This is a genomic window from Shewanella corallii (genome assembly GCF_023349125.1).
Taxonomy (GTDB): Bacteria; Pseudomonadota; Gammaproteobacteria; order Enterobacterales; family Shewanellaceae; genus Shewanella; species Shewanella corallii.
Window position 1 is genome coordinate 1,038,087 of the sequence record NZ_JAKIKT010000001.1, and the last position, 56,355, is coordinate 1,094,441.

General features: G+C 48.4%; 65 protein-coding genes and 1 tRNA gene (2 of these 66 running past the window's edge). 18 read left to right on the forward strand and 48 right to left on the reverse strand.

Going from position 1 to position 56,355, the window contains the following annotated elements; all coding sequences use genetic code 11:
• On the forward strand, positions 1–362 hold the 3' end of the coding sequence (gene pseB, locus L2725_RS04520) for a UDP-N-acetylglucosamine 4,6-dehydratase (inverting) (protein ID WP_115135037.1). 634 nt of this gene lie to the left of the window's left edge; 362 of the gene's 996 nt are visible here — the last part of the coding sequence; its start codon lies off the left edge, out of view; it ends in the stop codon at positions 360–362.
• A complete protein-coding gene (pseC, locus tag L2725_RS04525) occupies positions 359–1,504 on the forward strand; it encodes a UDP-4-amino-4,6-dideoxy-N-acetyl-beta-L-altrosamine transaminase (RefSeq protein WP_249247835.1) in 1,146 nt (381 codons plus the stop codon). The genes pseB and pseC overlap by 4 nt, the downstream gene beginning before the upstream one ends.
• A 74-nt stretch (positions 1,505–1,578) precedes the next feature.
• Here pseC and L2725_RS04530 read toward each other — a convergent pair whose 3' ends face one another.
• From L2725_RS04530 to L2725_RS04590, 13 genes are all read right to left on the reverse strand, one after another.
• Positions 1,579–3,960 carry a class I SAM-dependent methyltransferase gene (locus L2725_RS04530; RefSeq protein ID WP_249247837.1) on the reverse strand — a complete coding sequence of 794 codons (2,382 nt, stop codon included), beginning with the start codon at positions 3,958–3,960 and terminating at the stop codon, positions 1,579–1,581.
• A 13-nt stretch (positions 3,961–3,973) separates the two neighbouring features.
• Positions 3,974–4,699, reverse strand: coding sequence for an SDR family NAD(P)-dependent oxidoreductase (locus L2725_RS04535; protein WP_249247839.1), 726 nt, complete (start codon positions 4,697–4,699; stop codon positions 3,974–3,976).
• Complete coding sequence (locus tag L2725_RS04540; RefSeq protein WP_249247841.1) at positions 4,696–5,850, reverse strand: AMP-binding protein; 1,155 nt, start codon at positions 5,848–5,850, stop codon at positions 4,696–4,698. The genes L2725_RS04535 and L2725_RS04540 overlap by 4 nt, the downstream gene beginning before the upstream one ends.
• Before the next feature lies 1 nt (position 5,851).
• Positions 5,852–6,091: a hypothetical protein gene (locus L2725_RS04545; protein WP_115135027.1), complete on the reverse strand. Its 240-nt coding sequence runs from the start codon at positions 6,089–6,091 to the stop codon at positions 5,852–5,854.
• Positions 6,092–6,093: 2 nt separating this feature from the next.
• Positions 6,094–6,654 (reverse strand): UDP-4-amino-4,6-dideoxy-N-acetyl-beta-L-altrosamine N-acetyltransferase, encoded by a 561-nt coding sequence (gene pseH / locus L2725_RS04550; protein WP_249247844.1) that lies wholly within the window; start codon positions 6,652–6,654, stop codon positions 6,094–6,096.
• A 9-nt stretch (positions 6,655–6,663) separates the two neighbouring features.
• Positions 6,664–7,431, reverse strand: a complete 768-nt coding sequence (locus L2725_RS04555) for an SDR family NAD(P)-dependent oxidoreductase (protein WP_249247846.1) — start codon at positions 7,429–7,431, stop codon at positions 6,664–6,666.
• Positions 7,432–7,434: 3 nt separating this feature from the next.
• Positions 7,435–7,674: an acyl carrier protein gene (locus L2725_RS04560; protein ID WP_115135021.1), complete on the reverse strand. Its 240-nt coding sequence runs from the start codon at positions 7,672–7,674 to the stop codon at positions 7,435–7,437.
• A gap of 82 nt (positions 7,675–7,756) precedes the next feature.
• On the reverse strand, positions 7,757–8,491 hold the full coding sequence (locus L2725_RS04565) for a glycosyltransferase family protein (RefSeq protein ID WP_249247847.1): 735 nt from the start codon (positions 8,489–8,491) through the stop codon (positions 7,757–7,759).
• Entirely contained in the window at positions 8,488–9,582 is a 1,095-nt protein-coding gene (gene pseI / locus L2725_RS04570; RefSeq protein ID WP_249247848.1) for a pseudaminic acid synthase, read from the reverse strand. Before pseI ends, L2725_RS04565 begins: the two co-directional genes overlap by 4 nt.
• The gene (locus tag L2725_RS04575) at positions 9,575–10,702 is read right to left on the reverse strand and encodes an aromatic ring-hydroxylating oxygenase subunit alpha (RefSeq protein WP_249247849.1); all 1,128 of its coding nucleotides are present in this window, start codon (positions 10,700–10,702) and stop codon (positions 9,575–9,577) included. The genes pseI and L2725_RS04575 overlap by 8 nt, the downstream gene beginning before the upstream one ends.
• 24 nt (positions 10,703–10,726) lie before the next feature.
• Positions 10,727–11,761: a UDP-2,4-diacetamido-2,4,6-trideoxy-beta-L-altropyranose hydrolase gene (pseG, locus tag L2725_RS04580; protein ID WP_249247850.1), complete on the reverse strand. Its 1,035-nt coding sequence runs from the start codon at positions 11,759–11,761 to the stop codon at positions 10,727–10,729.
• The gene (locus tag L2725_RS04585; RefSeq protein WP_249247851.1) at positions 11,754–12,497 is read right to left on the reverse strand and encodes an SDR family NAD(P)-dependent oxidoreductase; all 744 of its coding nucleotides are present in this window, start codon (positions 12,495–12,497) and stop codon (positions 11,754–11,756) included. The genes pseG and L2725_RS04585 overlap by 8 nt, the downstream gene beginning before the upstream one ends.
• Before the next feature lie 13 nt (positions 12,498–12,510).
• Positions 12,511–13,596: a 3-oxoacyl-ACP synthase III family protein gene (locus tag L2725_RS04590; RefSeq protein WP_249247852.1), complete on the reverse strand. Its 1,086-nt coding sequence runs from the start codon at positions 13,594–13,596 to the stop codon at positions 12,511–12,513.
• 91 nt (positions 13,597–13,687) lie between these two features.
• Here L2725_RS04590 and L2725_RS04595 point away from each other — a divergent pair, with 91 nt between their 5' ends.
• Positions 13,688–14,707: a 3-oxoacyl-ACP synthase III family protein gene (locus L2725_RS04595; protein ID WP_249247853.1), complete on the forward strand. Its 1,020-nt coding sequence runs from the start codon at positions 13,688–13,690 to the stop codon at positions 14,705–14,707.
• 63 nt (positions 14,708–14,770) lie between these two features.
• On the opposite strand, the gene L2725_RS04600 is transcribed toward L2725_RS04595, so the two are convergent.
• The 5 genes from L2725_RS04600 to L2725_RS04620 form a co-directional block, all read right to left on the reverse strand.
• Entirely contained in the window at positions 14,771–15,400 is a 630-nt protein-coding gene (locus L2725_RS04600; RefSeq protein WP_249247855.1) for a hypothetical protein, read from the reverse strand.
• 432 nt (positions 15,401–15,832) lie between these two features.
• Complete coding sequence (locus tag L2725_RS04605) at positions 15,833–16,867, reverse strand: DcaP family trimeric outer membrane transporter (protein ID WP_249247857.1); 1,035 nt, start codon at positions 16,865–16,867, stop codon at positions 15,833–15,835.
• 34 nt (positions 16,868–16,901) lie between these two features.
• Complete coding sequence (locus L2725_RS04610) at positions 16,902–18,197, reverse strand: TRAP transporter large permease (RefSeq protein ID WP_249247858.1); 1,296 nt, start codon at positions 18,195–18,197, stop codon at positions 16,902–16,904.
• The gene (locus L2725_RS04615) at positions 18,194–18,709 is read right to left on the reverse strand and encodes a TRAP transporter small permease subunit (RefSeq protein ID WP_249247859.1); all 516 of its coding nucleotides are present in this window, start codon (positions 18,707–18,709) and stop codon (positions 18,194–18,196) included. The genes L2725_RS04610 and L2725_RS04615 overlap by 4 nt, the downstream gene beginning before the upstream one ends.
• Positions 18,710–18,815: 106 nt before the next feature.
• A complete protein-coding gene (locus L2725_RS04620; RefSeq protein ID WP_249247860.1) occupies positions 18,816–19,883 on the reverse strand; it encodes a TRAP transporter substrate-binding protein in 1,068 nt (355 codons plus the stop codon).
• Between the two features lie 418 nt (positions 19,884–20,301).
• Here L2725_RS04620 and L2725_RS04625 point away from each other — a divergent pair, with 418 nt between their 5' ends.
• Positions 20,302–21,630 (forward strand): cache domain-containing protein, encoded by a 1,329-nt coding sequence (locus L2725_RS04625; protein ID WP_249247861.1) that lies wholly within the window; start codon positions 20,302–20,304, stop codon positions 21,628–21,630.
• A 3-nt stretch (positions 21,631–21,633) separates the two neighbouring features.
• On the forward strand, positions 21,634–22,254 hold the full coding sequence (locus L2725_RS04630; RefSeq protein WP_248934630.1) for a response regulator: 621 nt from the start codon (positions 21,634–21,636) through the stop codon (positions 22,252–22,254).
• Between the two features lie 117 nt (positions 22,255–22,371).
• Here L2725_RS04630 and L2725_RS04635 read toward each other — a convergent pair whose 3' ends face one another.
• From L2725_RS04635 to L2725_RS04700, 12 genes are all read right to left on the reverse strand, one after another.
• Positions 22,372–22,794, reverse strand: coding sequence for a DUF6392 family protein (locus L2725_RS04635; protein ID WP_249247862.1), 423 nt, complete (start codon positions 22,792–22,794; stop codon positions 22,372–22,374).
• A 97-nt stretch (positions 22,795–22,891) separates the two neighbouring features.
• On the reverse strand, positions 22,892–23,152 hold the full coding sequence (locus L2725_RS04640; protein WP_346429382.1) for a hypothetical protein: 261 nt from the start codon (positions 23,150–23,152) through the stop codon (positions 22,892–22,894).
• A 262-nt stretch (positions 23,153–23,414) separates the two neighbouring features.
• Positions 23,415–23,780, reverse strand: coding sequence for a hypothetical protein (locus tag L2725_RS04645; RefSeq protein WP_249247864.1), 366 nt, complete (start codon positions 23,778–23,780; stop codon positions 23,415–23,417).
• Between the two features lie 243 nt (positions 23,781–24,023).
• Positions 24,024–24,737, reverse strand: a complete 714-nt coding sequence (locus L2725_RS04650; protein WP_249247865.1) for an MBL fold metallo-hydrolase — start codon at positions 24,735–24,737, stop codon at positions 24,024–24,026.
• A gap of 254 nt (positions 24,738–24,991) precedes the next feature.
• The gene (locus tag L2725_RS04655) at positions 24,992–25,309 is read right to left on the reverse strand and encodes a hypothetical protein (protein ID WP_249247866.1); all 318 of its coding nucleotides are present in this window, start codon (positions 25,307–25,309) and stop codon (positions 24,992–24,994) included.
• Between the two features lie 347 nt (positions 25,310–25,656).
• Positions 25,657–25,986: an MFS transporter permease gene (locus L2725_RS04660; RefSeq protein ID WP_283164162.1), complete on the reverse strand. Its 330-nt coding sequence runs from the start codon at positions 25,984–25,986 to the stop codon at positions 25,657–25,659.
• A 134-nt stretch (positions 25,987–26,120) separates the two neighbouring features.
• On the reverse strand, positions 26,121–26,807 hold the full coding sequence (locus L2725_RS04675; RefSeq protein WP_249247868.1) for a hypothetical protein: 687 nt from the start codon (positions 26,805–26,807) through the stop codon (positions 26,121–26,123).
• Between the two features lie 75 nt (positions 26,808–26,882).
• Positions 26,883–28,358 carry a caspase family protein gene (locus L2725_RS23310; protein ID WP_346429383.1) on the reverse strand — a complete coding sequence of 492 codons (1,476 nt, stop codon included), beginning with the start codon at positions 28,356–28,358 and terminating at the stop codon, positions 26,883–26,885.
• 70 nt (positions 28,359–28,428) lie between these two features.
• Positions 28,429–28,566 (reverse strand): caspase family protein, encoded by a 138-nt coding sequence (locus L2725_RS23350; protein WP_428985256.1) that lies wholly within the window; start codon positions 28,564–28,566, stop codon positions 28,429–28,431.
• Positions 28,567–28,712: 146 nt separating this feature from the next.
• Entirely contained in the window at positions 28,713–29,855 is a 1,143-nt protein-coding gene (locus L2725_RS23315) for a Shedu anti-phage system protein SduA domain-containing protein (RefSeq protein ID WP_249247869.1), read from the reverse strand.
• A 707-nt stretch (positions 29,856–30,562) separates the two neighbouring features.
• The gene (locus tag L2725_RS04695) at positions 30,563–31,045 is read right to left on the reverse strand and encodes a hypothetical protein (RefSeq protein ID WP_249247871.1); all 483 of its coding nucleotides are present in this window, start codon (positions 31,043–31,045) and stop codon (positions 30,563–30,565) included.
• A gap of 192 nt (positions 31,046–31,237) precedes the next feature.
• The gene (locus tag L2725_RS04700) at positions 31,238–31,450 is read right to left on the reverse strand and encodes a hypothetical protein (protein ID WP_249247872.1); all 213 of its coding nucleotides are present in this window, start codon (positions 31,448–31,450) and stop codon (positions 31,238–31,240) included.
• Between the two features lie 409 nt (positions 31,451–31,859).
• Here L2725_RS04700 and L2725_RS04705 point away from each other — a divergent pair, with 409 nt between their 5' ends.
• Positions 31,860–33,170, forward strand: coding sequence for a tyrosine-type recombinase/integrase (locus L2725_RS04705; RefSeq protein WP_249247873.1), 1,311 nt, complete (start codon positions 31,860–31,862; stop codon positions 33,168–33,170).
• A 104-nt stretch (positions 33,171–33,274) separates the two neighbouring features.
• Here L2725_RS04705 and L2725_RS04710 read toward each other — a convergent pair whose 3' ends face one another.
• The 15 genes from L2725_RS04710 to L2725_RS04785 all read right to left on the reverse strand — a co-directional run bounded on the left by L2725_RS04710 (position 33,275) and on the right by L2725_RS04785 (position 45,490).
• Entirely contained in the window at positions 33,275–35,143 is a 1,869-nt protein-coding gene (locus L2725_RS04710) for an ATP-binding protein (RefSeq protein ID WP_249247874.1), read from the reverse strand.
• Positions 35,140–35,640 carry an ABC-three component system middle component 2 gene (locus L2725_RS04715; protein WP_249247875.1) on the reverse strand — a complete coding sequence of 167 codons (501 nt, stop codon included), beginning with the start codon at positions 35,638–35,640 and terminating at the stop codon, positions 35,140–35,142. Before L2725_RS04715 ends, L2725_RS04710 begins: the two co-directional genes overlap by 4 nt.
• Positions 35,633–36,736, reverse strand: coding sequence for an ABC-three component system protein (locus tag L2725_RS04720; RefSeq protein WP_249247876.1), 1,104 nt, complete (start codon positions 36,734–36,736; stop codon positions 35,633–35,635). The genes L2725_RS04715 and L2725_RS04720 overlap by 8 nt, the downstream gene beginning before the upstream one ends.
• A gap of 301 nt (positions 36,737–37,037) precedes the next feature.
• Entirely contained in the window at positions 37,038–37,601 is a 564-nt protein-coding gene (locus tag L2725_RS04725; protein ID WP_249247878.1) for a hypothetical protein, read from the reverse strand.
• A 158-nt stretch (positions 37,602–37,759) separates the two neighbouring features.
• Entirely contained in the window at positions 37,760–38,107 is a 348-nt protein-coding gene (locus L2725_RS04735) for a hypothetical protein (protein WP_249247879.1), read from the reverse strand.
• The gene (locus tag L2725_RS04740) at positions 38,104–38,499 is read right to left on the reverse strand and encodes a hypothetical protein (RefSeq protein WP_249247880.1); all 396 of its coding nucleotides are present in this window, start codon (positions 38,497–38,499) and stop codon (positions 38,104–38,106) included. Before L2725_RS04740 ends, L2725_RS04735 begins: the two co-directional genes overlap by 4 nt.
• 427 nt (positions 38,500–38,926) lie before the next feature.
• On the reverse strand, positions 38,927–40,594 hold the full coding sequence (locus tag L2725_RS04745; protein WP_249247881.1) for a replication endonuclease: 1,668 nt from the start codon (positions 40,592–40,594) through the stop codon (positions 38,927–38,929).
• A complete protein-coding gene (locus L2725_RS04750; RefSeq protein ID WP_249247882.1) occupies positions 40,587–40,886 on the reverse strand; it encodes a hypothetical protein in 300 nt (99 codons plus the stop codon). The genes L2725_RS04745 and L2725_RS04750 overlap by 8 nt, the downstream gene beginning before the upstream one ends.
• Positions 40,883–41,164, reverse strand: a complete 282-nt coding sequence (locus tag L2725_RS04755; protein WP_249248003.1) for a hypothetical protein — start codon at positions 41,162–41,164, stop codon at positions 40,883–40,885. Before L2725_RS04755 ends, L2725_RS04750 begins: the two co-directional genes overlap by 4 nt.
• Entirely contained in the window at positions 41,148–41,336 is a 189-nt protein-coding gene (locus tag L2725_RS04760) for a helix-turn-helix domain-containing protein (RefSeq protein WP_249247883.1), read from the reverse strand. The genes L2725_RS04755 and L2725_RS04760 overlap by 17 nt, the downstream gene beginning before the upstream one ends.
• Positions 41,337–41,483: 147 nt before the next feature.
• Complete coding sequence (locus L2725_RS04765; protein WP_249247884.1) at positions 41,484–42,338, reverse strand: hypothetical protein; 855 nt, start codon at positions 42,336–42,338, stop codon at positions 41,484–41,486.
• Positions 42,339–42,547: 209 nt separating this feature from the next.
• A tRNA-Arg gene (locus tag L2725_RS04770) sits at positions 42,548–42,623 on the reverse strand.
• Positions 42,624–42,773: 150 nt separating this feature from the next.
• Complete coding sequence (locus L2725_RS04775; protein WP_249247885.1) at positions 42,774–43,031, reverse strand: hypothetical protein; 258 nt, start codon at positions 43,029–43,031, stop codon at positions 42,774–42,776.
• Complete coding sequence (locus L2725_RS04780; protein ID WP_249247886.1) at positions 43,024–44,328, reverse strand: motility associated factor glycosyltransferase family protein; 1,305 nt, start codon at positions 44,326–44,328, stop codon at positions 43,024–43,026. The genes L2725_RS04775 and L2725_RS04780 overlap by 8 nt, the downstream gene beginning before the upstream one ends.
• A 10-nt stretch (positions 44,329–44,338) precedes the next feature.
• On the reverse strand, positions 44,339–45,490 hold the full coding sequence (locus L2725_RS04785; RefSeq protein ID WP_249247887.1) for a flagellar assembly protein FlgT: 1,152 nt from the start codon (positions 45,488–45,490) through the stop codon (positions 44,339–44,341).
• A gap of 215 nt (positions 45,491–45,705) precedes the next feature.
• Here L2725_RS04785 and L2725_RS04790 point away from each other — a divergent pair, with 215 nt between their 5' ends.
• Together L2725_RS04790 and L2725_RS04795 are read left to right on the forward strand one after the other, a co-directional pair.
• A complete protein-coding gene (locus tag L2725_RS04790) occupies positions 45,706–46,350 on the forward strand; it encodes a FlgO family outer membrane protein (RefSeq protein ID WP_115134985.1) in 645 nt (214 codons plus the stop codon).
• Positions 46,347–46,793: an LPP20 family lipoprotein gene (locus L2725_RS04795; RefSeq protein ID WP_115134982.1), complete on the forward strand. Its 447-nt coding sequence runs from the start codon at positions 46,347–46,349 to the stop codon at positions 46,791–46,793. Before L2725_RS04790 ends, L2725_RS04795 begins: the two co-directional genes overlap by 4 nt.
• A 412-nt stretch (positions 46,794–47,205) precedes the next feature.
• On the opposite strand, the gene L2725_RS04800 is transcribed toward L2725_RS04795, so the two are convergent.
• The 3 genes from L2725_RS04800 to flgA all read right to left on the reverse strand — a co-directional run bounded on the left by L2725_RS04800 (position 47,206) and on the right by flgA (position 48,734).
• Positions 47,206–47,628 (reverse strand): flagella synthesis protein FlgN, encoded by a 423-nt coding sequence (locus L2725_RS04800; protein WP_249247888.1) that lies wholly within the window; start codon positions 47,626–47,628, stop codon positions 47,206–47,208.
• A gap of 1 nt (position 47,629) precedes the next feature.
• A complete protein-coding gene (gene flgM / locus L2725_RS04805; protein WP_115134978.1) occupies positions 47,630–47,950 on the reverse strand; it encodes a flagellar biosynthesis anti-sigma factor FlgM in 321 nt (106 codons plus the stop codon).
• Positions 47,951–48,026: 76 nt separating this feature from the next.
• Positions 48,027–48,734 carry a flagellar basal body P-ring formation chaperone FlgA gene (flgA, locus tag L2725_RS04810; protein WP_249247889.1) on the reverse strand — a complete coding sequence of 236 codons (708 nt, stop codon included), beginning with the start codon at positions 48,732–48,734 and terminating at the stop codon, positions 48,027–48,029.
• 187 nt (positions 48,735–48,921) lie between these two features.
• Here flgA and L2725_RS04815 point away from each other — a divergent pair, with 187 nt between their 5' ends.
• The 10 genes from L2725_RS04815 to L2725_RS04860 form a co-directional block, all read left to right on the forward strand.
• The gene (locus L2725_RS04815; RefSeq protein ID WP_249247890.1) at positions 48,922–49,842 is read left to right on the forward strand and encodes a chemotaxis protein CheV; all 921 of its coding nucleotides are present in this window, start codon (positions 48,922–48,924) and stop codon (positions 49,840–49,842) included.
• 54 nt (positions 49,843–49,896) lie between these two features.
• Complete coding sequence (locus tag L2725_RS04820) at positions 49,897–50,739, forward strand: CheR family methyltransferase (RefSeq protein WP_249247891.1); 843 nt, start codon at positions 49,897–49,899, stop codon at positions 50,737–50,739.
• A 111-nt stretch (positions 50,740–50,850) separates the two neighbouring features.
• Entirely contained in the window at positions 50,851–51,249 is a 399-nt protein-coding gene (gene flgB, locus L2725_RS04825; RefSeq protein WP_249247893.1) for a flagellar basal body rod protein FlgB, read from the forward strand.
• Positions 51,250–51,252: 3 nt separating this feature from the next.
• Positions 51,253–51,669, forward strand: coding sequence for a flagellar basal body rod protein FlgC (gene flgC, locus L2725_RS04830; protein ID WP_115134971.1), 417 nt, complete (start codon positions 51,253–51,255; stop codon positions 51,667–51,669).
• Between the two features lie 23 nt (positions 51,670–51,692).
• Positions 51,693–52,475 carry a flagellar hook assembly protein FlgD gene (gene flgD / locus L2725_RS04835; RefSeq protein WP_249247894.1) on the forward strand — a complete coding sequence of 261 codons (783 nt, stop codon included), beginning with the start codon at positions 51,693–51,695 and terminating at the stop codon, positions 52,473–52,475.
• Between the two features lie 56 nt (positions 52,476–52,531).
• On the forward strand, positions 52,532–53,890 hold the full coding sequence (gene flgE, locus L2725_RS04840) for a flagellar hook protein FlgE (protein ID WP_248934659.1): 1,359 nt from the start codon (positions 52,532–52,534) through the stop codon (positions 53,888–53,890).
• 171 nt (positions 53,891–54,061) lie between these two features.
• Complete coding sequence (gene flgF / locus L2725_RS04845; RefSeq protein ID WP_249247896.1) at positions 54,062–54,805, forward strand: flagellar basal-body rod protein FlgF; 744 nt, start codon at positions 54,062–54,064, stop codon at positions 54,803–54,805.
• A gap of 15 nt (positions 54,806–54,820) precedes the next feature.
• Complete coding sequence (gene flgG / locus L2725_RS04850) at positions 54,821–55,609, forward strand: flagellar basal-body rod protein FlgG (protein ID WP_115134963.1); 789 nt, start codon at positions 54,821–54,823, stop codon at positions 55,607–55,609.
• Between the two features lie 10 nt (positions 55,610–55,619).
• Positions 55,620–56,297 (forward strand): flagellar basal body L-ring protein FlgH, encoded by a 678-nt coding sequence (gene flgH, locus L2725_RS04855; protein ID WP_249247899.1) that lies wholly within the window; start codon positions 55,620–55,622, stop codon positions 56,295–56,297.
• An 11-nt stretch (positions 56,298–56,308) separates the two neighbouring features.
• On the forward strand, positions 56,309–56,355 hold the 5' portion of the coding sequence (locus L2725_RS04860) for a flagellar basal body P-ring protein FlgI (RefSeq protein WP_249247900.1). The gene runs 1,045 nt beyond the window's last position; only the first 47 of its 1,092 coding nucleotides appear in the window; it begins with the start codon at positions 56,309–56,311; the stop codon falls past the right edge of the window.

Genomic DNA, 56,355 nt, shown 5'->3' on the forward strand with positions numbered 1-56,355 from the left:
TCAAGAACTTTGCCCGTATGCAGGGGGGCGAGATATTTGTGCCCAAGATTCCGTCAGTTCGTATCACTGAACTGGCGTCAGCCTATGCACCGGATATGCGACAGGAAATTGTCGGTATTCGCCCCGGCGAGAAGATGCATGAAATTATGTGTCCTGCCGATGATTCGCACCATACGATAGAATTTGATGACCACTTCGTTATTTCACCAAGTATCAAGTTTTTCGGCAGGGAGACAGACTTCCATACCAATGCATTGGGTGAGACGGGTGTCCCGGTTCCTGAGGGATATGAATATAACTCAGGCACCAATCCTCGTTTCCTGAGTACAGACGAAATTCTGGCGCTGGACTGCCCATCATGATCCCCTATGGAAAGCAGGATCTGAATCAGAGTGATATTGATGCTGTTGTCGACGTACTCAAATCCAATTGGTTGACTCAGGGACCTCAGGTTCCGGCTTTTGAACAGTCCATTTGCGACTATACCGGCGCCCGGCACGCCATCGCGGTTAACAGCGCAACCTCTGCTTTGCATATCGCTTGTCTCGCTCTGGATATAGGGCCGGGAGACAGGGTATGGACATCTCCCATTACCTTCGTCGCGTCCGCCAACTGCGCGCTTTACTGCGGGGCAGAGGTTGACTTTGTCGATGTGGATGAAGCCACTGGCAATATGTGTCCCGCCGCTCTGGCGTCAAAACTGGCGCTGGCAAAACAGGCTGGTACTCTGCCCAGGGTAGTTATTCCTGTGCATCTGTGTGGTCACAGTTGTGATATGCAGGCTATCGCTGAACTCGCCAAAGAGTATGGTTTCCGGGTGATTGAGGACGCTTCCCATGGTATTGGCGGTAGTTATCAAGGGCATAAGCTGGGCAGTTGTGAGTTCTCTGATATCACTGTATTCAGCTTCCATCCGGTAAAAATCATCACCAGTGCTGAAGGCGGTATGGCCACAACCAATTGTGCAAGTCTGGCGCAGAAGATGGCTATGTTCCGCAGTCATGGCATCATTCGCGATGCCGGTGAGATGTTGCGTCCCGATGAAGGGGACTGGTACTACGAGCAGCACCAGCTGGGATTCAATTATCGAATGACAGATATGCAGGCTGCACTGGGCCTGAGTCAGATGTCCCGGCTGGATGAGTTCGTTGCTCAGCGCAATACCCTGGCGCAGCAGTACGATGAATTGTTGGCTGAACTCCCGGTTACCCAGGTAGCGCCTTTGCCGGATTCATTCAGTGCAAGACATTTGCAGGTGGTGCGTTTGCACAATGCATCTGACAGAAAGTCAGCTTTCAATGCGATGCGAGAAAGGGGCGTTCATGTTCATGTTCACTATTTCCCGGTGTATTTGCAGCCTTACTATCTGAATCTGGGATTCACAGAAGGTTACTGTGAAAATGCGGAGCGTTTTTATCAGTCAATTCTGACTTTGCCTCTTTACCCCAACTTAACCAATGACGAGTTGAGCCATATTGCAGAATCTCTTGCTGAGTGTCTGTAAACCGATATAACAAAGGCCAGCCTTATTGGGGCTGGCCTTTTACTTTCTGTTTCTCAATCCAGAGTGAAGCGCAGTTATTGTGGCGCTCGTTTCCAATTCCGGGACAGCTTCAGCATGCCTGATCGGGTTGGCAGGTATTGAGGCACAATGAAGCATGGCTTGCTGCTATCCGGCAGCGCTGAAGAGCAGTGGATCTGCCAGCCTTCGATGCTGTGTCCACGGCTGCCCATATCAAACAACTGAATTCGACCTGCATTCAAAGGTGTTTTCAGATCAGGGAACTGCGCAAGCAGTTGCACAAAGTCTCCGCCTATTCCCCACAGGGCTACCTGCTCACCACAATCCAACTGCTCCTGAATAGCTGTATGCAGCTTACTCAATGCTCCCCTGTGCCCAGCAAACCTCTGGGTGATAGAGGCCACAGCGGTTTGCTGCAGAGCCGATGTAAGAGGCTGACGTTCACCTGGCTTCAACAGCAGCTGCAACCTTGGAATACTGTCGGTTTGAATTTGATTGCAACTGATGCATTCAAGCCCAGCTGCCGCCGCGAAAGCCAGGGCGCTTGCCTTGGTGAAGTAGTGCAAATGCTGGCCATGAACCAGATTGGTTTCATGCAGTCGGTTGCTGTCATTGAAGCTGGCATCCGGCACTTCAATAAACATATGGCCATTTGGATTAAGCCTTGAGCCCAGTGCCGATAAAAAGGCAACCGGAGACACCAGGTGTTCCAGCACATGGCTGGCGGTGATCAGGTCAAACTGTGCTCCATCAGCAACAGATAACAATTGCGCCTGCTGGTTCAAATCACATCTCAGCCGGGGGATTGAGCCATCAGCCCCCACAGGGTTGAAGTCGATTCCGAGATAGTCCCCATCAGGATGGGCTGCTGCCATCTCTTTGAGCAACAAGCCTTCGCCGCAACCAAAATCAGCAATCTTGCGGCTTATCGGTAAGGCGTCGCCCATTGCCTGAACCATTTCGCGATAGGCATTGCTGCCATCGGTGCGAACCGGCCACATTTCTGGTTGGCCACCACCAGAGAAATACAGTGCTGCAATATCCTGCTCATTATGGGGGCGGGTGATCTGCACATGGCCACAGTGATGACACTCACCGACAGGGAAGGCCAGATTTTTGCGGACAAGTTCATCACCTGATTTATCCCAGATACCTGTATTCAGGGTCTCGAGATGACGCCACTGATCTGTTTGGCACAGTTGGCAGGGGGCCGGTGTCGGCAACCTGAAGTTATCCGGGTCATAGGGGTCAGTAACCTTGATCCCCCAATCTTTGGCCAGTGCGTGCATCTTTACCCGGGTTTCGGCCAGTGACGGCAGAAGAAATATCCGGGCTGAGGTATCACTGAGCTGGTCGCTGCCGAGTATGGTTTTGCCGCCCAGCTGGTGGCCTGCCCACTGATAGTCGTGCAGGTTCAATCTGGGATTGTTGAGCAAATCGACGAACTCGCTGTCCTGAAGCAGCAAATAGGCATCAGCGCCAATGCCCCAAAGGGCAACGCTGGTGTCAGGGTTAGAAAGGGCTGATTTCAGCTGATCAACAAGCAAACGCCGGACGTTGGCTCCGTGGCAGCGTGCAGCCTCTATGTTGTCCCGAATACCTCCGTCCATGGTCATCTTGTCCGGTAACCCCTGTGTCTTGTTTCCCTGTCCCTTGCTTCCCTGTACTTTCATTAGCATCTGCAGACGGGGAATATAGCCTGTGGTCAATCTCTCCACTTTAATGGGGTCTAACCCGGCAGCTCTTGCCAGTGCAATCAGATTGGATTCACTGAAATAGTGAATATGCTGCAGGTTAATCAGGTTGGACTGTCCGCAAACCCTGTCACTCAAGGGGGCGGTGAAATCTGGGACTTCGATAAACAGCAGGCCATCTTCGGTCAGCAGCCCGGCGGCGGCTTGCAAAAAGGCGCGTGGGTCTGGCAGGTGCTCAAGTGTGTGAGACGCACATACCAGATGTTGACTACCCGCGGGAATAAGGCCGTGCAGATTCTCTGCAATCGCGATATTGGCGCTGATATAGTCTATGCCTTCCAGGGCACAGCGGTCATTGAAGTCCACACCCGTGAGCTTAGCATCCGGGAACTGATGTCGGCAGGCTTTCAGCAAAGCGCCCGGGCCGCAGCCCAGATCGGTAATGCAGGGGGTGCCCGGCAGGAGCTCTGCAAATAATGACACCATCTGGTGATAGGGGAAGTGGCTGCCTACCAGCTGCTCATGCCAGAACACCTGCTCCTGAGGACCATGAAAATAAAGGGTTTGCAGCAGCTCCTCTGAGTATTCAGTCAGGGATTGTACATGGCCGCAATGTTGACACTGTCCGAGCGGATAATCTTTGGTGTCACGGGTCAGTTGCTTTGCGTTTGCCTGCCACACGCCAAAGGTCAAATGCTCAAAAACCTGCCAGGCTTCATGCCCACAAATACCGCATTGTGTCATATGGCCTCCTTGCTCAGTTGGTAATGCCACCATCTATGGTGAGGGTTTGCCCGGTAATAAAGGCGGCGCCGTCAGACAGCAGGAACTCAATTGCCGGGGCGACATCGTCCACTGTGCCAAGCCGGCCCAAAGGTGTTCGATTAATAATTTGCGCGCGTTTACTGTCGCTCAGGGTGGATGACATCTCTGTGTCCAGATAACCCGGTGCCACTGAGTTGACTGTGATGCCGCGACGACCATTCTCTCTGGCCAATGCCCGGCTGAGACCGTCCAGCCCGGCTTTTGAGGCTGAGTAAGCGGCAAGCCCTGTGTAGCCGCGACTACCGATGATGGAGCTGATGTTGATAATGCGACCACCGCTGTTTTGTCTGAGCATCATTCTCAGCGCTTCTCTGGCCATATACAGAGCGCCATTGAGGTTTATCTGCAGCAGTTCGTCACTGTCGACATTGGGGAAGGTGGCCAGAACCCCCTCTTTGGCAATACCGGCATTATTGATAAGCCCCCACAATGGAGCCTGTGCCCACTGGCAGGCATCGCTAACAAATGTCTGGGTTTGCGTGGCATCTCCAACCTCACAGGGGAACCATTTGAAGTTGTCGTTGCTCATTTCCAGTTCATTCAGGGCATCGGAACGGCTGCGACTGCAACCGGCAACTTTATATCCGCTCGATAGCAGAGCCTTGGTGAGTCCCAGTCCAAGTCCACGACTGACGCCGGTAACGATAATGAATTTCACGGGGTGCTCCTGATCTTCTTACCCGCCTGAGACAGTGTCAGATGGGGAGTAAATTGGATAATTCTGGGCCTGTGAGTCGGCGGTAACTGGGTGCAGAGTCGGTCGATTTCGCTTCGGGTGTCTGACTCATCTGTACCGGCAACCACTTCCAGGCAGACCAGGGCGCCGGTAATTGGATTTGCGCGGGTATAAACCCGACAATCCACCACGCCGGGCAAGGCCATAAACTCATGCTCCAGCGCTTCCAAATCAACCTTGGCTCCGGCGACATTGGCGATACTGTCCAAACGTCCCTTAAACAGGCAGCGTTCAGACGACAGGCTGACCCTGTCTCCGGTAGCGAGCGTTTGCCCATCCCGCACCAGCATCAGCTCTTCATCTTTGACTTCCAACAGCCATGGCAGCCCGGGCTTTCCCAACCAGTCGGCAGGGAAACCGGCTTTGCCGTCGGCAACGGTGAATACCACGCCAGCTTCTGTTGCGGCATAGATATGTCTGATACTGGTATCGGGGAAGAGGTCACGGGCAAGTTCCAGCGTGTGCTGATCGCATATTTCACCGCCAAAGGTGAGGCGGGTAAGTTGCGGTTTGTCATCTTGCCAGCACAGAGACATGACTCTGAATTGAGAAGGTGAAAGGCTGATGGCGTTAACCTTGTGAGTAAGGGCCAGTCTGGATTTCTGCTCCAGACTGGCACTGGTATCAGCTATCAGGGTGGCACCACTGCATACGGCTTGCAGTATCACCTGCAGGCCTGCAAAGCTCATCGGGTGGTAACAGAGCAGCCAACGGGAGTCTGGGCTCAGGGTTTTGGCGGGCAGCAGCTTATCCCATTGATGGAATACCAGCTTGGGAACGCCGGTTGTACCTGAGGTTTGCAGTCCTACACAGAATTTATCAGGCAGGACGTCGGGAATGGGAGTTCTGTTGTCCCGCAGGAAAATCACCGGCTTATCAAGTTGGTGTCCCAAATGGATGGCATTGACCATAGCCTTAACCAGCAGGGGGGCTGATTCGTCATAGGAAAGGATAATCGCCTGTCTGGACGCTGCAGCTGATGTGTCCCCGGGCAGCTCAGATGTCAAAGCCGCGCTGCTCCAGCACTGCTGCTGTTCAATACAGCGGAAACCAGCCGGGATCCATGAAGTCATATCAGGCCGCCTGGTACAGGGCTGACAGCTCATTCAGGGTCTGAAAGCCTTTAAATCCGTCTCTGAAAGGGTCTTTTCCGGTTTCCAGTTCCAGGGTGACCAACAGGGTCGCCAGATCCAGAGAGTCCATCGGCAGGTCCTGCAGAAAACGTGTTTCTCCCACGATATCAGGACAGGCTTCGCCTTTGGCGGCGATGATTTTTTCCAGTTCGGCAATAATCAGGGTTTTAATGTCAGACATAGTCACTTCCAGTCGTTGTATGCTGCCTTGATGTGTTCCAGCGAAAAGTGTTGCTTCTGGCTCTGCCAATCAGACTTAAGCTGCTCAAATACATGCACATCGTGAAACTCCCCGTTTTTGAGTATGTGTTCTTTCAGGAGACCCACAAGCCGGGTTTTGTGCAGCATCTGTATTTTCAGCACCTTGGCATTGGCGTTCATCACATAGTTGACGATCTTATTGAGGTTCAGGCAGTGGAATACATAGTTGCAGATATAGGTGTGCAGCGTGACGCCATATTTGAGTCGGGCATCGCGCTCATAGATATAGCTGCCGGTAGAGCAACGTTGGTTATGGAAATCTATGTCGGCAAAACACAAAAAGCCGATGGGCGTGTCATCGTCACAGATTAAATAACCGCGATAATCTTCACGCTGGCTGGCTGAAACAATCCAGTTACGCTGAGACTCAACGCTGGGGTTCACCAAATCGGTGAACATATTTTTGGTAATTTCCGGATGGGTGCGCCACTTAAGCAGTAACTCTGCGTCATCCGGCGTCATGCGCTTGAACTTCAGGCCCATATAACACTCTTAATTAGCAAGATAGGCACCTTCCACTGGCAGCGTGACCGCATTGATCCATTTGGCGGCATCACTCAATAAAAACGCAATCGCATTGGCGACATCTTCCGGTTTGCCCAGTCCCATGGGGTGTTGGGCTTCGATATGGGCGAATTGCGCCTGGGTCATATCATCCCGGGTTCGCTGCGCCATCTCGGTTTCAACCATAGCCGGAGCAACGCAGTTAACCCGGATATTGTCCCTGAGCAGCTCCATGGCCAGGCCGCGGGTGGCCGACATTAAGCCTGCTTTGCTTGCGCCATAAACAATGTTTCCGGGCTGGCCAATCAGGCCTGCGATGGAGGACACCAACACGATAGAGCCCTGTTGGGCCTTGGGCCTGCGATATCTGAAGCCGCGGGAAATTGCCAATGCGCTGGCCAGGTTGGTACGCATGGTCTGGTCGAAGAATTCCGCATCAAAGCTGCGGATGCTTTTGGTGATCTGTACCCCGGCACAATGAACAAAACCGTCAAAGTGACCGTGCTCGGCAGCAAGCTGCTGAACCCAGGGGGCCAGCTCATCGGTTTGCGACATATCCATCAGGCTCATGCTGTGGTTGTCGCCAGCCAACATTGTCAGGGTTCGGTTTAGCTCAGCCTCATTACGGCCATGTATCATTAATCGGGCGCCGAGGGAGGCGAGCAGCACACAGGTTGCCCGGCCTATCCCGGCAGATGCCCCGGTGACCAGTATGTGTTTACCGGTCAGGTCCAGCGGATTGACTTCAGCTGTCATAAATTATGCAGCTTCTGACAGGTGCTCAGACACCAGGCCAATCAGATCGCCCACTTTGGTGATCTCTTCCAGCTTGCTGCCCTGAATAACCAGATCAAACTCTTCGTCAGCCATGGCAATGACACTCAAAAATGCCAGTGAATCCCATGATTCCAGATCTGCCAGTACCTGATCTTCAGTCAGGGTGTCAGCGTCCAGTTCCAGTATCTCTTCCAGTGCGTTCAGAAATTCTTGCTTGTTCATAATCTTTACTCCTTAAATGACCTCTACAAATCTATCGGTCTCTCCGATAAATAAGCTATCGGCCGTTTTTTACAATGCTGAATCAGTGGGCCTGTTTCTGGATAACCGCCCGATTAAGTGAAGCGAGCTCAGGTTGGCTGTCCAGAAGCCTGCAGATTTGTTGATGGTCTGCATTTCGCCAATCATCCAGTTGGGAAACCAGTTGCCTGATCAGCGTCAAATCATCAGCCTCATCAACACATAAGCGATATTTGTGCCACTCTTCCTTTCCCTGATGGACGTTTTGCAGACGGTATCCACTGTCTGCCTGATATATCCCCAGGGTCACATGTTCTCTTTGTGGCTGAGCGCGGCATTGCTCGTGTATGGCCAACAGGGTTGCCATAGAGAACACCTCGGTATCGAAACCTCTGGGGTGAAAGCCCAAATCCAGATAGCTGTAGTCGGCGTTACCCTGCTGGTGGGCCTGTACCACGGCATCAATCAACTCAGGACAGATAAGTGGGCAGTCGCTGGTCAGACGGATAATCACATCGCCTGGTTCTGCCCCTGCAAATCGGGCGGAATCTACAAATCGCGACAGGACGTCCTGCTCTGAGCCGGAGACATATTGGTAGCCATTGGCCTGGCAGTGTTCGACCAGCGGGGCATTCTCTGCACCATTGGCAATCGCCAGCAGGTGTTGGTCAACCAAAGCGGCACGACCAACACGGCTCATATGCATATCCAGCAGGCAGGAGTCGGCAACTGGCAGAAGTATCTTGCCCGGCAGTCGGGTTGACCCCATTCTTGCCTGAGTGATGCATATCACCTTCATGCCATCTCTCCGTCATCGATGCCGTTTTGCAGGTGCTCAGCTTTCAGCGGGCTGCCATAGGCAATATCCTGACTGGCGCACTGACCCAGCACCTGAGGCAAATAACGGGTGTGCAGACCAAATGCCGGGCGAACCGAGCGCACATTGTCTTTGGTGAAGACTTCGCCCTGTTGAATGTCGCGGCACACATATAAAGAACGTCTGAAATCACGTCCGCCAGCTTCGCTGGGCTTAACGTCATAGTTAACCTGACCCAGAGCCGAACTGACCTGATTGCATTGAGTTACCAGAGTGGAAAACTCCTGAGGCTCCAGCGAGAAGGCACTGTCTACCGCGCCGGCGCTGCGATCTTCCACAAAGTGTTTTTCGACTATACAGCCACCTAAAGCGATAGATGCGACGGCTGTGGCGGTGGAGAGAGTGTGGTCACTCAAGCCCACCACAGTGCCAAAGCTCTGCTGTAAATCCACCATGGTCATCAGGTTGGTATCTTCCACAGGCGTGGGATAACCGCTGACACAATGCAGCAGCGCCAACTGGGTGCCGCCGCCATCGCGCACGGCCTGTACCGCCTCGGCAATTTCCGCTTTGGTGGCCAACCCTGTAGACATAATGATGGGCTTACCCGTGGCAGCTATGTATTTGATCAGATTGATGTCATTGATTTCAAAGCTGGCAACCTTGTAGGCGGGGCAGCCAAGTGACTCAAGCAGGTCCACCGCAGTGGTATCAAACGGGGAGGAGAACAGGGTGATATTGTGCTCTCTGGCCCTGTCGAATAAGGCTTTGTGCCAGTCCCACGGCGTATGCGCTTCCTGGTACAGGTCATGCAATTTACGGCCTTTCCACAGCCCACCCTGAAGGACAAACTCAGGTGCGTCATGGTTCAGGGTGATGGTGTCTGCTGTGTAGGTTTGGATTTTTATCGCATCCACGCCCGTTGCCGCAGCACTGTCAATCAGTGCCAGAGCTTGCTCAAGTGAGCCCTGATGGTTCCCTGAAAGCTCGGCAATAATATAAGGCGCCTGGCCCGGACCAATGTGGCGACCGTCAATCTCAAGTTGTGGAGCAAAGGCTGTGGGTTCAGTCATGGGCTTTATCCATATCCTGTCGCCAGGCCGCGTGGAACAGGGCTAATCTAGACTCGCACTGTCCAAGCACGCCTGGAGTGTCTGTATGTTGCATGTTCTTCTGGCAGGCTTCGGCCATCAGCCTGTCTTCTTCAAGAATGGTGTGATTGAAGTCGGTAAAGTTGGCGGTCACTGCCTTTTTAAACGCTTTCAGACCACGGGGAAGATCGGACTCCTGTCCCAGTGTTGCCGCGCCGCTTAACATCTTCAGGCGAAAATTAAGGTGGCAGCTGTCAGTGGTCACAGGGTCATAGGTTTGTACCGACATCAGAGAACCATTGGTAATACCCACCGCCAGGTTGGGGTAGATAAAAAAGTGATTATATTCAGTATATTCTGGGTGTTGAGTTAGCTTTAACTTACTTCTCACTCCTTGCCACCACTCTTTGGGAGCCTGCTGCAGTGGCGTGTGTCCTGAGTTATGTCGCTTGTCCTGATCCAACTCGAACTCGGCTCTGGCGAGTTTTGAAAAGGTATCGGGATGAGTGCCGGGTACGTGGTAAACCTCAAGGACAGTTTCTACTGCCAGTTTCCAGTTTGATTGCCACAAATACTGGCCCTGGTGGACGGGCTCGCAAAAGTAATGCGACAGGCTTTCGAGAATATTGAAATATTTTCCTAAAAAGTCCGGCAAACTTTCCCCTTCAGGGGAGAGGCGGACAAACACGAAGTCTCCCGCCTGTGCCAACGAGAAGCGCTTGAGAGACAGTGACTTTCTGTCTGCCTCATCGAGTTTGAAGTCTGTGTTGTTCTTGGGGACGCCGGTCAGCAGGCCATTTTTGCCATATTTCCAGCAATGATAGGGACAGCTGAGCGGTCGATTGCCAGACGCTGCAGTCTGCAGCCGTGCTTTACGATGGCTGCAGATATTCAGCAGTGCCTGCAGTTCGCCGTTAAAGTTCTGTACAACAACGGGAACATCGGCAATTTCCAGGGTAATGAAATCATTGTGGTTGGCTAATTGGGATGCAAACCCGACAAACAGCCAGTGCTTTTTGAAGATCAGCTCCTGTTCCTGCTGTTGAACGTCAGCATCAACATAAGTCGTGGGTAATAACGATGGAGTGGTTATGCCAGCCATATTCCGTTTCCTTGGCAGCAGGGGTTATAGCTTTTGTTTCAACGCCTCGAGTATGCGTGAACACCCCTGAACATCAATTAATTGGCGCGCAAAGCGGCTCATATCCTGTCGCAAGCAGGGTTTGTGCCACAAATCGCTCACCTGTTCCCTTATTTGTTCCATTATCAATTGGTCCCCGGCGGCATCCTGTTGGCCATAAGCCCTGACATCCAATGCTCTGTACCAGGTGTTGAGTAAAGGTGATGACAGCGCCGGGGTTTGATTATCCACGCTGCACAGCGCCAGAGTCGGCACGCCCATGGCAGCGAGTTCTCCCAAAGTGCCTCCGGCCGCACTGATCGCCAGCGCCATGCCCGACATCACCTCAGCCACCCGGTCGCAATGTTCAAGTACCGTCAGCCGGGGATATTGTGCGGCAAGCGCCTTAAGTGCGGGCAGTTTTGCATGGTTAAGGCTGCCCAGTAATACTGTGATATCAGCATCCTGCAGCAGCTCACATATTGAGCTTGCCAGTGGTAGCGCCATTTGTTTGACATCGGCACCACCCAGGGTAATCAGCACGCCCTGGCGATCTTGGTATTCCACATCGGCAACTTTGCCGAACTCAGGTCGCAGCAAGGTGTAGCTGGGGCCTAGCAACAAACTCGCCTCGGCGGTGCGCGGACGATAATCTGCTTCACTCATATTGGGCGCCGGATTGACCACCAGGTCGACCGGCAGTGGATGACTGTCTATGGCATCATCCAGCGCCAGCTTAACGCAGTTGAGTCGGACCAGTGTTTGCCACTCTGCGGGCGACAGAAAGTAGTCATCAATAATGATGGCGTCCGCTTTCATTGCTTCCAGCTGCGCAATATTCAGCGGCTCTGACAGCTCGGTGAACCCGAATCCCATATTGGCTAAACGAGCCGCCATTGCCGGGTGGCAGTATTTTCCGCAAAAGCTGATGCGCCAATTGGTTTTGTCAGCCCAGGACACTATGGCCAGCATCCGCATCATATGGCCCGAGCCCAGCGTAGCTGAGCTGTTGCCGTAGCAAACCAGATGATGCTCAGGCAATCAGGTATCCTCCGTCCACCGGCAGTGTGTGGCCTGAGATATGGCTGGCTGAGTCAGAGATCAGATAAGCCACTGCCTGAGCGACTCTTTGTGGCGGTACCAGCCCCAGCGGATGTTCGTCTTTCAATGCCTGCTGCTGCTCTGGATTCAGCATGGCAAATTGCTGCTGAGCCTTCGCGCCATCTACCAGAGCCGGGGCGACACAATTGACCCGGATCTGCTTGTCTGCCAACTCCAGCGCACAGCTCTGGGTTATCGACATCAATGCCGCTTTGGAGGCAGCGTACAGGCTGCGGCCTTTGAGCCCTTTAAATCCGGCGACTGAGCCGATATGTACTATGGAAGCCGGAGGAGTGTGATGTTGTGGTTTGGAGAAAGCTGCTGTCAGCATCAGCGCTGCGGCGACATTGGTGTCAAAGTACTGGTGTATTTGCTTGCTTTTCATGCCCCGTAAAGGCGAATAGCCTTGATAGCTGGCACTGTGAACCAGGCCGCTCAGTTTGCCGTGTTCGCTGCAAAGGGATTTCATCCAGCCATTGATATCGTCCAGGGCGGTTAAGTCCATGGGGGCGACAATATGCTCGCCGGGTAGCTGAGCCTGGGTGGCCTGCAGTGCTTCTTCACGTCGGCCAACCAATATCAGTTGGTAACCGTCACCAGCCAACTGCTGACAAATCGCCAGGCCGATATCAGAGTCGGCACTGGCTCCCGTCACCATAATGAGCTTTGTTGTCATGCGTGCTCCTGAATCACTGAGCCAGTTGCAGAGGCGGGAAGTCGTCGGCAATTTCAACAATACCTGCAGGCATCTTGCCTATGTCTGCAACGATTGCACCCCAGGACCAGCCCACACCGAAACCACCCAAAAGCACTTTTTTAGGCTCTCCGTCGAAGAAATCAGTGAGCTTATGGCAAATCGCCAAAGGTACTGAGGCACTGGAGGTATTGCCAAAGTCAGCCATATCAATCAGGTACTTCTCTTTGTCGATTTTGGCCTTTTTGCGCAGGTGCTCAAGAATAAAGGCGTTGGCCTGATGCATCACACACATATCCAGATCATCTGCGGTAATGTTTGCCAGTGCCAGGGTCTCTTTCACCAGCTTGGGGACCACTTTCAGGGTGAAGGAAAATACTTCAGCGCCATTGAGTTGTAAGCGGGAATCTTTATAGAGGCGATCATGGGTTGGTTCATCCCAGCTCTCTTTTTCCGGCATGGTTGGGTGGCGGCGGCCACCGGCAGGGACGGCAATATGTTGCCCCCCGGTACCGTCAGTGCCGAAGACGGCATAGGAATCAGGCCAATCCGGGTCAAACTCCAGTGCGGTTGCCACTCCGGCATCGCCAAACAGTGGTTTGGTGCCTCTGTCTTCAGGTAACAGGTGGCGGCTTGAGGTGTCACCACACAGCACCAAAGCCCGTTTACCGCTGGAACTGTTCAGCAGCTGGCTGGCAATCCAGGTGCCGTAAATAAATCCGGAACATCCCAGGCTCACATCCAGACAGGCAGCAGTCCTGGGAAGGCCCAGACGATGCTGCATCAGACAGGCTGTGGCCGGAAGAGCATAGTCAGCGTCCTGACTGACATAAATCAGCACATCGACGCTGGAGGCTTCCCATCCCAGATTTTCCAGCAAACTCTCTGCGGCAGCCAGGCACATATCTGACGCGCACAAATGGGTCGGCAAAATACGACGACTGTGAATGCCGGTGCTGGCATACACTTTGTCTGCTTCTTCCTGAGTGAAAAACTCCGGGGTTTCGACATAGGAATGTCGGTGAGGCGGCACAGCGGCTTGCATCCCCGCTATCCTGACTGATTTGATAATCGCTTCCATACTCTTCCCCGAATATTAACTGCCTGAAATGATTGGTTTAAACTATAACATTGCATAATATAGCTTGAAAATCACTCCCAGAGGGGGACAAATGGCCATCATTCAAACATCCGGTGTGCAGATAACAGGCATTTGCTCAGTACTGCCCGGTCGCTATGTGCCTAACACCGATCTGGCCGAAGTGATCGGCGAAGCTGACATCCAGAAAATTATCGACAGTACAGGTATTGCGGGCAGACGCGTAAGCGGTGGCGAAACCGCACTGGCAATGGCACGGCAAGGGGCCAGTGAACTGCTGAGCGAGTTGAACTGGGCCCCTGATTCGGTTGGCCTGTTGATGATGGTCACCCAGTCTGCAGACTTTCCCTTGCCCGGCAACGCGGTGCAACTGCAGCATCAGTTGGGGCTGGATAAATCAGCCGCTTGTTTTGACGTCAACCTGGGATGCTCTGGATTTGTTTATGGACTGTGGCAGCTCACCGCTTTGCTGCAGGGCATGAATTGTGAACGTGCTTTGCTGGTGGTAGGTGACACAACATCCCAGCAGATCGCCGATGATGATCGGAAAGTGGCGCCGCTGTTTGGCGATGGTGTCAGTGTGATTGCCGTTGAAAAACAGGCAGATGCCGCGCCAATGACCTTCACTCTGGGGACCGATGGTGCAGGTGCGCCTTATCTGATCCAGCCTAATGGTGGGGCGCTTAACCCAGGCAAAGCGCCTGCGCTGTTTATGGAAGGGACTCAGGTGTTTGTGTTTACCCTGCGAGAAGTCCCCGCTTGTATCAAGACTTGTCTGGATACCCATGGCTGGTCGACCGATGAGTTGGATTACCTGGTACTGCACCAGGCCAATAAGATGATGTTGACCCGGCTGGGTGACAAGGTGGGGGTAACCGGTGAACGCCTGCCTATGGACTTTGAACAGATAGGTAATACCAGCAGCGCCTCTATTCCGCTGGTGATGACTGGCACCCTGGCTGAAAGCTTGAAGAATGGTGAAACCAAGCTGGCAGCCTCCGGGTTCGGTGTGGGCTGGTCATGGGGAACGGTCGCAATGACGGTGCCGCCATTGAGCTGTTGTAAAACCATAGATTTTGAGACAGAAGCATAACGATTCAATCAGAAGCCGCTCATACGAAGCGGGAGAGCCATAAACTCTCCCGCTTTTACCTTGTTAATCCAGAGGCCTGGGTGGGCGACCGCCGCCTGAACACTCCATATATCTGGCGACCGAATAGTAGCTGGAACCATTATCCAGTTTGACCCGGATATTGACGGTATTGCTGCCTGGGTAAACCGTCAGCAACATATTGCTGTTGTAGCTGCCGTTATACACCAGAGTTTCAGGGTAATCCGGCGAGGAGGCCATATACACCTTCATACCACTGGCTCCCTGGGCATAGTTGGTCGACAGCATGATTTTACGTCCATTCTGGCCAACACATCCGAGGCGTTCTATCGCCACATCTGATGGATAAGGCTGAATCGGGGTGCGGCGGACTGTCGTGACCGCTTTTCTTTCCATACGAGAAAAAGGCACTCCGGCACTGCAGGACATACTGCTGCCACCGCAATAACCCAACGAGTAACCACCATTGGCACTTAAGCAGGCGCTTGAACTGTTGGTTGGCCGTATGTAATCACTGATATATCGACCACTCGACGTTCTGCATGAAGCACTGCCCTCATAAACCGGGACATCAACATAGGTCGTGATGGTTTCAACATTCCAATCTTCATACCAGGTTCCCGCCAGAGCAGCGGGTGACATCATTGCCAGGGCCAGTAATGTAAATCTCTTCATATAACTCTCCCAGAATCTAAAATTGATTCGTGTTGCCACATTTAAAATTTGCGTCTGTCGTTACTCAGCCTCTTTTGCGGTGGGCTGTGATTGGTAGAGTGACAAGGGAGATGCCGGGAGCAATAAAGAACTGCTAATGGTTTAACAATGAAATGCTGATGTTTAATGAAATTAGATAGCTAAGGCTGAGTTGGGTCAGTAGCTCTTAGTAAACTCTGAGTGATTACAACAGGTGCTGGTTATATTTTGAGTTGGTGGCAGCAAAAAAGGCCGCTTACAAACAGTACCAATTCGCATAGGGTCTCAAGCTCAGTTGGATTGACTGAACCTCCTATGCGGAATAGCACTAAGCGGCTACATGAATTTTCATGTCAACATCAAGGCTGGGTGAGCCAGGGATAGAAACCAAGGTGATTTGTCACCTTCAGGCCTTTATAAGGTGTATTTGACAGAGAACTGCAGGTAGGTTGAGTCGGCGTTGGCGTCACTCACCTCATAGTTACCCACTTCCACACCAGCCCATAGATAGGGCGTGAGTTGCTTAATCAAATTCACCCCCCACATCTGCCTTTCCCGGTTTTGAATATCGGTTTTGGCATGGCCGTAGAAAACGGTGCTGCGATAACTCTCGCTCCAGAAATGACGGTATGCCGCCGTGTAAGCGGTTGTCTCTTCTGCGGCTGGCTGATCATCATGGGTAATGACATCTGTCGTTAGCCCCGGAGCAACATACCGGCCAGGCTTGCCCACATTAACCTGAAAGCGAAAGTCGTCTTTCTCTCCAATCAGCAGCTTGCCGGACAGGTTGAAGGCGGCAACGGTTTTATCCAGGCCATCACTGTCCAACTGCCTCACCAGAGCCGCCACGGCGAGCTCACCCCAATCCGCTTTATGTATGTAGCGACCTACGACATCGGGTAATGAGTCATTCTTATTGTCAGCGCCTGTGGTTTCCGGGTTTTCCAGCGCGAACTGGAATCCGCCATAGGTGTAACGTATCTGAGTTTGGCGAATGAAGGCTTCGCCCACATGCGGCCCGCCAAAATCGAGCGTCTCAGGAATCGCCTTGAGCGGCATAAAGGTGGACCATGTTTGTCCTACCAGCCAGTTGTCATATTTAATGAAGGCGTGACGCAACCTGGGGTCATAGTTGTTTACCACGGCCTCGCTGCCGTCAGAGCCGTAAAAGTCGACTTCGACAAACCCCATCACCTTACCGTGGGTATAACTGGCGTTGAACCTTGACTCCCTCATGTTGAAGTGAGTTTGCGAGGCGTCTTCCCCCGTGGTGCCTGTGGCGATCCAAAAAGGTCGGTAGGGGACATTGCCGTCGACATGACGAATGTCCGCCTTTAAATATCCGCCGAATTTGAGCGTGTTGTTATCACCGAGTTCAAATTCGTAAGCAGCATAACCTGAGCTGCTGAACAGCGCCGAGGCGATAAGCGTCAGTGTTGAAATCTTCATATATATCTCCTTTTTTATTTTTTAGTTTCAATCGTTAACCCAGCCGACTAAGGCCAAATAGCTGGGGGAAGAAAACCAGTAGCGCCAGAATGAACATCTGCAAGGCGATAAACGGCAAGACCCCTTTGTAGATGTCTATTGTCTTGATTTGCGGTGGGGCGACTCCCTTGAGGTAAAACAGGCTGAAGCCGAAGGGAGGGGTCAAAAATGAGGTTTGTAAATTCATGGCGATAAGAATGGCGAGCCAGTTCATATCGAGCCCAAGTGACAGGGCAATAGGCGTCAGTATCGGCACTATGATGAAGGCGATTTCAATAAAGTCGATAAAGAAGCCCAGGATGAAAATGGTAAGCATGGCGATCAGCACGAATGTCCACTGAGCATTGGGCAGAGAGACAAAAAACTCCTCCACAATGGACTCACCTCCGCTGTAACTGAACACCATTGAAAACGCGGTGGCACCAATCAGTACGGCAAATACCATCGAAGACACCTTGACGGTTTCCAGCGCACTCTCGAACAGGAGTTTGAACCTGAATTTGCCGTAAATAGCGGCTAGTAACAGGGCGCCAACGCCGCCAAGTGCAGACGACTCCGTCGGCGTAGCCAGCCCGGTATAAATCGAGCCCAATACCGCGATGATTAAAAACAGCGGAGGAATAATCAGCATCAGGCACCTCAGCACCATGCGCAGATTGGGTTCACCGGCGTCATTGTTTATGGCCGGGGCGATATCAGGTTTGATATTGACTATGGCCAGGATGTAGATGAGATAGGCAGATACCAGCACCAGTGAGGGGAGGATAGCCGCCGTGAACAGGTCGCCTACAGGCAGCCCCATCACATCACCAAGAATGATTAAGATTATCGAGGGCGGCACTATCTGGCCCAGGGTTCCTGCGGCACAGATAATGCCTGTCGATAACCTGGGGTCATACCTGTGTTTCAACATCACCGGCAGCGATATCACGCCCATGGCAACCACGCTGGCCCCCACCACACCTGTTGATGCAGCCAGAAACAGTCCAACCACTATGGTGGAGATCGCCAGGCCACCCTTAAGCCCGCCAAACAGCTTACCCATGGATTCAAGTAACTCTTCGGCCAGATTGGTTTTTTGAAGCACAATGCCCATAAAGATGAACAGCGGAACCGCCATCAAAATGGTGTTTTGCATGGTGCTCATAATCCTGAATGGCATGAATGCAAACAGGTCGATACCCAGTACCAGAATACCCACCACCATAGAGACTCCGGCGAAGGTAAAGGCGATAGGAAAGCCAAAGAATATGGCGATCATTGCAATGGCAAAAAGGGCTAAACCTGTCATGACTCAGCCTCCACCGGTGCGCCCAGCAGCACCGAGAGTTCACCTATGAGCCGATAACATGCGGCGATAATCACGAACAGAAAAGACAGGGGAATAACTGACTTAATTATCCAGAAATGACTGAGTCCGCCGGGGTCTGGGCTCTTCTCTCCCAGCTGAAAGGCATCTTCCACAAAGCCCAGTCCGAAATAGATGATGAGCAGACTGAAGGGGAACACTGTGACCAGTATGCCCACGCTGTTGATCACGGCCTGTGTCTTACGACTGAGGTTGTCGTAGAAAACATCAACCCTGACGTGACCATCCTCTTTCAGCGTGTAGCCGATGCCGAACATAAACATGGCTGCAAACAGGTGCCATTCCAGCTCCTGCATGGCGATGGAAATATTGTTGAATAGGTAGCGCATAACGACGTCATAGAAGACATTCAACAACATCAACACCATTAAAACTGCGCAGAGATAACCGAGGTAATCCAGTAGGTTACCCAGTAAATTGTGTATTTTTCTCATGTGACTGTTCTTATATTTACCGCTGGATAAAAAGCGAATGCCGCCGGGCTTCAATCAAGTCATCAAGTCTGGTTAAGAGCTGGCAGCAAGCCAGCCCCACAGACTGTTACTGACCAATTTCCAGGTAGACCTGATCTGAGATCTGCGTCCAGGGACGTGCAATGCCCTGATAGCGTTCCTGAGACTCGATGATTTTTCTGGTGAGCGGATCTTGCTGCTTGAACTGCTCGATAAGCTGATCGTTGGCCCTTTGCAGCTCCAGCATGATGCTGGCCGGGAAGGTTCTTATCTGAATGTCAGGGTACTGTGTGGCGATTTTTTCCAGGTTGAGGGCGTTTTCATGCATAGACTGGGCATACATGTCATAAGCAGATGCACGCATGGCCACCATCAAAATCTGTTGAAGATCTTCTGGCAGGCTATTGAATGCTTTCTCATTGATTAAAAATTGCAGCTCAGTTGCCGGTTCATGCCAGCCTGTGTAGTAGAAAGGAGCGACCTTTTGAAAGCCCATACGGAGGTCTAAAGAGGGGCCTACCCATTCCAGCGCATCTATGGTGTTGCGCTCCAGTGCGGTATAAAGCTCGCCCGCAGGGATATTGACGGGGCTGGCACCCAACTTGGAAATCACCTCACCGGCAAAGCCGGGAATCCGCATTTTGAGACCCTTTAAATCATCTATCGACTTGATCTCTTTGCGAAACCATCCACCCATTTGATTGCCGGTATTGCCTCCGGGAAATGATAGTAAACCATAAGGTTGGTAAACCTGCTGCATCAGCTCCATACCGCCACCGTAGTAAAACCAGGCATATTGCTCAGTTGCCGTCATACCAAAGGGTCTGGTGGTAAAAAACATGGTGTTGAGGTCTTTTCCCTTCCAGTAGTAAGAAGCTGAATGACCCATTTGGTACTGCCCGGCCCGAACCATATCGAAAATGCCTAAAGGGGCTTTGTGCTTATTCTTGGAGTCGATGGTGATGATAAGCCGACCGTCGGACATCTCTTTAACGCGCTGAGCCATGCTTTTGACTGTGTCACCAAAAACAGGAAAGTCTTTCGGCCAGGTTTCAGCCAGGCGCCAGCGATAGGTCTTTTGTTCATCGGCCATTGCGCTGGTGGACAGCAGAGACAGTGCCGAAATAAGGAGGGTCGTGAATAGAGGTTTGAGCATCTTGGTGTCCCTTAATCTAATTAATGAACTGCCAAGCTAGTTATTTTCAGACAGGCTGAATATTCGGTTTACTACTGAGTCATCTGCGGGTTTTTACGTAGTCGCATTCGGTGGCGCGACCGCCTGTTTGTCACATTCACGCTTTGGCTGAGCGGTTGACTTCAGGGGACGGGATATTTTTATCAAGACAAATACAGCGGATTATTTGTAATAAAAATAATCGGTTAGCTTTTGCTGTTGGGGTCTGTTGAGGCTTGCTGGTGGCGGAGCTTTATGCTGAGGCCAGGCGTTTGGTTGAAATTTAATCAGGCGGGTGCACTAATATTAAGACAATAAAAAATAAAAATGACCATGGAGCCTGATGTTGGACTTCAAGCAAAAAATCATAGCTCTCACGATTCTCCCGCTTGTGCTTTCTATGCTGATCATTTTGTTGGCATTGCATCATCAATCTGAACTTTTGTCAGAGCAGAGTGGCGCTTCCTACAGAGAAAAAATTCTGGAGTTGCGAAAGCAACAACTACAATCCCATATTGAATTGGCAATGGGGGCAATTAGCCATATTTACCTCACGGCCGATCAAGATGACCCTGTTGCACAAAAGCAGGTAGCCGAGATCCTCAACACACTGGAGTACGGAGAAGATGGCTATTTTTTTGTGTACAGCGATACTGGCATCAACATAGTGCACCCCCGCCAACCCTATCGAGTAGGCCAGGATCTCTGGGAATGGGTCGACGTATCAGGTAATCCCCTGATTCAGATTTTGATTACCAATGCGCAGCAAGGCGGTGGGTTTCATGAGTACCTGTGGGAAAAGCCTTCAACAGGTTTAATGGCTAAAAAACTCGCCTACTCTGTGATGCTGGATAAATGGCAGTGGATGGTGGGAACCGGCATCTATATTGATGATATCGACCGGGATGTGGTGACCCTGCAGGAAGAAATCAACGGTCATATTAACCAGACATTTCTGGTGATACTGGTGCTGACGGTGGCGGGCGTTGTGGTGGTGTTTTTCTCTGGCCTTTTTCTGCAGGCGAGCGAGAGAAAACTGGCAGATGTAAAGCTGAAGGCGCTGACCAATCGCATTGTCGACAGCCAGGAGATAGAGCGCCAGCGTGTCTCCCGTGAACTTCATGATGGCATTATTCAGATGTTGGTATCGACAAAGTATGTCGTTGAAAACGCGATCTTTAAACTGAAAAAAGGTGAGGGTGCAGATAAGGAGTTGTCGCAGTGCGAGCAGTATCTGGATGCCACCATTAACGATGTTCGCCGCATATCCCGGGATCTGCATCCCAACCTGCTGGAAGACCATGGTTTATCAGCTGCACTGGCGGCTTTGATTGAAGACTATAAAAGTCGGCTGGGCCTCGATATTTCCTTTACCCCACTGGCAATTAAAAAGCTGCTGCCGAGCGATGCCAGAACGACGCTGTACCGCATTGCACAAGAGGCGCTGACCAATATTGAACGACATGCCAATGCCACCAAAGTGACGGTGAAGCTTCAGGTAAACGACGCCTGGTTTAAGCTTTCCATTACCGATAACGGTTGTGGTTTTGACACCCAGAAATTAAGTCGCAACAAATCCCCCTACGTTGGTATCGGACTGAGGAATATGGCCGAGCGAATAAGCTATTTTGACGGCAAGCTCGACATTTACAGCGCTAAAACCGGCACCAAGGTGGTGGCAAAACTGCCCAAAAAGCTGATGAATTACGGCAATTCTGAAAAGAGGTAGGTGATGCGAATTTTTATTGTGGACGATCATCCAATTTTCAGAGAAGGGCTCATTGCCCGCTTTTCCATGGATGATGATTTTGTTGTCGTCGGCCAGGCCGCCAACGGCAAAGAGGCGCTTGAAAAGGTGCCTGCCCTCAAACCGGATATTGTACTGATGGACATCAGCATGCCGGAAATGAACGGTATGGATGCCACCGAAATCTTCAAAGACAAGTTTCCTGACATCAAAATCCTGGTGCTGAGCATGCACGACGACAAGGAGTACGTGCTGAGTGTGCTGAATCTTGGTGTGAATGGTTACGTCCTGAAAGATATCAGTGCGTCGGAGATGTTCTACGCCTTAAGAGTCATCAACAATGGCGGCATTTACTACAGTCGGGGTATTCTGGAGCTGCTGGTGCAAACCACTCTTGAGCCGGAAAAAAGCACTGTGTTAACCACCCGGGAGCAGACAGTGCTGCGACTGCTGGCCTCAGGTTTGAACAACAAAGAGCTGGCCCGGGAACTCGATATCAGTGTCCGCACCGTAGAAACCCACAGGCGTAATATCAAAGAAAAGCTGGGCATTAAAACCAGTGCTGGCCTGGTGCGCTATGCCATCGACCACGGGCTGGATGACTAAGGAACTGCCTGACTGTGCTATCAAACTTGATTCATGGTCTGCAAAACTGAGAGCAGACTAATCAAGATGCCTGCCTCTTGTCTCCTGCAAATAGGCGATACCAACCGCGTATCTGTTTTATGAGTGAAACCTGACGTCTTCGACCTGATCTGTTTTAAGTGAATAGGTCACAGACACTTTTCCCTCGAATCTTTCAAAGGGAGGGACTTCGCCCAGTACGGGGATTTTTCTGGCGGGGACAGATTCGATGGGGTCGCCAAGTAGCGCGTGTACATCCTGTCGCGTCATTCCGGCGTTAAGGGATTTGGGGAAACGTCCATCCGGCCGCATCCAAAATATAAGCGCGATTAGCCTTTGGGTATCGCGTTTGAAAATAAACTCAGTTTTGCTGGCCTCTGATGAGATGTAAAAGTCATCTAGGCTGTCATCTATTACCTCAGGTTTGCTGCCATCCACCAGTGCCAGGAAATGGCTGTCTTGCTGCAGCTGCTGATAGGTTTTGCCTATCCAATCTGAATATGGCTCAGCGGGTTCGGTCATCTTGATTCCCCAAAGGTGATTGATGAGTTGTTTGTGCCCGGGTCACATGTGCTTAGTGGGTTTATTTTGTCCAGGTCGAATAATGCGACTACTCAGGTCAGCTGGCTACAGTATTCAAATAGCAAAGCGCACTGACAGCACCAAATACCACCCATGACAGGTGTTTCCCTTGGGTGAAGTAGGCAGAGCACAGTGCGCTCAACGCAAACACCACACTGATAGCATAGAGGAAGGCGGAGGCATTGTTTTGCTGCAACACCAGGATTGCTGCAAACCCAAACCATGCCAGCGTTGTAATGTGCCAGGCAAACCTCAGGGTCCCCTTGGTAAACTCATCGCTTCCAAACAGATGCGGCAAATTGTCACGCCTGAACAGACGAATCAAAATGTACTTCTCACCCAATATTGAATGGACGAGTCCGCAAATGACCAGGAGTATTGATGCAACTAACAGCACGGCAATTCCTTTGTGTGGTTAATTTATGCCTCAGTAAGCTACCTGAGCTTGCCAGCTTGGTCTACCTGACACAGAGCGGGAGTTTAGTGGCGTCTGAGTGATAGATATCCATATCACTCCACGACGGTTTTCCCTCTATGGTGTCTTGGATAATCCTGAATCGTTACCAATAAAAGCCGGATAGAGATATAACCGCGAGGGTTGAAGCAATGATGGTTAAGGCAAAAACGCCCAAGGCTTTAGCCAGCAGAATGGAGCCCTGCTTAAAGCCATAGAATTTATAGGCATAAATTGGGATACCCACAAAACTTATAATTGCACAAAGAAGTGGGTAGATTTTCAACTCAGCAATCCCATTTTCCCTTCCATGTTGCTTACACCAGATGAAAAGGCAAAACGCGATAAATAAAGAGTTGATGGGGAAACTGACATCACTTTGTCCGGTTGTGGCGAGGAAATAATCGTCGACTAATGATGACAGCACAATAGAAAGCGCCATGACTAAAACCGTTTTGTATGATGACTTCATAGCCTGCTTATAATTTTAGATATTAATCCTTTGTAAGGTATCTGACCTTACCAACAGGGTCCATTGTGCAAGGGAGTTGGCAGTGCAACAGCGGCGTTGCACGGCTGGAGCTCACTAACAGCTGAGGAATAGTTCAAAGCAGACGGCACCCTTGTGTTGGCTGTCCGACTTCAGTGAGTTGTTAGCCAGCTTAAAACCAGCGATGGCCTGGTGCGCTATTTTGCATAGGTTGACCTGGCCGAATTAAGCACCTTTGTCGGTTTCAATTAATGTCACTGTACGCTCCAAAAACCGCTGAAATGCCCTTTCAGGTATAAACTCAGCTCTTTGTTCTACATTGAATCGCTGCAATATCGACTGGATATCAGGGTGTTGCTGCATTTCAGAGATACTCAGGCCCTGCTGATGTAACACCTTAACCCTGGCAACCCAGTCATGAGTATCTTTCCTGAACTTGCGTAATGCCGCTTTATCCGCAGGTTTTCCGTGGCCGGGCACTATCAGTGTTTGCTCATCCCCCAACGCAAGAATCCGATCTATGGCGTCATCAAACCCTTTGAGGCCTCCTGAGTAAAATGTTGGGTGCCAACTGGTATCAAAAACGTCACCGGTAAAAACGACATTCTCCCGGTGAAGGAAAAAGACTTGGTCTTTGGGCGTATGGGAGTTAACCAATAATGAGTCAATCTCTGCGATGGCATCTGGGCTGTTGAATTGCTGCGCACCTTCACCGATGAAAAACTCGTTGCCGCCAGTATGGTCTTCATGGTTGTGAGTGTTTAACACAAAGCGAACCTGTGACTGCGTCAGGTCGTTAATCTGCTTTGCCAGCGCGGGTAACAAGGCTTTACCCGGCATAGGGTCAATCACCACAACGCCTTTTTCTGTACTGATAACACCTATATTGGTGCCATAGTCAACGGCAGACATCACATAGGTATCGTCAGAAATCTTCATGGTCGTTATGTCTGACGAAGCACTGGCGTCAGCTATCCAGCAAAGGAGCAGGCAAAGGATTATGGTGCACTTTTTCATCGTTAGCCCTAAAGACATTGCGATATTAATGACATGGCAAGCTCGGGTATTTCACTGCACCTGTAAACTCACTTTTTGTAAGCAAACTTAAGGTAGGGGGGAGTATTGCTGTGCTTTATCGGGGGGATGTATAGTTGGAAAAAGCGGGCGATGAAAGAGGGCTTTGTTATAAGACTTTAGTTGTGATCAGGACAATGCCACACCAACGAATGCCACAAACTACCAGAAACCGTAAACTGGACCATTAACGTTTTTGATTCTTTGTAATCCGGGGCTTTTACATAGTTAAAAACTAACTTGGAGTATGTTTGCTCTCCGAAGTCCCTTAGTCTATCTATCGGAGCGTCAGCATCACTTAGCTTTACAATAAGGCAGTGCCATTGTCCCTCTGAATATTGCTCAAGCCCATTTCTCCATTCCAGGAATTCATTACCCAGAAACAAATCGTGAATATAGCTTGTTAACTCTTCTTCAAACTCTTCGACTTCATCCATAGCTTGTTCTAAGTAGGCTTATAACATTTTATTAGTGAGCCCCTGTAAGCTACCTGAGCTTGCGAGCTTGGTCTACTTTGTGAGGTTGGAGGAGGCAGAGCATGATGGCAGCTTTGCTGGGCAGGAAAGTGAAGGTCGAAGAAAATCGGGGAGAGCGGTTGGTTAGACTGATGCTGGGGGAGGGGAGAAACTCTCGCCAGAGGAAAGGCGAGAGTTGAAGACGAGAATTTAACAACCGCTTAAGTGGTGAGCAACGCAATACTGAAGCTTCCGTATTCTAACTTTAATAGCTAGAATAAACGCATAGTAAAAATGCCACGCGTTGCGAATCACTTCTAAATAGTTTGTTATAAAACAAGTCTCACCATAGGCTCAATGACAAAATATACTAACCCAATCACAGCAAAGATAAACGACCACTGAGATAAACTGTTAAAACGTCGTACCAACCAATATTTAGAGAGTTTTTCAGTAACATCTGGTTCTCCGTCGAAACCATAGTAAACCATTGCAAAAATAGCGTTTAAAGCTAATGCTAAGGCAAATGACAACGTAGACAAGGCTAACGAGTAGCTTGAAACAATTAGGTCAACTTTATCAATAACTGCTAGAAAGTAGGCAAAACTTGCGCCAGTAAAAGCAGTATGAATCCACTTACCATATTCAGGTTTTTCCATGTTTGCCCTCTTGTTTTATAACGCCCTGTTACGGTGTGAGCAACGCAATACCGATGCTCCCGCATACGACCATAAACACTAAAACCAACGAATAGCAAAAATGCCACACATTGGGAATCACTCTTAAACAGTTGTTAGGTACGTTCTACAACCTCATAGAATTCTTGCAACACTGTAGACATCCATTTGATATTCGCAGTCTGATTAAGTGCTGTCTGGATAGTTGAGCCTACCGCAGTTATATAAGTATCACCTGTCGAAGAACCTATGCTTAGTGGATAATCTGCAATTTCATCACCGATTATTGCTTTGGATAGTTTTATAGCAGCTTTCTCATCCCATACCCCCGAATTGTGAACTAAACAGTTTCGAGTCTCCCTGATAGAGATAATATTGAAAAGCAGTTCATCTGAAATATCTAAGCCCAGTTCCACAAGCTTGTCCTTACCAAAGTAAATCACCTTCCCCTCGTACTTTTCAGGCTTGAGATGAATCATCGCTTCTCGAATAAAATGTTCAAAATTTGAGTACATTAACTGTACTGAAAACTCAAATATTTTCCTTGAACCTTCTTCCAGCATGTACTTCTTCATATCAGCTTGATTGAGTTCGATCGCGGGTATTTCATCTTTTTCATAACCGGTTGGAGCTCGGTCCAAAATCCGAATAGGCATATTACCGTGGATTTTCGTTGCTAGGTTAGGAGGTAAAACCTGAGCTAAATGCTGATAAGAGTGAAATAATACTGCTGATTGATAAGACGCGAAAAATTTCTCGACTTCTTTTAGTTTTTCACCTGAATGTGCTGCTAAGTCTTTCATTATGACTCCAACGCCGAAATAAGCGGTGATTAATAGTTGGATAAACTGTTTAGCGAAGCAAAACGTAGCCAATTGTTACGAATCCGACTTGATTGCTTTGTTGGTGCTGAAAACATATGCTTTACGTTTATGACCAGAACAAACTAAATAATCCCCACAGTCAGAAATCGATAATGAATAAATTTGAGACACAGAAAAATCAAGCTTAATTTCTTTGATTAATTGACTGTATTTTACGTCGACAAATACTAATGAAGGGTCTGACGTACCAATAGCTAACACATTGGAATCAGGAGTAAAACACAAACTAACAATATGATTAGTTGGGACTTTACCTGCATCTTTCTTTATTTCAATAATACTTACTATGTTTTCTATGTACTTGGGTAAGTTAATTGTTTTTAATAACTTGTAGTTATCCCTATCCCAAATTTTAACTATACCGCCGTCATGTCCTGTTGCAAGTAACTTCCCATCAGGCGAAAAACTAGCTGTATTAGAATAAAAACAATCATTTTCTAACTTTTTAAATAGTTGATGGTTTTTCGTGTCGTAGACAACAAGTTCGTAATTATCTCCACAAAGAAGAATTGAGTCCCCATCAACAGTATGACTTATAGAAAAAACATTGTTGATACCAGTATCTTTTACAAAAATAACACTCAAATCATCAACAGACAAGTTTTTTAATACCCCGCCATCGCCACATAAAACAACTTCATTGCAATTAGTGGATATCGACATTGCGAAAAAAACAGAATTAAAAATCTTAGTTGATTTTACCGTATTATCTAAGTTGTCATAACAATATAAATACCCCTCTGAATTTCCAACTAAATGATACCTATCTGTTACACGCACCACCTCACCATGCACAGACTTTTCACCTATTATATTTACTGAACTTTCGTAACTATTTAATGTCTGAATTAAAAATCGATTACTGTTACCAACTAAAGCAATGGACTTTGTTCCAGGAATGAACTGAGATGAAAAAAGTGTGTCGAAAGGTAGTGTAATCGTATCGACTAACGTACATGGAACATCGTAGTAATCAAAAGAAAATGATTTAAGCAGTGAACTATGCTCCCACGGGATTTGTTTAAAATCACTATCTTTAATAACTTGTTCTCTGACTAATCTAAAAACATCCTCAATAGACAAGTTATATTGTGACATTGATTCGATTAAATGCTTAGTATAAAGACCATTTCGACTATTAACACCTCCATCAGAGGCTTTCATTCCTGGTGCTGTTGCAAAAGCAATAAGCGTATTATTATTAGTTTCAGGCTTTACTTGCCCGAGGTTCATAGCCTTGAAATTCCCCGCCCCCCTACTCTTTAAACTGTCAAGAAAGTCCTTATCTCCATCATTGCGGCACGCATCTAGAATGAATAGCTTTGCACTATTTGGGAATGACTTTGCAAAGCTATCAATAATAAAATCCAGAGTGGGGGCATGATAATTTAAATCACTATCTTCATTGAAATCACAGGGGATAAGATAGTTGTTACCGCTAGATTCCAAACCATGACCAGCAAAAAAAATAGAACTACTTCATTATGGAGATCGACTTTATTACAAAAATCATGGATCGCATTAAATAATGAATAGCTATCTAAATCTTTTTTATAGTTACATCGAACCCTTTATCATGAAGAATTTCGGTAATTGAATTTGCATCATTTATAGGGTTTCTTAAAGGCTTTACTTGGTACTTAGAATTTCCCAGAACCAATGCTTTTCTTTTATTCATCAATGAACACCATATATTGTGTACAACTCCTCATTGTGACAAAGCACTAACGCCGCATTAAGGTGTGAGCAGCGCTTGGCTATACTTGAGCGAAGCGAAAATACTAAGCGTTGCGAATCACTCTTAAATGCTTTGTTAGCAGCGTTCTATTTGTTTGCGCTATGCTCATTAAGAACAATGAATGATGCTCTTTCAAATAACTCGTCGTAGGTAATGATTTCTACGTTTCTAGAGTCTCGACGGAAAAGTTCGAGAGTTTTGTGCTTCATTTTTTTGATGCCTGGGGGCTCCGCTGCATTATCAACCTGTGCCCAGTTGCCAACAATTAGAACCGTTTTCGAGTCATAAGCATTCTGATTTATTTCGCTGTAATCGTCTGCATATAAATCTCGAGTTGTTTCAATCTTGAGCGTTCCGCTAGCTTTTTGTTCCAGAATTTGTGAGTAAGCTTCCATCAATTCTTTTGATAGTTTCCAACTCTGCGCTCTATTTTGAGCAGTTCCAAACAATGGGGTTGTAGGTAACTTAAGTTCGACAAACGTTGTGAATTTATTGTCACCCATTAAGAAATCTGCAATAACACCTTCACTGCCACCCGCATTAGTATCAGACGCGTGAAACTCCTTTTGTAAGATACCTTGGAATCTGTAGTCTAAACCATAACCGAATATCCATTGATTCACCGCGAAGAAATGCTGCCATGCAGTCTCGTCTTTTGTATTTGGCTTACCGATATCGACTTTATACTGAGGTAGGTAGTTTGACGATAGTAGTTTTTTGAATATTTCTAACTGTGACTTCCGATAACCCGTATTCACAAGGCCCTGAGTAGTGATCATTCCTTGTGACAGTAAGTCTCTAACAACTTCTCCACCATCAGAACCTGAAAGTAGTGTAGTTATTTTCTGTTTTGTCTCGGCATCAAGCACATCCATTGAATCATCGGATAGCTTAATACGTCGCTCTGCTATCCCCTTCAAATTAAGTCCTTGAATGAAATTCAAGAACGTTTTCAATTGCTGCATATTGAACTTGGAAAGTTCAATAACTTGCTTCTCCTGACCGCTGACTAACTTGCATAGCTTAATGCCCTCAATGTCATCTTTCTCTTTCAGATAGACAACTTTCATCATTGTCCGAGGAGCTAGCTGAATATGAAACTGTTCTTCGTCAGAGAAAATAACTTGGAAAAACCTACCTTTCTCGAAGGTGTGGTTATAGAGGGTCTCTAATTTAGAGTTTCTAATCACATCTTCTTCTGTAGGCTTAAAATCAGGAATTTCAAACACCGATAACCTCTTATCTATCGTTTACTTGGAAGCTACTAACATTTTATTAGTGAGACCTTGCAAGGTACCTTACCTTGCAAGCTTGGCCTACCTTCTAAGGAAGGAGGTGATTTATGTATCGGCGAAGCAAAAAGTACCAAGAGTAGGTTGCTAATTCGGCCTCAATGCGAGCCGAACGGGAGCGAAAGCAGCTTAGCTTTGCCATTCTCACCTTTCAGACACGCTACCGATTATTCCGCACATCCTGTGCTTCACCCTTCGGGACAGCTAAAGCTGTTCAAAAATGTTCCCGACATTTTTTGTCGCGTGGCGGGCCAGATGCCCTTTGGCTTCAGCTAAGCGACAGAAACTGTTCTGTCGCTTGTTCTTCGAACACGCTTCCGCCCCTGAATTTTGGGTTCCAGCGTCCCTGCTGCCCTGTACGGGTTAAATTTTGCCTGTTCTTTCGAACTGTGGGCAGCACGTTAACACGTTATAACTTGCTGTTCTGTAAGATATCTTCCAGTTCTTTCATGTTCAGGCTTTTTCGCTCAATGATTACGCGAGTCCGCATATTGGTGGTTATAAGTGCTGCATCAAATTGCAGATGTTAGATGAGTCCACTTCTGTAAACCTATTGACAGCACTCCAAGGAAAGGCTTTTAGAGCTTGGGGCGTAAGACATTGTCCATACCAATAGCAGGGGAATGTGCTTTCCCTTTGAATAGCTACCTCACCAAAGCGCAGACCTTCTCTTTCTGTGCTGCGACTTCCGGGCTGTTGTCTTGCATCGCCTTGAGGATGAGGCGGTTGCACTCTTTCTCCTGCATCTGTGTTGCGGTTATCGGTTTAGGTTCACCAATGCTGGCTATCATGGGTTGGTAGCTTGCCGAGGCGTTGCAGTACATGCGGGTCAGACTTTGTGCCTTGGCACTTAAATGGCGTTTGCCTGAAAGCTCAGAGCAAATCTCGGTAAACATCGCCTTGGCTTGTTGGGTGCAGTGGGAGTATTGGGTGGCTTGCTGTTTCAGGTCGATACATACCGTCTCTGGTTTCACCTTCCACAGGAAATGCTGAAAGCGAATGTTCGTCCCCTGGTAGTTGATGCTTTGCGAAGTGATATTGGTATTCAGGGCGTCGGTATAGTGGTCTGTGATGCTGCTGGTGATCATTTGCATGTATGCAGCGAAAAGTTGTGAGAGCGGGTCCATGACTCTTCCTTCAGTGCTTTGTTATTCCATTGGGGGCGTCAACATATTATCGACTTGGCCGACACCGGGAATTGATATGAGTCATGACTTGTTAGCGGATGCCGCTTTGCGTTGCGACAAATAGTATGGAGTATTGACCTGAGAGACTTGCCGATGATGAGCAATAGTCCCCTCCAGCCAATGCTATGGACATCAACTGCTGCCCTCAGCCTCTTTCTCGTTAAATCGTCTTTTCAGATACTTTATGCTGGCATTCAGTTCTTTTATCTCCATTCGCATTTCCACTGCGATTTCACGCATCTGCTTTACATGCCTGTAAATCAAAAAAATTAAGAGTGGTAGAAGTAGCCCACCAAGACCAATCATTAAGTAAATTAATGCAGCTGCTTCGTATCCTTTGTCCATATGTGTCTTCCTTTCAATCCATTGGTTTATTGCTCTGGCCCAGGGCTTTGTTTCTTGGTGCTTACGCTAAGCCCAAGGTCATTTAGCTGGATACAAGGGGGAAGATCAATAAAGTGAGTAAACTCTATACCTTCGTATTAGGAGCTAACTTATGGAGTTGGAGCTTGGTGAAACGAGCTGAGCAAAGCAGATTGGAACAATGAGTCTAAGCAGAGGTTGCCGGAGATGGCGTTGCTTATGGTCTCCCCACAGGAGCTACTTTTGACTTTAATGTAATTTAACGAAAATTGTTAAAGGCATATAAAACATATACTTATCTAAATATTAGATATTTGTAAATTAACCAAAGTTACGCTAATTTAACTCAAAAGGCTGTACAGAGGCGGCACAGGATTTAGGGAGAAGACCTATGAAGGGCACCAATATCTTCACTAAACGAGCTCTGGAAGAGTGCAAAGTTAAGAAGACGCGATACAGAATTTCAGATAGTGGTTCTGCTGGTTCCGTTAACGGGCTGCATTTAGATGTTTTGGTATCGGGTAAGAAGGTTTTTCGCTTTCGCCGTAAGTATTTAGGGAAAGATACCTCTGTAACTATTGGTGAGTTTCCGCTGATCACCATAGAGCAAGCCCGTAAAAGGGCGAAGCAAATCGCCTCTGACTTTACCTATGGCAAGAATCCCAACGAAGTCAAAAAGGCGGCTATTCAGGAAAACAAACGGCAAAAGGCTTTGTCGATGTCGATTGCTGAGTTGTTTGAAGCATGGGAATCCGAATTTCTGGTCAAGATTAAGATAGGTGAGCGGCGTTCCAAGTCTCTGGAGGATGCCCGTTCAACGTGGAGCAATCACCTTAAGGGGGCAATAGGACACTTCCAGATCACTGATATCAAAGCTGACACCGCAAATACATTGCTAAAACAAATCCTGATAAAGACATCGGTGTCTGTGAGGAACAAGTGCTTAACGCTGCTTAAATCTATGTATGCCGAACAGGAAGCTAATCCCTTTATTAAGATAAAAAAGCTGGCAGAGACCAGGAGAGAACGGATTTTAAGTAAAGAAGAGGTCGGGCGTCTGTTAGAAAGCCTGACTGAGGAGTCTCAAGTCTATCAGGATATCGTCATGCTGCTATTGCTGACGGGTCAGCGCAAGTACTGTGTTTTGAGCATGGAGTGGGGAGAGATAGATCATGAGCAAGGTATCTGGCTTATACCCACGACCAAGATGAAGGCTAAGAAAGCCCATGCTGTGCCATTGACTGATGAGGCGATGGAGATTTTAACACGCCGCAGCAGTGAAGCTACTGCGGGGGAAAGGTATGTGTTTCCATCATCTCAAAGTAAGACTGGACATATTGCAGAGAAGTCAGCCGTTGGCAGCTTCTGGTATCGAATCACAGAACGGGCAGGACTGCGCGGCCAAAGTAGAGGCGAGAATGTCACCATTCACGACTTACGACGCACCATTGCCAGTTGGAGCGTAATGCGTGGTGGCAACATTCAAACTACCAGTAAGCTGTTAGGCCACAGCGACATTAGTATCACGGCCAGTACCTATGCCCATTTGGACATTGAACATGTCAGGCGGGAACTGGGGATCACTACAGCAGCTTTGCTGGGCAGAAACTTAAAGGTGGAAGAGAGCAGGGTAGAGCGGCTGGTCAGAGAGATAAAACAACTCTCACCTGAGGAAAGGCGAGAGTTGATGGGGAGAATATAACGCCCAGCTCTGCGGTTGGTAAAAGTGGAGGCGAAGCCGGAGCTTTTGTCTGTCCGAAAGCAGCCGCTTGTTATACGGTTCCTACACTATTTTCAATCGTTAAGTTAATTCTTGGTCTTTGTCGGGAAGAAGCCATAGCGTCCTGAGTTTTTCTTAGTAAACTGAACAATCTGCTTTCCTGAACTATACTTACTCGGTATAGACTTTTTATTTTCAAAAACAATAATCTGTTTAGCCTTCCAAGCTGACAAGCTATCAAAGAACTTAATATTTACATCCGTACCTTTAAGGTCATCTTCCTCATTCTCAGGCTCTTCATAGGCAAGTAATGGTGAATCAAGTATCGAAAACCCTAAGTGAGGAAGCTCATTCTCTTCTGTATATTTCATCAGTCCGAGAGTGGCTGCAGCATGTGTAATAGCGCGGTATCCTTTGCCATTGCTAATTCTATGCTTCCCGTTAATAACAAAATCACCTGTATCCTTATCAAAGTGAACATCATTAGAATTAGGCAACCCCCAATCATGAAGAAAGTTCCGTACTTCTTTCGAAAGCTCAAACAAAGCGCTTGTTGGCAAACTCCTTTCGCTTTCGCCCTTGCCTTTTGATTCATTCTTCGGAGCTGAATTTTCTAAATCTTCTTTCTTTTTAGTTAGGAAAATTAACTGTTCATGCTGTTTTATTGACACATTTACTTGAGATTTAATATTGAAAAGTTCCGAATAATTGGTTCTCTGCTCCACTAGCTCAGGATTCGCAATATCTAATTCTTTAGCCACAGAAGACATTTTATCCCTAATGGATGGTAACTGTTCACTAATTGAACTTAACTCTGAATTAAGATTGTTCACAGTTAATTTAAGTTCATTACTAAGTCCTTCAATTTTAAATTTTTCTGATACTGCTGCTGCAACAACATTCTGAATCCCCGCATCACAATCTTGATGAGTTTTATCCTCAGAAACGCGTCTTCCACAGGTGGGACATTTTTCAGTTGGTAATGCTTCGAACAAAATTCCTGTTTCAGAGATACTTTCAAGTCTAGCTATATCTGAAGCATACTGACTTTGTAGCAGATTGAACCGGGATAACATTTCCTTTACTTCATCGATTCTTTTGCGTTTGAGTTCTAACTCTTCTCTTAACGCAGCCCGATTATTGACTAAGCTATTGTATTTTTTCTCATTGGCATCAAGAGTAGAACGTTCTTTCAATATGGTTTCTGATAATCTCTTATCTTGGTCTCTAAGCTCCGCCAATGAATTTTCTAATGTAGATATATCACCTAATGAATTACCTTGTTCTTCTATCAACTCCTTTAATAATTCTATCTTTGCTTCTCTAGATAGAGCTTTTCTTTCAACTTCTGCTGGTAACAATGAGCTATCATCTACCCCCGTAAGAATAAATTTTAGCCTAGACTTATGCTCAGTTTCTTTTGTGTATTGTTCACTAATATATGGTGAGGATTCTTTTTGAATATTGGCTTCATTAACAACAAAAAGATCTAGCGAATTTCTTAAAGTTAAGCTAACCAGCCCATTATGCGCATTTTTTTTAAATTTTTTGTTAGATAAATTAACTTTCTCTAGTATGAAAGAAGAAATGCTTTTGATCTTTTTTGTTTCAGTCTTAGGCTTTAAAATGACCGGCTCGATATCTAGCGGCTTATTTTTATGCAATCCTTCGAAGCATTCATAATTTCCACCATCTATATTTCTTACAAATGTGAAACACTCTGATTTAGAAAACTCTACACCTAGAATTACTTGATCATAACCTTCGTGTTCAGGAAGCTCTTTCAATGGCTTTTCTGAACCCAACATAAAGTCAATTCCATCTAAAACGGATGACTTGCCTGTATTTGAAGGGCCATATATTAAATTCAAACCACTTCCAAACTCTATTTCTGCTGATTCCTTTAACGGGCCAGCAAAAACAATAAATCTAATTTCCATTTCAACAATACTCAACCATTTTTCGAAATTGACATTTCTGCTATCTGGAATTCATCTCTCCAGCGATCAAATGCGGAATTGAAAACCTCCGTAAACAACCTATCACCATGATCGTTATACATAATGATAGCCCACTGCGCTCTTTGATTAAGTTCTTTTATATATTCATTTGTTAAGCATTCGATAAAGACACTAGCAAGTTCTGTGGCACGGTAATAGAAACCATCAGGTGTTATAACTTTTTCTACAAGCCTTTTGCTCTCCATAAGAGCAAGACCATTCTCTACTAACGGCCTCCTTACCAAAAGCTCACCACTTCTTTGTACAACATTTGGGTGTAAGCTTGGTGGAGCGTTTGCAATATCTCCGGTATGAACAACAATATGATCCAAAGCCAATAGCTGCTGTATATCGAACTTATTATCTAGGTTAACGACTAATATACATACTGCCCGCACTCCAGTTTCTAGGGCATTATTGAATATGTAGTCTGAATGTAGAACTTCACTCATCGTCATTCAACCATTTCAATTTATCATCATTGGCTAATTGATGGCATATGCCATATCTATCTTTTACCCTGATAGTTTCAAATAGACCATTTGAATCAAGAGGAACTGACTTTGACTCGCTTAAAACAGTCTTAAGTTTAACTAAGCCATTTTCATAATCATCTTCTGCTGCATCTATCACTCCATCAAACATGTCACTCTGAAGCGCTTCGAATGTCCCTAGCGGAACAGAATCTCGTGCAAAGGTTCTTAACGATTCAGCAAAGTAGAAGTATTCTCTTTGTCTAGTAAAATGATTTTTAAGGTCTGGGAAGTAATCCATCTGAAAGTTTTGTTTTTCAATACCTTTACTATCAGCATAAGCATTATGTAATTGCTCTATATAGCGGGCTTCATTCTTTTGAAAAACCTCAGGTGGCTTTAAAGGCGTAGGTCGATCTTTTAAGCCACCACCAAACCTGATCAAGTAGTATGGTGTTTCCCTATATTCCTCGATAATTTGATTTACCGGTTTATATTTGAAAATGCTAAAGTCAAAACCCGTGACGAATTTTTTAAATTCACCCTCCAGTAAAATTTCTTTTGTTGTTGTTATGCTCTTAGAACACCAGCCATCCCACTCTTCAAAAAGCTTATCCTTCAGCTTATCTGAATTTAATAGTAGTTTTTTGAGCGAGGGGCCACAGTCCTTAGGAGCAAAAAAGTAATAACAATTTGGCTTTGTCAAATTGCCATTGTAAACATGCCACAACAACTTACCAATTTCAGGGATTGCAGTTCCTGGTGCCAAAGGGTCACCTTTATAGTACTTGCATTGGTAATTTTCCCAACTTCCAGAAAATCCATTCTCAGTGTGAAAACAAGCAACATCAACTCCAAAATCATTAGCTCCACCTAAGCGTGTTACAAGGTGATATTTCGACTTTTGAAATGTGCCCCACTCCTCTAAAAAGCATTCCCACTCTTCTGCTGAGAAGAGAAATAAGTGCTGCCTAGGAGTTATTAATTTCCCATATGAAACTTGTCGGGAAGACGCAGTGTCGTTTTCACTCTTAGGTTTAGCTAATTCGAGATCATTTAAGTCGAAGTCTAGCACTGAAAAAACTTCCTTTTTCTAGGCATGGTTCCCACGCATTATTTTTACAATTTGAATGTTCAGGCAATCACGTGATGAGATTATACTCTATAACACCCACTTAAGTTGTGATTGAACGTGTGCCATGTTTGAGTGCTGGCGAGTTCGGCACACGTTTACGAATCCGACTTAAAGCGTTTGTTATAAAAACTATGCCTTGGGCTTGTTCTTAGGCGGTGGTGGTGGCTGCTTCTTGTGGTTAATAATCATACGCGTTGGCGGAGGAGGAGGTGGTGGTGCTTTCTTATTATCTGTCATTGCATTACCTCAAATTTTGCTCTGAGATTAACTTTACTTTGGTAGGCTTATCTTGTTCTAAGTTATATGAATAATAAGGGATATATGAGACAAGTGCCAATACTGAAGCAATACTCATTGAAAACACACCTAAGTATAATTTTCTTGCTCTCGACTCATTCACTTCTGAGTTAAAAGATGCACATTTTATGTAATAGTCGATTAGCGCCTGCTTATATGTTTCGATAACGGTTTCACCAGAGTCATCTTCCTCATAGTGATTTTTCAGTACGTTTCGATAGTCTTCGAGTTCGGTAGGAAGAGGCAAAAACTCATACTTTGAACCACCCCATGCACTTTTTAAAAAAAACACGGATATACAGGTGATTACTATCGAGAAAACATAAATTAAGCTAAACGTTGCAACTCCTAAAGGTTCACCGGAAAAGTTAACTTTTTCGAATATATAAGCTAAAAAGCCAATTAGTACGATGACTGCTGCTGTAGGCGCTTGTAAACGATTATCAAAAACTTCGCTTCGCTGAATTTCGAAATGATATGCGTCTTTATAATATGCTAATAGATCCATTTCCCTTCATTAACTCCCAACTATCCTAGTTGTTATAACGCCCTGTTAAGGTGTGAGCAACGCAATACCGAAGCTCCCGCATACTGCCTTAAACACAACAACGCATAGCAAAAATGCCAAGCGTTGCGAATCACTCTTAAATAGATGTTATATGTGTATCAACAATCAGGATTAGTTTCCCCTTCAGTCTCATCAGAGCTATTCTGCTTTCTATCAAGAACCCTCTTACATAAGTCAATGATAGTAGTAAGAGAAACCCAAAAGACACCTACACCACCTAATGCAATTAACATTTTGTCGTTTGAAAAATCGCCAAAATTCTTAGTTCCGAACAACGCTTCATAAGCTAGATTAATCCCTGATATGCCACCTGTAATAGATAATGCTACTGAGAATATTTCAGTCAATATTGGCAGAGACCTAGTTACCATAAGCGATAACAATACAAAAGCAATACCAGAAACAAGTACAAAACTAGCTACAATTTCTTGTGGAGAAAGGTTCATTTTTTCTTCTCCTTTTCGATAATCTCAAGTACATCTTGCCTATACTTTTCAGCTTCACGAAGATCCTCATCAGAAAGTGTTCGTGTACTTTTGAGAATTTTACTAATTAGTTGTTCTTTTTCTTTCTTTTGTTGAAAGTAAGATATAACGACAGTACTCAGACCAAATATTGCAGACCCAACACCTACTGATAATTTACTCATCTCCGGAAAAACGTAGCTAGCAAGCACAGCGGCACCAGCTATTGTCGCGATAATTGTACTCACGAAGACTTGCATTCGCTGTAAACTTTGAGTTTTCTTAGAGTATTTGGCCAAAAAAACTAAAGTTTCAGCATCAGCTTTCTTCATATTCTCGTAGAACTTATCTACATCTATATTATTCTTTTCCAAAATGACTCTCTTTATTCTCGATATTTCATCTACACATATAACATTTTATTATTGAGACCTTGCAAGCTCGGCCTACCTTCTAATGAAGGAGATGATTTATGTTCAGTCGAAGCAAAAAGTACCAACAGGAGCTTGCTAATTCGGCTCCAGCTAAGCGACAGAAACTATTCTGTCGCTTGTCTTTCAGACACGCTTCCGCCCCTGAATTACGGGTTCCAGCGTCCCTGCTGCCCTGTACGGGTTAAATTTTTGCTGTTCTTTCGAACGGTGGCAGGAAGTTATCACGTTATAACTCGCTGTTCTGTAAGATATCCTCCATTTCTTTCATGTTCAGGCTTATTCGCTCAATGATTACGCGAATCGGCGCATTGGTGGTTAGAACTGCTAAATCAAATTGCAGATGTTAGATAAGTCCACTTCTGTACAGTTATTGACAGTACTCCAAGGAAGAGCATTTAGAGCTTGGAGCGTGAGACATTGTCCATTCATGCACTCGGGTGATGATCTCAACTCCCAAGCTGATAACCCCTTTCAAGCGAGTCAGGGTTTCATCTCCGTAACGGTTCGATTTGAATTGCTGGTTTGGGGGAATGGTAGGCGGGTTGTCTATTAGGGGAGGCTGATTTGGTAACGCAGATTGTGGCTTAACGTCCATCACGGCTTGATACAGAGGGCGGATGGTTTGCTCGTTACGTTTACAGAATACGCCACCCATTAGTTCGGTAAATTCTTGCCAGTTGCTTTGGTCAGCGGTTTTACGGATTTCTTCTATCCACTCTAATTCTGCTTCTTTAATGGCTTCCAGCCTGCGCAGCTCCCTCCAGACGCTAACACTGACGCCACCCAGTTGTTGAAATTGACGTATGCCCCAGCAGGAAGCCCAAGCGCGAACCCGGACGGCGGATTCTTTAGCATCTTTGCCATAGTTATCTGCATCAATACCTTCACCGTCTATGTTCTTGGATATGTACTTGGCGATATAGCCAGTCGCAGATCCCTTGTCGGGATCTATACGTTCTACAGTGAATCTGTGTTTGGCCGCGCCCGGCTCGTTACCGTCCTCTTCAAAGCAATAGTTTTTAAATGTGTCGATGATTGCAGCTTCATGTTCAGGTTCCATAAACAGTAACAGATGCCAGTGGGGTGTTCCGTCATGATGTGGCTCTGCGACTCGAAAGCCGAAAACAGATATTCCCTTATGCCCCAATGCTGCTCTTATACGGGAGAAGGTCAGGCAGAGATACTGCTGTCCGTCTTGCGGTGTTGCGCCGTTCCAGTTGGGGTTTTTGCAGCCCGATTTCGACAGGCTGCGGTGGTATTTGGACGGGCAAGTCATGGTCAGGAACAGCGCACTGTACGACAACGCTTTGGCGCACTCTTCAAAGCCATGGGTTCTGACCATGAGTTCAGCCCGGCGAATGGCCGGGTTGGATACGTTAAGGCTGGAGAGTTCGGCAAGACTGGTGCTATAGCCGTCTTCATTGGTCGCTATGGTCTCTTGCAGAAACGCTTGGTTGTCCACCCAGCGGTTCTGTATATGGCTAAAACTCAGAGCGCTGATATAGATGCCCCGTTGTTTGTTCACTTGGTTGAAGTGGCGCGAAAGGGTTTCCAGTTGTCTTGTATGTTGGGTCTTGAGTTTTCTGCGCCACCAGTCCGGATCTTTAGCGCGGTTCAATACCCCGTTAACCTTAACGGTATCAGACTCCGTTAACAGTCCTTCTTCGACTGCCGTTAACGTTTTTGTAGGTAAAGGATGTGGTTCCAGTCCTTGGGCTTTTATGTAGTTGACCGTCAGTTTGTATAGGCCACAAAGGGGCATAGAGTGATACTGGAGCTGTAAGCACAAGCATTGCCTTGAGTGGATCTTGGCCGACACGGTGCAATCTCTGTAGTCAATATTGATGTGCTGGTGTGGGTCGTGATTGTGAAGGATAGCTGCAATCGCTTTACGTTCCGCCAATACGCCCAGATTTGCTTCCCTGCGAGTAGGCTTGTTGAGGTAGTCGGCCATTATTTCCTGTTTGAAATGTTCAGGGATTCCATCGACCTGCTTACTTAGCCAAGCCGTATCGTGTGGGTGTACTTCAGGCATAGCGATTCTCTCCCGGTTGGGCTACTGCATTGGCGACAGTGAGTCCCTTTTCGTTAAGGGCGAGGCGAGTCCATCGAAGCCCGGAATGATAGTGATGTTTTTCTTTAAGTAGCCCTTCCCGTTTAAGGCGGAACAGGCTTCGTTGATTGAAGTGGCCGGGATAGTTGTTCAGCTCTGCCACAGAGCCCAAATCCGGGCACACTTCGGTACAGACCTCGACAACGTATCCAGCGGCGAGATAATGAATAAGCGTTTTCTGTTCATCACTGAAAGTGGGGATTTTGTATTTCATTGCTTATCCCCCAGCGGCAATGTGTTGCCACACTCTGTTGACATCATTACGTAACGCGCCGTGATATCAGACTCACAGTCGTTAACGGTGTCTGTACCCGTTAATGGGGAAGCGCCTTTGGTTTCCGTTAACGGGGATTCTGTTAAGGGGGCTGTTAACGGGGGCTTGGTCTCGTTATATAACCAAACGGACGTGATCAGCGCACATAGCATAAAGACATTCAACAGCGTTATGGTTACTAGAAGAACGGCATCAAAAATTTTATAAAGTGTGCTCATAAACCCTCCCGTTAATGAAGTCTTCGATATCGGAAGTTCTGTACATGACGCGGCGACCAACTTTTACAAAGCGCAGTGGGTATCGACCTGTGCAGCGCCACACGGATAGCGTGCCTGTAGTCACGCCGAGCACATAGGCAGCTTGGTTTGGGGTAAGTAGTGAATTTTTCATGGTAACTCCTGGTTAATGGATATTGCTCAGGAGTCAGATTAGGGAAGGGCGGTATAGATGTATGCCTCTCTCAGGCTGAGAAAGGTCTTTCTCAGGGTGAAAAAGGTCTTTCTCAGGGTGAAAAAGGTCTTTCTCAGGGTGAGAAAGTTACTTGTTTTTCAGTTCTTGCAAAAACCAGCTATAGACAGTTTTCATTCCCTGATACTCAGATGAAAAAGGGTGTCCAATGCTATTGGCATATTCTTCAATGGCGGGATAGTGGTTTGTTCTGGCTTGACTGGGGTTGTCGTAAGGTTTTTGTTTGTACAAAGACAGCGCATATTCCTTCCTGTCACGGTTTTTAGAGTGACGACTCGTTTGCCCCTTCAGTGAATGCTTAGCGGCTGACTGAGTTACACCATGCTGTTTCGCGATTTCTGTTTGCAGTGATTGGAAGGAAGAGTTGTTGTGAATCAATACCCGATCAACGAAAGCCCGTTGCAGCAGTTCAGCCGATTTCTCAAAACCGGCCATTTGCATGGTGGTGAACGCCTGAATATAGGGCTGCAAATCTGACGGTAGTTGCCGCCACATATCGAACAGCGATTTGTCGAATTGCGGATGGTCATCCGGGTTAACAGGAAGGTCAGCATTGGACAGCTGGCGGATTGCCTCAAGAGGAAGCTCGATGGCACCGGGCGCATAGTCCGCAAACAGCTGCATGAAGTCTTCGGCCATTTGTGCCTGTTCATCGTGGAGTGTTTGCTGTCCATCTGGCTGCTTGGCAATTACCGCAGGTAGTTTCTCTTTGGTGGTTCCAGCGGGGATCTTTTCACTAAGTCTGGAAGGACTGGCGAGCTTATCTAGGGTATCTAGTAGCTGCGAGGCGAATTCTTCTTTGTCACTACTCTCTGGAATAATGTCCAGCAAAGCGGAAAGTTCAGGAGGAAGATCTCTGATAGGTTGCTCTGCAGATTTGTCAGGAGACAGTTCGGTCTTTTGGGGTAAGGAATCCGGCTTCATTTCTGGCAATTTCCTATCGCTGAGCAATGAACAGAAAACTATCGAAAATCGGCTGAGTAGTCCAGAAATGGAATTAGATGGTCAAAAATTGGACTTTGGGAAAATTGAAAATCAGCAAAAAACGGAATTTTAAAAATAGTGGGGCAAGGGCGGTACAGGATTTTGGGGTTCTTGTAATTTATTGATTTTATTGCATAAAAAGCACTTTATGGTCTCCCCACAGGGACTCGAACCCCGATCGATCGCTTAGGAGGCGACTGCTCTATCCTGTTGAGCTATAGGGAGACGGGTTTGATTATACTGGTTTTGCTCCGGATGAAAAGCGCTGAGATTCAAGTGATTAAATACTGATCAGAAAGGCGGGCCAAGATGATATCAAGGCCTGCCTTTGCTGCTTTTATGTGCTGTGCGCGACTAACTCTCTGCGTCCTGCGATTAGTTATCGGCGTGCTGAATCAGAGCGGTCAGTTCATATTCCAGGGTATCGGCCAGATCCAGCCAGTCTTTGCGCTCCTGGGCGTTCAACAGTTGAGTCAGTACCGGCATGTATGCCTCTTTGTTTTTTGAGGCGGCAATCCAGGCCTGCACCTGACCTATGATTTGCTGGTACTGGGCATTGGCTTTGCCTTCCTGCCCCAGTCGAAACAGGCTGGCGGTATCTGAAAGCAGGGCGGTCAGTTGGTCTTTAGTCATGGCTTAGCTCCCTGAATTCGGTGCCTTTAATGGCTGCGCCACTCTTGCTGTCGCGGTAGAAGCTGATATCCGGGTGTTTACGGATAAAGTGCTCCAGTGAACGCATATATGCCCTCAGGTTCAGGGCTGTTGGCAGACGTTCGCCATGACCATCCAGCACCCAGTGGGGGCTGTCGGTGCTGTTCATTCCCACCAGGGTGTTGCCCGGTTGCCAGAAGGCATAGGCCTTTTTACCGGGATAACCGAAGTCGACCCCAACCAAGGTGATCTCTTTGGCGCCAAGGAGGATGGCCAGATGGATCGCCGGCTGCACAACACTGCCGTTAAGGAACAGGCGGGTTTTCGGCAGCAGACTTGCCAGTGCATCATCTCTTGGCAGGTCGGAGTGGGCGTTGAATTTAGGGCCCTGCCAGGCATCTATCAGCTCAGGGCTGGACTTGGCCATATAGACCAAAGCGCGGCCTGCGCTCTGTTCGACATCGACGATTTCCGGACTGATTAGCTCATCAACCGTCACCACTATGTCAGGGTTTATCCCATGCTGGTTAAGTGCCTGACACGACGTATCGACAGCGATAATCAAAGGTCGTTGGGCTTTAGGCTGGTCGCTGAGGGCTTTCAGTCTTGAGTAGGCTTCTTCCTGACTGGGGCCGGACGCCACGATAATAGCTTTACTGTTGGCGTGTTCGGGCCGTAGCTCCATCACATCCGGGTGTTGCTGCAGGCGTGGCAGATTCAGCTCCAGCCTGTCTTTGAACTGTTCAATCTGTTTGGCGCGATTTTGATTCACATGTTCGCGGTTGATCTCATACACCAGCAGGTCACGCACACAGGCGTAGTCACCATCACACAGGGTCAGTTCCGGGGTGATGCTGATATTGGGCAGCAACGGGTAATCTGATTCCGGCTTAATACTTAAACTGACTCTGGGGTCGCTCAGCCATTCACTCTGGTTGGTGTAGCTGATAAGCAGCTTGAACACGCCGGGGTTTATCAGATGTACCACAAGTTGGGTGCAGCGATTGCTTTCCAGCAAGCGAATTGGGGTATCGCCCATACCTACGCCATAAAGGTGTACGGTTTTGGCAGCCTGCGGCAATGTATTGCACAGCAGCTCGGCTTCGCGCTGCCGCGCATGACGGCTGGAGAGCTGCAGGCCATTGACCATGATGGTTTGTTCAAGACCCTCAATGAGTCCGGCATCCAGCTCTTCAATATTTAAAGGTTGCAGTTGGGCGGCAATATCCGGCCAGCGTTCTTGTATGACTTGCAGGTTAAGCTGCAACAGATCCGTCATAGGGTCTCCGCTATTGTTTGATTGCCAGGTCACTGAGCTGAATGGCCATGGCACCGGGTTGGGCTCCCAACAGGGCGGTGGCGCTGGTCTCAGTTACCTGATCTATGGTTATCTCAGTATTGCTGGCGTGTGCCAGCGCTCTGTGATTTGAAAATCTGTCAGTCATCTGTTGTTGCAGTACCAACTTGAATTTATCCCCTGTGTGTACCCCGTGCTTGCGACCCAGATTGATCATGATGCGATTGCTGTCACGGGCGATGACCTGACCTAATACAGGGCGACAAATCAATGCGTTATCCATATCTTTTATAGCATTGCTCAGGGTTTTATCTATTTCCCGGCCAAAATCAGATTGCCAGAAGTAGTTGGCGGTAGGGGGCACACTGACCTGACGGTCGAACTGCCACTCGGCCTGAGTGTGGTAATCCTGACTCCAGATCTGTTCGCCGCTGATGCCGTGGAACAGAGTCAGCGTGATGGCGAAGTTACGCAGTGGGTCGTCTTGCCACAGTCCCATAAAGCTTGATTCGGCTGGGGACACTGACAGGTCGCGGATGCTGGGAATCAACAGATACTGGCTGTCTGTGTGTTCGGTCAGCCAGGTGGGCAGGGCATAGCCGCTGATATCGGCCACCGAGCTGTTGATGTCCAGCTTGTCATATTGGTGTTGGTGGCTGAATGCCGCGCGGGACTGTGCATCCAGCATATCGCCGAGGCGAGCCGACAGCGCCGTTTCAAAACCCACCAGTTGACCATAGCTTAGGTGCTCTCTGTGCTTGAGCAGACTTTGAGGAATAAGCACTGCTGCTTTGACTGAGCTTTCCAGGCACTGGCTGGTCATGTTGTCTTTGGCGGCAATTTGCAGGTTCACCGTAAGGATATCGCCGTCGACTGATTCGCTGATGACTTTGATATCCGGATTATTCAGTTGAGATGTCATGGTGAACTGATCACCGGTTAATCGTCCGCCGGTCACCTGCTGTTGGCTGGTAATGGTGACGCCGGTTTGCAGCGAGGCGTAGCTGACCGCCTGGGCGATAGCTTCTTCTCGCGCTGTTTGTATATCGTCATCCACTATCTGGGCACTTCCCTGGGCATTAATCCAGGCCGCGAAGGCTGGAAATGTCATCAGGGCGGCGACAAATGCGATAAAAGTCCGCATGTTTCTGGTCCTCTCCAACGTCATTGTGTTGGCATTGCAATCTTTCCTGACCAATCAAAGCAATATCTATGCCTTATCGGGAAGACAGTTGGACGCTGAGGTAAAGAGGAAAAATGCAAAAGCAGGGGTAAAGTCATGGGCGAACCGGTCGATAAAGTATGCAATGAGATCAACTCAGACGTTGTGTTATCGCGTCTGTGATTAAGGACGACACCATGCTCAAACAAATGAAATTGCTGCCACTCTTTGTATTGGTGACGGCATGTGCATCGGAAATGCCGGATCAGGCTCATATGCTGTCACAGCAAAGCCTGCAACATGATATGGGTAAGCCTCCCAAGTCTGCCGTCAATCATCTGGCATCCCGTGCGGTATTTGAGTTGATGATGAACAATGATGCTTTGCGTCCGACCCAGCCAGTTGTGGTGGCTACCCCTGTGATGGTGGGTGACTTTAATGACACCAATGCTCTGGGCAAGCAATTGCAGCAGGGAATGATGGCGGCGCTGCACATTAATCAGTTCAACGTGGTGGATATGAACGTAGCCGAGGCGATGCGGGTGACCAAAGACGGCAACTTTATTTTGAGTCGTGACTGGCGTCAGCTGCCCGGTGATGTATTGGTGGAATACAGCCTGGTGTCGACCATGAGCCTGGATGTTGATGGTCTGCAGTTGAACAGTCGTCTGATTGACCTTGCCAATAATCGTGTGGTGTCGGCTTCGCAGGCGTTTGCCAGTTATAACGAGTTGGGGGAGTACCTGATGGCATCGGAAAAAGTGGTGTCAGAAAACGGGCTGCTTTATCGCTATGAAAAGCCAGGCCGTGGTCAGGCACTGCTGTTGGGGGATGAAAGATGAGAATACTGGTACTGGCGATGACACTGCTGCTGGGCGCATGCTCCAGCAATGACAAATATGTGCAGTGGGAAACTGAAGCCCCCAAAACATTTCCCAAGCTGACCGCTATTGGCTACGCGCCTTTGGCAACTCAACCCGCTGAAGAGCAATCTCACAAGGTGTTGATGGCGATGCAGGCGTCCAAGATTGCCGCTTACCGTGAACTGGCTGAGCAGGTTTATGGTCAGCAACTCTCCGCTACCAGTCAGGTGGGTGATTGGCTGCTGCAAAGCGATCAGGTGAAGACCAATGTCAGTGGCCTTATTCGTGGTGCCCGGGTAGTGAAGAGCTATCCTGCCGGAGAACACTATGTCACTGAACTTGAGCTGGACTTCGGCCTGGTATGGGATCTGTACCAGCAGGAGAACCGTCCACAGAAAGTGAAGTCCATTACTTACTTCTGATTGTTTTTGAGCAGCAGTGCTGCCATTTGATTTCCAACGCGCTTCACTTCCTTCAGGGTGAGGCGTTTTTTTATGCCTGCTGACAGCGCTCCCTTGCTAATTGCCCTTATTCAATAGCGAAGAACACTCCTGGCCATCAGACGCTATCCGCTTGGGTGAGGTGAACACAGCTTTATGGCAAGCAAGGCAACGCAGGCGAGGGTAGCGCTGTGCTTGTTTCAAACTGTCATCATGTAAGTCGCAAATGCTGTTCAGAGTGAGCTGAAATGGACGTGAGGCTGGGGCTTTTCGGGTGCTGCGTGGGCGGGTCTAAATGGACTGAGAGTAAGCAGTAATGAGAGTAAACGGTGGAAGTGACTGAGGAAGGACATAAACCCGCAGACAGACTTACTGCGGGCATTAAATCACAGACTTAAACTTTGAGGTTGTTACCCAGAGTGGAGATAGTGGAGGTTTTACCTTTACCGTCGTAAGTCAGGCTGGTGGCATTGCGGCTCACCTGCAGCGCAGAAGCGAGGCGGTTGATACTGGCCAGATTCATATCAATCAACTGGGCGTTGGCTTCATTGGCCTGCTGACATGCATCCAGAGCCTGTTTGATTTCATCAACCTTGGGCGCCAGATCTGCGGTCAGCCGTGCTTTGTCCGGGTGAGCGGCCAGCAGTTCGTCGTGACGCTGAATATGCATCAGCAACTGCTGTTTTTTCTCGGCCAGAGAAAGCAAAGACTCAGCCTGTTGTTGGCTGAGTGCTTGCTTCTCTTCCGAAATAACTTCCCTGAGCGAGGTCAGGGTTTGTTGCTGTGAGTCCAGCAACACGACGATATCGCTGCTCATATCAGTTGTTCAGGTCCTGAAGTTCCTGCTCAAATTGAGCGATATTGGACGCCAGTTTTTCAGCGTCAACCTTGTAACGTCCTTCAGCAATTGCCTGTTTGATCTCGGCAACCTTCTGTACATCGACCTCTGGCATGGATGCCATCTTACTGTGTGCTCCCTGGAGTTGTTGAGCCTGAGGAGTAATGTTTACTGAGTCAGGTTTGTTACCGGACGCCGCAGGTTGAGTATCTGTGGACTTGGGCGCCTGATTGGATTCACCAACCGCCGTCCGGCTACGGGTATTGTTTACGCCGCTTAATTTGTTGATATCAATAGCCATTTCTTGGCTCCTGCGTGATTGTCTCTAGAGTCTGTAACAGTTTATCGGCTGCATAGCAGATAGCTTTAGGGAAATTTTACATTTTCACTTCAACTTCGCCAATGCCAATTATTGTAGCATCCAAGCGTCTGTTTGAACGGCTGTTTTTTATTCTGATACTGTCACCGACAATACCATCCTGTAGGGCTTCGCCCTGGGTCTTGATCATAAAGCCCTCAGTACGGGCCATGATATCCACCTTGTCGCCGCGACAAACAAAACACACATTGGCAGAGAAGATAGGAGAGTCTTTGGCGATACGCCTTTTAGCGCGGGTGCCGACTAAATCCTGAGTGTCTTCATACTGTGAACCGCGCAGCTGAGATTGGTCAACCCACTCAAGTCTGATTTTGTCCGGGTCGATCAGTTGCCCGGAACCCAAATGTGCATCTGCGACCACTACCGGTCTGAGAATTTCTACCCGTACCGAAATAAACATCTGCCAGGGGTAATCCATATCCGGCGAGGTACAGGAAATTTTAACTGTGTTGTTTTTACCAATTTCGCGATCGGATGCCATGCTCCCCTGCATGGGTTCGCTGCATCTTGGGGGGCTCATCCGGGTGGCCAGCATTTGGGGTTCTATATTCACCCTGGCACCAGCAATATTATCGATTTTGGCCGCGACGGTCGCTTTAGCCAGTTGATGGATTTCTTCCTGACTGGGCACAGAAATTTGGGCCGAGACCTGTGCGCAAAATCCGAGCAAAAAAGTGGCTGTGATGTTAAATGCTTTAATATTCATTAGTTACAGACTAGCTTGTCGTGTCAGATTACACCTATACTTTCCTCTGCGGGTTTGCACCCTCGGGGAAAACTGTCAAAGGATTGTCGATATTTTGCTATCGAGGCCCTCAGTCAGGAACAAAGCAAGGAATATGCCTATACTCCAAGGTAGGCATCTCACAAAAACGAGCAGCTAGGGCATTTTTATGGCAAGCATTCTTGATTCTGTTAATCAACGGACACAGCTGGTAGGTCAAAACCGGCTGGAGCTGCTGTTATTCAAACTTAATGGCCGTCAGCGCTTTGGTATCAATGTATTCAAAGTAAAAGAAGTGCTGCAGTGCCCACCCTTAACCAATCTCCCCAAGCTGAGCTCCTTTATCCGTGGCATTGCACAGATCCGTGGGCAAACACTGTCTGTGATTGATCTGAGTGCGGCAACCGGTGGTAAGCCCATCGAGGATGTCAGCGACTGCTTTATTATCATTTCCGAGTACAACCGTAGTGTTCAGGGCTTCCTGGTGAAGGGCGTCGAACGCATTATCAACACCAACTGGGAAGAGGTGATGCCGCCACCGGATGGTACCGGCAAGGGCTCTTACCTGACTGCGGTGACTGAGATTGAAGGTGAATTGGTAGAGATTCTCGATGTAGAGAAGATTCTTGATCAGATCTCGCCGGTGAAAACTGAACTCAGCGAAGAAGCTCAGGAGCAGTTAATGCTGGAAGAGGATAAGAGTTATCACATCATGGTGATTGACGATTCCGCAGTGGCTCGCAAGCAGATTATTCGTTCTTTGACCTCACTTGGGCTTGAAATTGATACCGCCAAAGATGGTCGTGATGCCTTGAATATGCTGCTGGAGTTTGCTGAAAAACATGAAAATCTGGCAGATGAAATCCCGCTGATTATCTCAGATATCGAGATGCCTGAGATGGATGGCTACACGCTGACATCTGAGATACGGGCCAACCCAAAACTTAAAGATATCAAGGTGGTATTGCATACCTCTCTGAGTGGGGTATTCAACCAGGCCATGGTCGAGAAGGTTGGCGCAGATGACTTTATTGCCAAGTTCAATCCGGATGAATTGGCAACCACAGTAAACAAACACCTTAGTTTGTAAGATCGAATTTTCGGGGACAGGGGTTTACTCGCATTGCGAGTGCAGTGAATAGGAATGACAGTGGCGAATAAGACACTTGCGGAGACTGAATACAGTCAGTTCAAGCAATTTCTGGAACAACACAGTGGCATAGTGTTGGGGGACAACAAGCAGTACCTGGTGCGCAGCCGTCTGGCGCCTTTGATGGGGAAGTACGACCTGCCAACCTTATCTGAGTTGGTCAGTAAGTCGATGAAACCCTCGGAGCGCCAACTGCGTGCCGAGGTGATTGATGCAATGACCACCAATGAAACCCTTTGGTTTCGGGACAAGTATCCCTTCGAATTACTCGCCAGTGAGTTACTGCCTGAGTTTGCCGGTAAAGGCGGACCATTGAAAATTTGGTCGGCAGCCTGCTCATCGGGACAGGAGCCATACTCCATTGCCATGACTGTGCTGGAGTGCCAGCAAAGGGCACTCGGTGCGGTTCCTTCTGCCGGCGTCTCTATTCTGGCGACAGACCTTTCACCTTCTATGCTGGAGCGTTGCCGCAAAGCGGAATATGACTCACTGGCACTGGCCCGTGGTTTGTCGGAAGAGCGTAAGCGTCAGTTTTTTGAACCCTGTAATTCGGGCACCATGCAGCTGAAAAATAATGTCAAACGCATGGTCAACTTTCGTCCTCATAACTTGCTGGACAGTTACGCCTCTCTGGGTAAGTTCGACATTATCTTTTGCCGCAATGTGCTGATCTATTTTTCGCCGGAGGCAAAGAGCAACATACTGCGGCAATTTGCTGCCGCTTTGAATCCAGGCGGCATGCTGTTTCTGGGGGCATCTGAATCTGCCGCCGGGGTAACAGAAGAGTTTGACATGGTTCGTTGCAACCCGGGAATTTACTACCGTAAGCGCAGCTAAAGGCTTTGCGGCCAATCACCAGGATTTAAAAGGGATGACATTATGTCGTCCCTTTTTTATTGGCACATGATTTGCAGTTTAAATCCACAACGGTTTTGAGGAGGCAAATTTATGGCGCTCTCATTTGATAAAGCTCTCGGCATTCATCAACACACGGTGGGCATTCGTGCACAGCGGGCCGAAGTGATCTCCAGCAATATCGCCAATGCGGACACTCCTCATTACAAGGCTCAGGATGTGGACTTTGCCACTGCACTGCAGGACGCAAAGAGTCATCAGGGCGGCTTGAATATGGCGCGCAGCCACGACAAGCACTTCGATTTGCAGGCCCTCACCCAGCAACATGTTAAGTATCGCGTGCCCAACCAGCCGGATACAGGTGATGGCAACACAGTAGACATCCAGCAGGAAAAGGCGGCGTTTATGGAAAACGCCCTTGAATATCAAATGTCGCTGGGGTTTCTGGACCGTAAGTTTGCAGGCCTGAAAAAGGCGCTGAGAGGGAGTTAATCTATGAGTCTGTTCAATATCTTTGACGTATCAGGCAGCGGCATGTCAGCCCAGTCGGTTCGCCTGAACACGACGGCCAGTAATATTGCCAACGCTGATGCGGTATCCAGCAGCATAGATCAAACCTACCGTGCCCGTTATCCGGTATTCCAGGCAGAGCTGGCGAAAGCCAGTCACCAGCAGCAGGAAGCGACCGGTGTGAAAGTGATGGGGATTGTAGAGAGTGATGCGCCACTGCAGAAAGAGTTCGCGCCTCAGCACCCGATGGCAGACAAAGATGGCTTTATTTATAAACCCAACGTCAACGTGATGGAGCAGATGGCGGATATGATTTCAGCGTCGCGCTCTTATCAAATGAATGTTCAGGTGGCTGAAGCAGCAAAATCCATGCTGCAGCAGACACTGAATATCGGCAAATAACCGGGCAGAGCAGGAGGTAGGTCTTGAGCCTAATTAATCCCCTCAGCGGTGCGGCATCACCCCAGAGTACACAAAGCAGCCCATCCCAGGTACAGAGTAACAATGCCGGTACCGGGAGCAATCAGGTAAGCAAAGAGAGTCCTGTTTTGGACCCAATGCGGTTGCAGACTGAGCAGGCTGTACCTGAGCAAAAGGGTCAGGAGCTGACCCAGGAAGACTTCTTTGCCCTGCTATCGCAGCAGCTGTCTATGCAGGATCCATTCAAGCCGGTAGAGAACGACCAGATGATCGCTCAGATGGCGTCATTCTCCACCGTGGATGGTATCGCCAAGCTGAACGAGGAGATCCTCAATCTCAACAGCACCATGACCTCCAGCCAGGCGTTGCAGGCATCTGGTCTGGTTGGACAGAAGGTACTCATCCCGTCAGGTACTGGTCACGTGAGTGCTGAAGATCAGCAAGTTAAAGCTGTAGTCACTGCGCCAGAGCAGATAGAAGAGATCACTGTCCGGGTTGAAGATGACAAGGGCCAGCTGGTCACTACCTTCAAGGTTGATGGCAGTGCAGGCGGCAATATCGATTTCACCTGGGATGGTCTAAACAGCAAAGGCGAGCCGGTCCCGGAAGGTAACTATAGCTTTAAGGCCAGTGGACGGGTTGATGGTGAATCCCAGGAACTGGCGGTCTCAACCTATGCCCACGTTACCAGCGTGTCACTGGGTAGTGCGACCACGGGGGCTGTCCTCAATCTTAAAGGGATTGGCGGCGTGAAATTATCGGATGTATTGGCGGTAGCGGAAAGCTGATGCACGCAGTACGTGAGGCGCGTGTTCGCCTCCATCTGAATTAATAGAGGTGAATTATGTCTTTTAACATTGCATTGAGTGGTATTGCGGCTTCGCAAAAAGACCTGAATACCACGGCCAACAATATCGCCAACGTAGGTACAGTCGGCTTTAAAGAGTCCCGTGCTGAGTTTGCCGATGTGTATGCCAACTCCATCTTCTCCAACGCGGGGACAGCGGTGGGCGGCGGTGTCACCACGACTCAGGTGGCACAGCAGTTCCATCAGGGCAGCTTGCAGTTCACCAGCAATGCTTTGGATATGGCAATCAGTGGCGGTGGCTTCTTTATCACCTCTGCCGGTTCAGGTAACCAGGATTACTCTTACACCCGTGCCGGTGCCTTTAAGATTGATGCCAATAACTATCTGACCGATGCTGCCGGTAACTTCCTGCAGACGTTCCCGGTAGATAAGGACGGCAACTCTACCTCTGTGAGTTTGTCGACCACAAGTTCAGTACAGATCCCTGATACCGCGGGCAGCCCACAGAAAACTGAGCAGGTTGGCTTGCAGATGAACCTGAATGCCGGTGAACCTACCAAGGTGCTGGCTGACTTTGACCCTGATGATCCGGATACCTTTAACAACTCCACCTCGCTGACTTTCTACGATTCTCTGGGTGAGCCTCATGTATTGACCACCTACTTTATTCGCCCAGAAAACGCGGCATATACAGGTGAAAGCCATTGGGTATCGTTCCAGGCCGTGGACGGTGTGCCGGTAAATATGTCCGGTGCCGCCGGTAGTTACCAGACTGATACCAATGGTGATGGTACTCCGGATGCAACTGGTACCGCTGACGTGGGTGGCTGGACTGGCGCGGTATTGAGCTTTAACGATACCGGTACCTTTACCGGCTCAGATCCGGCTGTGATAACCACTGAAGAGTTGGGTATCAATGGTGCAGGAGCCCTGGGCGCAGGTGCTGATGGTACTCAGGCGTTGACCATTAACTTCAACGCTCCAACCCAATACGCATCGCCATTTGAAGTCACCGCTCTGACACAGGATGGTACCACTGTGGGCCGTCTGACCAATGTTGAAGTGGGCACAGATGGTTTGATTACTGCCTCTTACAGTAACGGTGCAACTGTACCGCTGGCCCGGGTGGCACTGGCGCGATTTGCCAACGAGCAGGGTCTGACTCAGGTGGGTAATACCTCCTGGAAAGAGAGTCTGGCATCCGGGCAGGCGCTGGCCGGTGAAGCTGCCAGTGGTACCTTTGGTGATATCCGTTCTTCGGCACTGGAGCAGTCCAACGTGGACCTGACCACAGAGCTGGTGGATTTGATTTCTGCCCAGCGTAACTTCCAGGCCAACTCGCGTACTCTGGAAGTGAACAACACCCTGCAACAGACCATACTGCAGATCCGATAATTTGTTACCTCTGTAAACGTAAACAGCCATTTGCCGCATTGCGGCAAATGGCTGCCGCTTATCTTTCTCTTTCGATTTTCCTCTCACAGTTTCAATCGCTTACCTCCCTTAAATCATTGGCACAAAGATTGCTCAACCCTGGGTTAAGTAAATTCTTTGACGGAGTGGCCAATGGACAAGTTTCTTTATGTCGCGATGACAGGCGCCAAGCAGAACATGCATTCGCTGGCGGTCAGGGCGAACAATCTTGCCAATGCCAATACCGATGGGTTCAAGGCTGATATAGAGCAGGCCCGTAGCATGCAGGCTTTCGGTGAGGGCTTACCGACCAGAGTCTTTGCCATGACGGAGAACCCGCTGGCTAACTTTGCTGACGGTTCTATCAAGAGCACTGGCCGGGACATGGACATCGCTATCGACGGTGATGGCTGGTTTGCGGTGCAGGCCGAAGACGGCGGTGAAGCTTATACCCGCTCTGGCAGTCTGAGTTTTGACGCCACAGGTTTGCTGCGCAATGACAGAGGGAACCCCGTTATGGGGGATGCCGGTCCGATTGTGCTGCCGCTGCCTATTGAGAAGGTTGAGATCTCCAAAGACGGCATTATTTCTGTGCGTCCCCAGGGGGCAACCGCCGAAGTCATTGAAGAGGTCGCCCAGATAAAGATGGTGAATCCGGGCAATGAAAACTTGATGCGGGGCCAGGACGGCCTGTTCCGTCAAATGAATGGTGAACCCGCCGCGGCCGACCCGACTGTCAGCATCTTAAGTGGTGCCGTAGAGGGCAGTAACGTAAATGCCGTACATGAAATGGTGGCCATGATCGACCTGCAAAGACAGTTTGAAATGCAGGTGAAGATGATGAAAACCGCTGAAGAAAATGACCGCGCTTCGGCCGGGTTGATGCGCATTGGTTAAGCAGGAGAAAGTATTATGCATCCCGCACTATGGATAAGTAAGACAGGCTTAGATGCCCAACAGACCGACATCTCGGTGATCTCCAACAATGTGGCCAACGCCAGCACTGTGGGTTACAAGAAAACCCGCGCCGTGTTTGAAGATCTCCTGTACCAAACTGTCAATCAGGCTGGTGGTGTCAGTGCAGCCAATACCAAACTGCCCAATGGTCTGAATATTGGCGCAGGTACCAAGGTGGTCGCCACCCAGAAGATGTTTACTCAGGGCAATATGCTGACCACAGACAACTCTCTGGATGTGATGATTGAAGGCCCGGGCTTTTTTGAAATCGGCCTGCCTGATGGAACGACCGCCTATACCCGTAACGGCCAGTTTACCCTGGATGACACAGGTCAGATTGTGACGCCGGGTGCTGGCTATGTGGTTCAGCCTCCGATCACTATTCCTGAAGATGCCATTGCCATTACGGTTTCTGCCGAAGGCGAAGTGTCGGTAAAGACACCGGGTAATGCTGAGAATCAGGTAGTGGGTCAGTTCAGCGTGTCTGACTTTATCAATCCATCCGGTCTGGACCCTATCGGCCAGAATATGTACCTGGAAACCGGTGCCAGCGGTGCGCCTATTCAGGGGACTGCTTCTCTGGATGGATTGGGTTCGATTCGACAGGGCGCGCTGGAAACCTCCAACGTGAATGTCACCGAAGAGTTGGTGAACCTGATTGAAAGCCAGCGCATTTATGAGATGAACTCCAAGGTTATCTCTGCGGTGGACCAGATGCTCAGCTATGTGAATCAGCAGCTGTAAGGCGGTAATTATGATTAGGCTCTCAGTTGTTGCCTGTACTTTGATGCTGACGGTGGGGTGTGCCAGCACCTCCCATAAGCCAATACCGGATGACCCTTACTATGCGCCTGTCTATCCGGACCAACCTGCGACCAAGGTGCAGGTGACGGGGTCCATTTATCAGGACAGTCAGGCCGCCAGCATGTACTCGGACATTCGCGCGCACAAAGTGGGCGACATTATTACCGTAGTATTGAGCGAATCTACCCAGGCCAGTAAAAGCGCCAACAATGACATCAGTAAAGGTTCAGACATCACGCTGGACCCCATTCAGGCGGGTGGCGGCAATGTCACCATTAAAGGTGTGCCGATTGATCTGGCCTACAAAGACAGCATGAATACCAGCCGTGAATCTGCCGCCGACCAGAGTAACAGCCTGTCGGGCAGTATCTCTGCCAACGTGATGCAGGTGTTGAGCAACGGCAATCTGGTGATCCGGGGCGAGAAGTGGATAACCATTAACAATGGTGAAGAGTTTATCCGTCTGACCGGGCTGGTACGTTCTCAGGATATCCGTCCAGATAACACCATAGAATCAACCCGGGTGGCCAATGCCCGTATTCAGTACAGCGGTTCCGGCACCTTTGCTGAAGCCCAGAAGGTGGGCTGGCTGAACCAGTTCTTCTTCAGTGACTGGTGGCCATTCTAAGGAGGCTCAGGATGAAATTTACCACTCTGATCGCTGCCGCCCTGATACTGCTTTCTTT

Coding starts and splice junctions, on each gene's coding strand:
- pseC (WP_249247835.1), top strand. CDS start 359: ATGATCCCCTATGGAAAGCAGGATCTGAATCAGAGTGATATTGATGCT.
- L2725_RS04530 (WP_249247837.1), bottom strand. CDS start 3,960: ATGACACAATGCGGTATTTGTGGGCATGAAGCCTGGCAGGTTTTTGAG.
- L2725_RS04540 (WP_249247841.1), bottom strand. CDS start 5,850: ATGACTTCATGGATCCCGGCTGGTTTCCGCTGTATTGAACAGCAGCAG.
- L2725_RS04545 (WP_115135027.1), bottom strand. CDS start 6,091: ATGTCTGACATTAAAACCCTGATTATTGCCGAACTGGAAAAAATCATC.
- pseH (WP_249247844.1), bottom strand. CDS start 6,654: ATGGGCCTGAAGTTCAAGCGCATGACGCCGGATGACGCAGAGTTACTG.
- L2725_RS04555 (WP_249247846.1), bottom strand. CDS start 7,431: ATGACAGCTGAAGTCAATCCGCTGGACCTGACCGGTAAACACATACTG.
- L2725_RS04560 (WP_115135021.1), bottom strand. CDS start 7,674: ATGAACAAGCAAGAATTTCTGAACGCACTGGAAGAGATACTGGAACTG.
- L2725_RS04565 (WP_249247847.1), bottom strand. CDS start 8,491: ATGAAGGTGATATGCATCACTCAGGCAAGAATGGGGTCAACCCGACTG.
- pseI (WP_249247848.1), bottom strand. CDS start 9,582: ATGACTGAACCCACAGCCTTTGCTCCACAACTTGAGATTGACGGTCGC.
- L2725_RS04575 (WP_249247849.1), bottom strand. CDS start 10,702: ATGGCTGGCATAACCACTCCATCGTTATTACCCACGACTTATGTTGAT.
- L2725_RS04585 (WP_249247851.1), bottom strand. CDS start 12,497: ATGACAACAAAGCTCATTATGGTGACGGGAGCCAGTGCCGACTCTGAT.
- L2725_RS04590 (WP_249247852.1), bottom strand. CDS start 13,596: ATGGAAGCGATTATCAAATCAGTCAGGATAGCGGGGATGCAAGCCGCT.
- L2725_RS04595 (WP_249247853.1), top strand. CDS start 13,688: ATGGCCATCATTCAAACATCCGGTGTGCAGATAACAGGCATTTGCTCA.
- L2725_RS04600 (WP_249247855.1), bottom strand. CDS start 15,400: ATGAAGAGATTTACATTACTGGCCCTGGCAATGATGTCACCCGCTGCT.
- L2725_RS04605 (WP_249247857.1), bottom strand. CDS start 16,867: ATGAAGATTTCAACACTGACGCTTATCGCCTCGGCGCTGTTCAGCAGC.
- L2725_RS04610 (WP_249247858.1), bottom strand. CDS start 18,197: ATGACAGGTTTAGCCCTTTTTGCCATTGCAATGATCGCCATATTCTTT.
- L2725_RS04615 (WP_249247859.1), bottom strand. CDS start 18,709: ATGAGAAAAATACACAATTTACTGGGTAACCTACTGGATTACCTCGGT.
- L2725_RS04620 (WP_249247860.1), bottom strand. CDS start 19,883: ATGCTCAAACCTCTATTCACGACCCTCCTTATTTCGGCACTGTCTCTG.
- L2725_RS04625 (WP_249247861.1), top strand. CDS start 20,302: ATGCTGATCATTTTGTTGGCATTGCATCATCAATCTGAACTTTTGTCA.
- L2725_RS04630 (WP_248934630.1), top strand. CDS start 21,634: ATGCGAATTTTTATTGTGGACGATCATCCAATTTTCAGAGAAGGGCTC.
- L2725_RS04635 (WP_249247862.1), bottom strand. CDS start 22,794: ATGACCGAACCCGCTGAGCCATATTCAGATTGGATAGGCAAAACCTAT.
- L2725_RS04645 (WP_249247864.1), bottom strand. CDS start 23,780: ATGAAGTCATCATACAAAACGGTTTTAGTCATGGCGCTTTCTATTGTG.
- L2725_RS04650 (WP_249247865.1), bottom strand. CDS start 24,737: ATGAAGATTTCTGACGATACCTATGTGATGTCTGCCGTTGACTATGGC.
- L2725_RS04655 (WP_249247866.1), bottom strand. CDS start 25,309: ATGGATGAAGTCGAAGAGTTTGAAGAAGAGTTAACAAGCTATATTCAC.
- L2725_RS04660 (WP_283164162.1), bottom strand. CDS start 25,986: ATGGAAAAACCTGAATATGGTAAGTGGATTCATACTGCTTTTACTGGC.
- L2725_RS04675 (WP_249247868.1), bottom strand. CDS start 26,807: ATGAAAGACTTAGCAGCACATTCAGGTGAAAAACTAAAAGAAGTCGAG.
- L2725_RS23350 (WP_428985256.1), bottom strand. CDS start 28,566: ATGAATAAAAGAAAAGCATTGGTTCTGGGAAATTCTAAGTACCAAGTA.
- L2725_RS04695 (WP_249247871.1), bottom strand. CDS start 31,045: ATGGACCCGCTCTCACAACTTTTCGCTGCATACATGCAAATGATCACC.
- L2725_RS04700 (WP_249247872.1), bottom strand. CDS start 31,450: ATGGACAAAGGATACGAAGCAGCTGCATTAATTTACTTAATGATTGGT.
- L2725_RS04705 (WP_249247873.1), top strand. CDS start 31,860: ATGAAGGGCACCAATATCTTCACTAAACGAGCTCTGGAAGAGTGCAAA.
- L2725_RS04715 (WP_249247875.1), bottom strand. CDS start 35,640: ATGAGTGAAGTTCTACATTCAGACTACATATTCAATAATGCCCTAGAA.
- L2725_RS04725 (WP_249247878.1), bottom strand. CDS start 37,601: ATGGATCTATTAGCATATTATAAAGACGCATATCATTTCGAAATTCAG.
- L2725_RS04735 (WP_249247879.1), bottom strand. CDS start 38,107: ATGAACCTTTCTCCACAAGAAATTGTAGCTAGTTTTGTACTTGTTTCT.
- L2725_RS04745 (WP_249247881.1), bottom strand. CDS start 40,594: ATGCCTGAAGTACACCCACACGATACGGCTTGGCTAAGTAAGCAGGTC.
- L2725_RS04750 (WP_249247882.1), bottom strand. CDS start 40,886: ATGAAATACAAAATCCCCACTTTCAGTGATGAACAGAAAACGCTTATT.
- L2725_RS04755 (WP_249248003.1), bottom strand. CDS start 41,164: ATGAGCACACTTTATAAAATTTTTGATGCCGTTCTTCTAGTAACCATA.
- L2725_RS04760 (WP_249247883.1), bottom strand. CDS start 41,336: ATGAAAAATTCACTACTTACCCCAAACCAAGCTGCCTATGTGCTCGGC.
- L2725_RS04765 (WP_249247884.1), bottom strand. CDS start 42,338: ATGAAGCCGGATTCCTTACCCCAAAAGACCGAACTGTCTCCTGACAAA.
- L2725_RS04775 (WP_249247885.1), bottom strand. CDS start 43,031: ATGACTAAAGACCAACTGACCGCCCTGCTTTCAGATACCGCCAGCCTG.
- L2725_RS04780 (WP_249247886.1), bottom strand. CDS start 44,328: ATGACGGATCTGTTGCAGCTTAACCTGCAAGTCATACAAGAACGCTGG.
- L2725_RS04785 (WP_249247887.1), bottom strand. CDS start 45,490: ATGCGGACTTTTATCGCATTTGTCGCCGCCCTGATGACATTTCCAGCC.
- L2725_RS04790 (WP_115134985.1), top strand. CDS start 45,706: ATGCTCAAACAAATGAAATTGCTGCCACTCTTTGTATTGGTGACGGCA.
- L2725_RS04795 (WP_115134982.1), top strand. CDS start 46,347: ATGAGAATACTGGTACTGGCGATGACACTGCTGCTGGGCGCATGCTCC.
- L2725_RS04800 (WP_249247888.1), bottom strand. CDS start 47,628: ATGAGCAGCGATATCGTCGTGTTGCTGGACTCACAGCAACAAACCCTG.
- flgM (WP_115134978.1), bottom strand. CDS start 47,950: ATGGCTATTGATATCAACAAATTAAGCGGCGTAAACAATACCCGTAGC.
- flgA (WP_249247889.1), bottom strand. CDS start 48,734: ATGAATATTAAAGCATTTAACATCACAGCCACTTTTTTGCTCGGATTT.
- L2725_RS04815 (WP_249247890.1), top strand. CDS start 48,922: ATGGCAAGCATTCTTGATTCTGTTAATCAACGGACACAGCTGGTAGGT.
- L2725_RS04820 (WP_249247891.1), top strand. CDS start 49,897: ATGACAGTGGCGAATAAGACACTTGCGGAGACTGAATACAGTCAGTTC.
- flgB (WP_249247893.1), top strand. CDS start 50,851: ATGGCGCTCTCATTTGATAAAGCTCTCGGCATTCATCAACACACGGTG.
- flgC (WP_115134971.1), top strand. CDS start 51,253: ATGAGTCTGTTCAATATCTTTGACGTATCAGGCAGCGGCATGTCAGCC.
- flgE (WP_248934659.1), top strand. CDS start 52,532: ATGTCTTTTAACATTGCATTGAGTGGTATTGCGGCTTCGCAAAAAGAC.
- flgF (WP_249247896.1), top strand. CDS start 54,062: ATGGACAAGTTTCTTTATGTCGCGATGACAGGCGCCAAGCAGAACATG.
- flgG (WP_115134963.1), top strand. CDS start 54,821: ATGCATCCCGCACTATGGATAAGTAAGACAGGCTTAGATGCCCAACAG.
- flgH (WP_249247899.1), top strand. CDS start 55,620: ATGATTAGGCTCTCAGTTGTTGCCTGTACTTTGATGCTGACGGTGGGG.